Genomic DNA, 56136 nt, shown 5'->3' with positions numbered 1-56136 from the left:
CGGCCTGGTCGACCTGGCCTTCTTCGAGGACTCCCACCCGGCCTGCGCGCACACCGTCTTCCACAGCGGGCTGCTGCTGGTGCGCGGCACGGTCCAGGTGCGCGGCACCCGCCGTACCGTCGTCGGCACCATGGCCTGGGACCTGGACGAGATCGCCGCCGCCCGCCGGGACAACGGTCCCGAGGCCGCCCTCGCGCTCCTCGGCCAGAGCCGCCCGCACCCGACCCCCGCCCAGCCGCACCGCACCCTGGACAACGGCACGACCGGCGCCCGCCTCCACCCGTACGCCGACCTCCAGCCGGCCGGCACCCGCTCGGCCGACCTGAAGAAGTTCGGCCACCGCAGCCCGGGGAGCGCGGGATGAACGAGATGGGCGCGCGTCAGCGGCACATCGCCCACCTGCACCTGCACGCCTCGCTGACGGAGGAGCAGTACGGCGACATCATCGAACTGATGTCCGGTGTGACGCCCCATGTCCAGGCCGTACCGCCCGACGCCGTCCAACTCGACCTGACCTCCGCGCTCAGGTACTTCGACCTGTCTCCCTACGACATCGTCCAGTTGGCGAAGCTCAGGCTGAAAGCCCTCTACGGCGTCGACAGCAGCGCCGGTCTCGCGGGCAACCGGATGCTGGCGACGATGGCCGCCGACGCGTCCGCGCCGGGTGACACCACCTGGGTCCCCGCCGGGCGGGTGGTCGACTGGTTGTCTCCGCGGCCGGTCACGGCGCTGCCCGGGATCGGCCGCGCAACGGCGGAGACGCTCGGCCGATACGGCCTGCACACCATCGGGCAGGTCCTCGACCTGCCCGCGGGGACCCTGCAACGGCTTCTCGGCGCAGGTCCTGCCCGTCTGCTGGCCGAGCGTGCCCGCGGGCACGATCCTCGCCCGGTCCTCCCCTCGGAACCTGCGGCGCGTCTGGTCGCCGACCTCGTGCTGGAACGGGACTGCCTCGATCCGGTGCAGCATCACCGAGCCGTCCTGGGGCTCGCCGACCGGATCGGCCAACGCCTCCGCGGCGAAAGCCGGATCGCCGGCGGGCTCACCCTCACCGTGCGATACGCCGACCGCAGTTCCACCACACGTACACGCGCCCTGCCGGAACCCACCGACCACTCACCCACCCTCGTGGCGGTCGCCCTGGGCCTGCTGGCCGGCCTCGGGCTGCAGCGGGCGAGGGTCCGCGCCTTCGCGATCCGCGCCGACGGCCTGCTGCCGGCCGGCGACGCCTACCGTCAGCTCTCTCTGGATCCCGGTGACGCCCGTGCCCGCGCCGCAGAAGCCGCCGCCGACCGTGCCCGTCGACGCTTCGGGGCAGAGGCCGTGCGTCCAGCCGCTCTGGCCGACCGCTGACACCGCGAGCCGCCGGCTGCCGGTGAAGGCGGCTGCCCGCCGCTGTCCCACGGCCATGTCGGCTCAGTTGGCCCACGGGGGAGTGATCCGGGTTCCGTCGGCCAGCTCCGCCTCCAGGCCGATGGAGGTGGTGACCCAGGAGAGCGCGGTGTGATCCGTCGGGTTCTCGACGGCCAGGGTCGCGCCCGGATTGACGATCATCGTGTCGCCGGCGGTGATCCGCTCGGTGCGGCCGTCGAGGGTGACGAGCAGTTCACCGACGAGCAGATGGAAGATCTCCTCCCTGTTGACGGTGTGCGCGGGCGCCTTCGTGCCCGCCGGGATCTCGCCCCGCCAGGCGCAGAGCTCCTTGCTTCCGGTGAGCGGGGTGGCGTACGAGACGAAGCGGGCGCCGTGGATCTCGTGGGTGACGGCCTCGGACGAACGGACGACGGGCATGGTGACTCCCCAAGGAGAATGGTCAAGCTGCTTGATTAAGTCAATAGTCAAGCTGCTTGACCATCCTGTCAAGGGTGTTTCAATGCAGACGTGCAGAACTCCGAAGCTCTCGCCCTGTCCGCCGCCCTGCTCGCCGCCGCCGGCGAGCTCACCCGGCGCATCAACGACGGCGTCATCGCCCGCGGCTTCGAGGGGCGGCCCTCCTACGGATTCGCCTTCACCCGGCTGGCCCCGGACGGTGCGACGGTCTCCGAACTCGGCGCCCATCTCGGGGTCACCAAGCAGGCCGCGAGCCAGCTCGTCGACGAGCTGGTGCGCAAGGGGTACGTCGAGCGCCGGCCGCACCCCGTGGACGCCCGTGCCCGGCTGATCGTCCTCACCGAGCACGGCTGGGAGTGCACCCGCGCGGCGGAGGAGGCGGCGGCCGAGGCGGTGCGGGCGTGGGTCGATGTGCTCGGCGAGGGTGAAGTGCGCGCGCTGTACGACCGTTTGGCGCGTATCGCCCCCTACGGTCCGATCAGGCCGGTGTGGTGACGGAGCGTCGGCGGCCGGGCAGTCGCCGACTATCACTGGAAGTTTTTACTGACGCGTAACTTCACACTTCACCTACTCGTCCGTAACTTGACAAGTGAACAGCATCCCGTGATCCGGATCACAGGGCGTACGGCCCTCGCACTCCCCTTGAGCCGCAAGGAGATCACCCGATGCTGCCCTGGAATCGCGTGCTCAGACCACTCGCCGCCCTGCTGCTGGCCGCCGCGGCCGCCACCCTCCCGACAGCCGCCGCTCACGCCTCGACCGCCGCGGACGCCACCGCCGCCGCCCCCTCGAGCGGTTGGAACGACTACCGCTGCAAGCCCTCCGCAGCCCACCCCCGCCCCGTCGTCCTCGTGCACGGCACCCTCGGCAACTCCGTCGACAACTGGCTGGCCCTCGCCCCTTACCTGACGGTCCGCGGTTACTGCGTCTTCTCCGTCGACTACGGCCAACTGCCGGGCGTCCCGCTCTTCAACGGCCTCGGCCCCATCGACGCGTCGGCCGGCCAGCTCTCCGTCTTCGTCGACAAGGTGCTCGCCGCGACCGGCGCCGCCGAGGCCGACCTCGTCGGCCACTCCCAGGGCGGCATGATGCCGCGCTACTACCTGAAGTTCCTCGGCGGAGCCGCCAAGGTCAACGCGCTGGTCGGGATCGCCCCCGACAACCACGGCACCACACTCGGCGGACTCACCCGTCTGCTGCCCTACTTCCCGGGCGCAGAGGACCTGCTCTCGGCCGCCACCCCGGGCCTCGCCGACCAGATCGTCGGGTCGGACTTCCTCACCGAGCTCAACAAGGGCGGGGACACCGTCCCCGGCGTCCGCTACACCGTCATCGCCACCCGGTACGACGAAGTCGTCACACCGTGGCGCACCCAGTTCCTCAGCGGGTCGAACGTGCACAACGTCCTGCTCCAGGACCTGTGCCCGCTGGACCTCTCCGAGCACCTGGCGATCGGGCTGCTCGACCGGATCGCCTTCCACGAAGTGGCCAACGCGCTCGACCCGGCCCACGCCACCGCCACCACCTGCGCGTCCGTCCTGAGCTGACGCGCCGCTCGGGTTCGCCGGGGCCTGTCCGGCCTGAGCCGCCGGTCAGGCCCCGGAGTCCGTGTCGTCCGCCGGCTCAGCGAGGGTCGACCGCCGTCGCCACCGGGTGCGCCAGGTCCAGGTCGGACCAGGCCAGGGGCCGGGCCGGGTCGTAACCGGCCTTGGTGGGGTAGACCGTGAAGGTCCCCTTGTGCGGGGCGGTCGCGCGGTATGCGAACGTGGTCGGGCCGCTGTCGACGGCGGTCGCCGGCCAGTCGGCGCGGGCCAGGTCCAGCCCCTCGAACTCCTCGTTGCCCGCGCTGCACAGCCTGCCGTCCGGGATCAGCTCCTGATGGCGCCCGTTCGCGTCGCCGATGCGGATGCCGTTCCCGTCGTACAGCGCCTGGGTGCCGCCCGCCGCGACCGTCGCCCGGCAGGCGCCCGACCTCGGGCTCTCCGGCCCCTCCGCGTAGCACTGCGCCACCCCGCTGACGGGATCGCCCATCGACCCGTGCGCGGCGGCGGGCGCGGCGGACAGCGCGGGCAGGGCCGACGCGGCCAGGCCGAGAGCGACGGCGGCGACGGCCTTGCGGCGTGCGGGCATGGGGGATCTCCTCGGAACCGGAAACGGTCGGCGGCGTGTGGTGCGCCCGGAACCAAAGAAACCCCGAAACGGCCGGCCGAGGGCGGCCGGCGGCGATCTTTAGGGCCGCGTTAAGGAAGCGCTGAGCCTGGGATCAGGTAGGCGCCGATTTCGGTGCGGAGAGCGAGGGGATCCGCCCGCGACGCCGGCCGACGTGCCGGCGGCAGGGGTCCGTCACCGGCGCGAGAGCGTGACCGTCCGCCCGGACGCCCAAGGCCGGGGTGCCGGACGGCTGCTGCTGCACGTCGTGGACGCCACACGCGTGTGCGCGAGGCCTGCTCCGGGCCGGAGGGCGAGGAGGCTGCCGGGGGTGAACAGGCTGTCAGGCGTGAACGGGCTCTGAAAGAAGCGGCCTCAGCCGTCGGGCCACCAGGTGCGGGCGATGTCCTTGCGCACCTCGGGCCGGCCGGCGGGCCGTTCGTCCGCCTCGTCGCGGATCCTGCGGGATTCCGTCTTCTTCAGGGGCTTCTGCACGGTGGTGCGGCGCATGGCTGCCTCCTTCAAGGGCTACCGAGTTCCGCGTTCTCACGGAGGTAGACCCTTTCCGGGAGAGTTCCTCATCAACCCCCGGTCTGTCAGTGGCGGGTGTCACGATTCGACTGTCAGTGGCGGGTGTCACTCTGGGGCACATGAGGGAAAACAGTGACGAAGCGACTTCGCCCGGTGTCGACTGGAACGCGGCGGCGGCCGCGTTCGACGACGAGCCGGACCACGGACTGCGCGACCCCGAGGTGCGCGCCGCCTGGGCCGACCGGCTGCGCGCCTGGCTGCCGGAGCGCGCGAGTGACGTGCTCGATCTCGGCTGCGGCACCGGCAGCCTCTCCCTGCTCGCGGCCGAGCAGGGACACCGTGTGACGGGCGTGGATCTGTCGCCGGCCATGATCGACCTGGCCCGGGCCAAACTCGCCGGGCGTGACGCGGTGTTCCTCCACGGTGACGCGACGGCGCCCCCGGTCGGCGAGGAGCGCTTCGACGCGCTGCTCGTCCGGCACCTGCTGTGGGCGCTGCCCGACCCGGCCCGCGTGCTGCGGACCTGGCGCGCTCTGCTGCGCCCCGGTGGGCGGCTCGTGCTGGTCGAGGGCGTCTGGGGCGCCGTCGCCCCGGTCGGCATACCGGCGGACCGGCTCACCGCGCTGCTGGCCCCGCTGGCCGGGCACACGCGTGTGGAGCGGCTGTCGCAGGACCCACGCCTGTGGGGCGGCCCGGTGGAGGACGAGCGGTACGCGGTGGTGGCGACGGTGTGAGCCCCCGGTCGCCGGCCGTGGCTCTCGCGCCGCGGCCGGCCCCGGTCGCCGGGTCACGTCAGCAGCGACTCCAGGCCGCCCTCGGTGCGGGCGAGCGCCTCCAACTCGTCGAGGGCGGCGAGCGCGGCGGCCGCGGCACGCGGGTCCCGCCGGGCGAGTCCGCTCTCCTCGAACTCGTCCTCGTCCAGGCGTCGGACGTCCGTGCCGTCGGCGGAGCGCCACAGGTCCAGGTCGAGGTCCTCCACGACGAGCTCCGCGCCGGACCGCACGGCCGGCCGGGCGACGTCGCAGTACCAGCCCTTCAGAGCGCCGGACGCGGCGCGGACCTCCTTCACCGAATACCACCGGTCGCGCCAGTAGAACTCGGTGAAGACGTCGCCCGCCTCGAACCGCACGAAGCCGAAGTCGCGTACGCCGTCACCGGCCCACGGGGCGCGCACGGCGATCCGGACGCCGTCGTCGGACAGCAGCCCGGCCGGGTAGCGGATCTTCGTCCGCCCGCCCTTGACCAGGACGACGTCCACCATGCCCACCGGCTCAGCCGAGTTCGCGGACATACCGCACCTCCGTCGCGCGGATCTCGTACCCGAACCACCGGTTGACCGCGAGCATCGGCCCGTTGTCCGAGTCGTTGCTGGTGTGGGCCTGGGTGTACCCGGCTGCGCGTGCGCGGTGCAGCGAGTCGTTCTTGACGAGCTTGGCCAGGCCCCGGCCGCGGTGGTCGCGGACGGTGCCGGTCATGCCGGTGCCGTAGCGAGCGGCGCCGTCGGTGTGGGCCACGCTGAACGCGACGGGACGGCCGTCGGCCACGGCGACCGATGTCAGCTCCCGATCGAGGTGGGGATGCTTCCAGTACTCGGCGATCCACGCCTCGTAGTCCGTGAACTCGATGGCGATGTCGCCCGGTTCGTCGGAGTTCGTTTCGGCGTCGAGGGTGAACAACGGTCGGGGGTCGTCCGCGAAGTCGGCCGCCGTGCGCAGTTCGACGCCCGCCGGCGGCTTCTGCGGCGGCGGCAGCTCGGTGTGCTTCAGGTCCAGCACCAGGAAGTGCGCGGAGCGGCTCGCCCGGTAGCCGTGCCGCTCGGCGAAGGCGCGGTGGCCGGGCTCGTCCAGCACCCAGGCGAACAGCTTGGTCGCTCCGTGCGCCGCCAGGTGCTCCTCGGCGGCGCGCACCAGCAGCGTGCCCGCGCCGCGGCGGGCGCGGGCCGGGTCCACGTACACGTTGAGCCAGCCCTGGCCCGGCTCCGGGCTGTCGTGCGCGAGGCCGACCTGGGCCGTGCCGACGACCTCACCGTCCTCCTCGGCGACCAGCGCGCGGTAGTGGGCGGCGGCCGGGGTCAGGGCGAGGTGGTGGAGCACGGACGCCCGGCTGAAGTACACGTACGGCAGCGCGGCGTGCCGGACGCGGACGAAGCCCTCGATGTCGGCGTCTGCGCCGGGGTGGAGATCGCGCACGATGACGGTCATGTGGGTTCACGCTAGGAGAGGCGGCCCGCGGGTGCCTCCCATTTTCCGGCGGGTACGGGACAATCGGGCCCGTGACCTTGAAGATCCACATCGATGAGAGTGCCGCGCCCTACGAGCAGGTGCGGGCGCAGATCGCCGAGCAGGCGCATGCGGGAGAGCTGCCCGTCGGGTACCGTCTGCCGACCGTGCGGGGCCTGGCCGAGTCCCTGGGCCTCGCCGCGAACACCGTCGCCAAGGCGTACCGGGCGCTGGAGACGGACGGGGTGATCGAGACCCGGGGGCGCAACGGCACCTTCGTCGCCGCCGCGGGACCGGCGGCGGAGCGTGAGGCCGCGGCCGCCGCCCAGGCCTACGCCGAACGGGTGGTGCGGCTGGGGCTCAGCGAGGAGCAGGGGGCGGCCGTCGTCCGGGAAGCCCTGCGGGCGGCCTACCGGGCGTGATCACCGGCGCGCGGCGAGCCCGCGCGGGGTGCGCGTCACCGCCAGCCCCGCCCGTGCCGCCGTCCGCCCGAACAGGGCCGCGTCCGCCACCGCCGCGCCGCCGGGATCGTTGTTGAAGTACGTGTACACGTCGGCGTCGTCCGGCCAGGTCGTCGCGATGCGGTCCAGCCAGGTCTCCAGGGCCCGGCGGCCGTAGTGCGGCCAGGGGTGGGCACGCCCCTGGTGGAAGCGGACGTAACCCCAGTCGGCGGTCCGCCACAACGGCGTCACCGGACGGGAGCGGCTGTCGGCCCAGCACAGGGCCGCGCCCCGGGACCGCAGGACCTCCCGCACCCGCGGCGTCCACCACGACGCGTGGCGGGGTTCGACCGCCACCCGGGCGCCCGGCGGGAAGCAGGCCAGGCAGGCGTCCAGCAGAGCGGGATCGGCCCGCAGGGTCGGCGGCAGCTGGAGGAGTACGGGGCCGAGGCGGCCGCCGAGGCCCGCCGCGTGGGTCATCAGGCGGTACACCGGCTCCTCCGGGTCCTTCAGCCGCTTGATGTGGGTGAGATAGCGGCTCGCCTTCACCGCGACCGTGAAGTCCGGCGGGACGCGCTCCGCCCAGGACGCGAAGGTCTCCCGGGACGGGAGCCGGTAGAAGGCGTTGTTGATCTCCACGGTGGCGAAGTGTCCGGCGTACTCCTCCAGCCACCGCCGTACGGGCACGTCGGCCGGGTACAGGACGTCCTTCCAGTCCTTGTACTGCCAGCCCGACGTGCCGACGTGCAGCGTCATACCTCCATCAAACACCCGGGGCTCCTACGGGCGGGGCCGCCCGGGCCGGCCGGGTGCTCGGAGGCGCCTGGGTGTTCAGACGTGCCGGGTGCTCAGAGGTAGAGTCCCGCGTCCGCCACCCCGCGCGGTTCCGGCAGCGCGGTGGGGGAGATGCCGCGGCGCAGCGCGTACAGCTCCGCGAGCGTCGCGCCGTCGCGTCCCACCCCCTCCTCCGTGCCCAGCCACTCCACGGCCTCCGGGCGGGTCAGCGGACCCACCTCGATACGCGCCAGACAGCGGCCGGGGCGGACCACGGCGGGGTGCAGGCGCTCCAGGTCCTCGTTGGTGGTGACGCCGACCAGGACGTTGCGGCCCTGACCGAGCAGGCCGTCGGTCAGGTTCAGCAGCCGGGACAGCGCCTGGCCCGCCGTGTGCTTGGCCTCGCCGCGGATCAGTTCGTCGCAGTCCTCCAGGAGCAGCAGCCGCCAGCGGCTCTTGCCGGCGCCGTCCTCCTCGCCGATCGCGATGTCCATGAGATAGCCGACGTCCGAGAACAGCCGCTCGGGGTCCAGCACGCAGTCCACCTGGCACCAGTCCCGCCAGGAGCGGGCCAGGGTGCGCAGCGCGGACGTCTTTCCGGTGCCGGGCGGGCCGTGCAGCAGGAGCAGCCGGCCCGCGATGCTCTCCGGGGTCGTGGCCATCAGGCGGTCCATCGCCTCGGCGACGGGGGCCGTGTAGTTGGGGCGCACCTCGTCCCATGTGCCCGCGGAGATCTGGCGGGTGGTGCGGTGCGGGCCGCGCCGCGGGGAGACGTACCAGAAGCCCATGGTCACGTTCTCGGGCTGGGGCTCGGGTTCGTCCGCCGCTCCGTCCGTGGCCTCGTCCAGCACCTGCGCGGCCAGTTCGGCGGTGGTCGCGGTGACCGTGACGTCGGCGCCGCGGTTCCAGCGGGAGACCAGCAGCGTCCAGCCGTCGCCCTCGGCCAGGGTGGCGCTGCGGTCCTCGTCGCGGGCCATGCGCAGCACCCGGGCCTGCGGCGGCAGCAGGGTCGCGCCGGCGCGCACGCGGTCGATGTTCGCCGCGTGCGAGTACGGCTGCTCGCCCGTCGCGAAGCGGCCGAGGAACAGCGCGTCGACGACGTCGGACGGGGAGTCGGAGTCGTCGACGGTGAGCCGGATCGGCAGTGCGTCGTGTGGGAGTGCGGACATGCCCGCCATGATCCGGCACGAGGCCCCCGGGTGCACCCGGTTTCCGAGGTGCGCGGGGTGTGTCGGCTCTGTCGTGTTCGCCTGTTCGATCCGTTCCGTCCCGGGCGGCCCGGGGCGGCCTGCGGCCGAGCGTGAACGGCCGTGCTCGGGCGGTTCCTGACGTTTCGTCCGCTCGATCCTGACTCTCCGTCCGTTCGGCGTCACAGAACGAGGCACTCCGTCGACGGCAAAGTTGGCATGGACACTTCCCGTCAACACGCGTAGTTGCTACGACAGTCATGGCAGAGATCCTGCTAAAGGGAGGTTCCATGAGACGTTCCCGACTTGTCGTATTCGTCAGCTCAGTCCTCCTCGCCGCCGGCGCCGCCCTCACCGGGGCGGCCCCCGCGCAGGCATCCCAACTCGCCGCCACGGGCGGCTACGTGGCGCTCGGCGACTCCTACTCCTCCGGCGTCGGAGCGGGCGGCTACATCGGCTCCAGCGGCAGCTGCAAGCGCAGCACCAAGGCGTACCCCTACCTCTGGAACGCCGCCCACGCCCCGTCCTCGTTCACCTTCGCGGCCTGTTCAGGCGCTCGTACGGGTGATGTTCTGGCCAACCAGCTCGGCGGCCTGAACGCCTCCACCGGCCTGGTGACCGTCACCGTCGGCGGCAACGACGCGGGCTTCGCCGACGTCATGACGACCTGCGTCACCAGCTCCGACAGCACCTGCCTGTCCCGCATCAACACCGCCAGGGCGTACGTCGACTCCACGCTCCCCGGCAAACTCGACACCGTCTACGCGTCGATCCGCGACAGGGCCCCGAACGCGCGCGTCGTCGTCATCGGCTACCCGCGCTTCTACCGGCTCGGCACGGTCTGCCTGGGACTGTCCGAGGCGAAGCGCTCCGCCATCAACGGCGCCGCCGACTACCTGGACGCCGCCACCGCGCGGCGCGCCGCCGCGCACGGCTTCGTCTTCGGCGACGTCCGCGGCTCGTTCGGCGGCCACGAGATCTGCTCCGGCAGCTCCTGGCTGCACAGCCTCAACCTGCTCAACATCGGCGAGTCCTACCACCCGACCGCGTCCGGTCAGGCGGGCGGCTATCTGCCGGTTCTGAACAGCGTGGCCTGATCCGCGCCGGGCCTGACGCCACGCACCGCCGGTCAGGCCCGGTTCACTCCGAAGGCGAGGGCGAGGGGGAGGCCTCGCCCGACGGGGACTCCGCCGTCTCGCAGGTGACCGAGAACGGCACCGAGCCGGACGTCGTCTTCACCGGATCACGCACCTCGACGGCGATCGCGTTCTCGTACGTCCCGCTCTCCGCGTACGTCGACAGGATCACCTTGTCCTGCTTGGACTTCCCGCCGTCCGACGGGAACTCGAGCGTCTTCCAGGTCTGCCCGGACAGTTCGCCGTCCTTCGACACCCAGCGGTACGACACCGTCTCGGGCAGCTGCCCCACCGTGATCGTCGCGGTGAAGGCGGGTGCGTCGGCGTCCTTCGGCGGGCACGCGCCGGAGTACTCCGTGTGCGCGCCGGTCACGGTGACCGACACGGTCTGCTTCGGCGCCTCGGAGCTGGCGCTCGGGCTGGGCTCGGACTCGGCGACTCGGTCCGCGCACTGGTCTCCGGCTGCGTCTGCGGCGAAGTCGCCGCCTCCGGGGCGCTGTTGGTGACCCCGCCGGACCCGTTCTTGTCGCCGTCGTCATGGTGCAGCAGCCCGTAGGTCAGCCCCGCGACCGCCAACGCCAGTGCCAGTACGCCCACGACGAGGACCGTGCCGGCCCGCCGGCCCCGGTCCGGCTCCCCGGCGGCCGTCGACGAGGTGGCGGGCGGCGTCGTCGACCAGGGCTGGGGCGGGGTCGCGGCGGTCGACGCATGACCCATCGGTTCGTCGCGGGGCGCGGGCGCCGGCGGGAACGCCGTGTACGGCGCCGTACGGGCTGAGTCGGTGCCGAAATAGCCTCCCCCGGAGGGGACGCCCCCGGCGGCGACGAGCCGCAGGTCCTGCTCGGCCCGGTCGGCGGGCAGCCGCTCGGCCGGATCCTTGCGCAGCAGGCCCTCGATCACGGGTGCGAGCGGCCCGGCCCGGCGCGGTGGCGGCAGCTCCTCGTCCACGATCGCGCGCAGGGTGCTCAGCGGAGTGTCGTGCCGGAAGGGGGAGTTGCCCTCGACCGCCGCGTACAGCAGCACGCCCAGCGACCACAGGTCCGACTCGGGTCCCGGCGTGCGCCCCAGCGCCCGCTCCGGCGCGAGGAACTCGGGGGAGCCGATGACCTCGCCGGTCATCGTCAGCGCGGAGGTGCCCTCGACGGTGGCGATGCCGAAGTCGGTGAGCACCACCCGGCCGTCGTTCGACATCAGCACGTTCGCCGGCTTCACGTCCCGGTGCAGCACACCGGCCTCGTGCGCGGCCCGCAGCGCGGCCAGCACCTCGGCCCCGATGTGCGCGGCCCGGGCCGGCTCGACCGGTCCCTGCGCGTCCAGCAGGTCGGCGAGGGAGATGCCGTGCACGATCTCCATGACGATCCACGGCCGCCCGTCCTGGGTGGCCACGTCGTACACCGTCACGACGTTCCGGTTCGCGACCCGGGCCGCGGCCCAGGCCTCGCGCTCCAGCCGGGCGTACAACCGCTCGACGTCCGAGGCCGCCAGCCCGTGCGGGGCCCGCACCTCCTTGACGGCGACCTCGCGGTGCAGCACCTCGTCACGGGCCCGCCACACCGTGCCCATGCCGCCCTCGCCGAGCGGCGTCAGCAGCCGGTACCGGCCCGCGATCAGACGTTCACTGCCCGGTTCTTCGGTCACCGCGCCCCCATTTCGCTCTTCCCATCCGGGCGAAAACCTCCGCAACCCCACAAACGTAGCTCAGCCGAGTACGGATGCGGCCCCCTTGAGCACCAGTCCGGCGCCCAGGGCCACCACGAGGAACGCGGACCACAGGGGCATGTTGCGGCGGACGAGGGTCACGGCAGGGTGGCTCGTCCAGCGCGGCTGCCGCTCCAGCAGGCGGGTCGCCCCGGCGCCCAGCCGGACGACGGCGAACCCGGCGGCGGTCAGGGTCAGCGCGAGCCCGACGCCGTACGCGACGACGAGCAGCAGCCCGAACCAGGCGTGGCCGAGCGCGGCGGCACCGACCAGCACGACCACGGCGGACGGACTGGGCACCATGCCTCCGGCGAACCCGAGGAGGAGCGTCCCGCGGAGGGTGGGGGCGACGGCGTGGGTGTGGGTGCGGCCACCGTGCGAGTGCGTGTGGCCCCCGTGAGTGTGCGGACGGCCGTGGTCGTGGCCGTGCGGCAGGGCGTGGTCGTGGCCGTGCTCGTGTTCCTGCCCGTGGTCGTGACCGTTCCCGTGGTCGTGACCGTTCCCGTGGCCGGCGTCGTGATGGGCATGGGTGTGCGGGGTGGTGGCCCCGACGAGGGCGAGTTGACGCGCGGGGGTCTTCGCGGGCTCGTGGGGATGCGGGTGGTCGTGACCGTGACCGTCGCCGTGCGGGTGCGGGTGGTCGTGGTCGTGGCCGTGCGGGGCGTCCGGGCCGCGGCCGCGCCAGGCGCGGCGGGCGAGGGTCGCGCCGGCGAAGAGCACCAGCGTCCCGCTCGCCAGCCCCAGCCAGGCGATCACCGAGGGCGCCGCGGCCGAACCGGCGGTGACGAGCAGGCCGAGCGCGACGACGCCCAGGGTGTGCGTGACGGTGACGGAGGCGGCGAGCGGCAGGACGTCCTTCATCCGTGCCTTGCCGCCCCGGGCGGCCGCCGTCGCCGCCATGATGGTCTTGCCGTGGCCGGGCGCGACGGCGTGCATCGCGCCGAGGACGACGGCGATCACCAGGGCCAGCGCGGCGAAGCCGACGGTGAGGTCCTGCCGGGCGACCAGGTCGTCCAGCGCCCGGGTCCAGCGGTCGGCGCCGCGGGGCAGCACCGACGCGGCCGGCGCGTCCCGGCCCTCCTCGACGAGAGCCGCGCCGCCGGGCCGCACCGTCACGGCCGCGGTCGCGGTGTCCGCCGGCGAGGACAACAACTCCTTCGGATAGGTGGTCAGTTCATGTGAGACCGACTTCTCCGGAACGTCGGAGTCGGCGAGCGTCATCCGGTCGCCGCGCGCGGTGATCTCACGCCAGCCGGGTCCGGTGGAGGCGCCCTCGCTGTGGAAGGCGACGGCGACGGTGCTCCCGTCGGGCAGCGGGGCCGTCAGCCGGCACTCGACGCGCAGCGTGTCGAGGCCCGCCTGACCGGGCCGTACGACCGCCTTGCTCGCGCCCGCCGTGAGCGGGACGCCCCGGCCGTCGACGGTGAGTCTGCTGCCGGCCGCGGCGGTGGCGCAGCGCTCCCGCGCCCAGGCGTCCATCCCCAGCCGCTCGATGTCGGGCTTGGCCTGGGTCGCCGGGATCTCGGCGAGGTCCTCGACGTGGTCGACGCGCAACTGCCCGGGGGCGGCGACGAGACCGTCGTAGCGGTTGACGGTGAAGTTGCCGAGGGGGTGCGCGCTCGCGGCGGCGGAAGGAACCAGCACGAGCGCGCACCCGGCCGTGAACACGGCCGCGCAGGAGGCGAACAGACGACGTGAGATCACTTGGTCGCCTCCAGCGACTTGAGCGCCGTACGGGCCTCGCGGGCGCCCAGAGCGGAGAAGCCGGGGTTCAGCTTCAGGGCGGCGGAGAGGTGGGTACGGGCGTCCTGCGGATGGCCGGTCGCCTTCTCGATCACACCGAGGTGGTAGAGGAAGGACGCGTTGCGGTAGCCGGTGGCCGTGGCCTGACGGGCGTAGGGGAGGGCCTCGGCGTCCTTGCCGTTGACGTGCAGCGCCCAGGCGAGCGCGTCCGCGGTGTGCACGGTGTGCCGGCGGGACCAGTCGTCGCGGGCCGCCCGCAGGGCCGTGGCCCGGTCGCCGTGATCGGCGGCGGCGAGCGCGGTGTCGAGGTCGGCGTTGACGCCGTTGGCGCGGGCGATGGCGGTCCAGGCGTCGACCAGGGCGTACTGGTCGGCGGCCTTCGCCGCGTCCCCGGCCCGGCCCCGGGCCTCGTACAGTTCCCCGAGCTCGACCAGCGGGCCGGGCAGCGGATAGCGGGCGACGATGAGCTCCAGTCCCTTGACGGCCTCCGCCTGCCGTCCGCTCGCCGCCTGGGCGCGGGCGCGGCCCTCCAGCGCGGGGAGGTAGTTCTCGTCGGCGGCGAGGGCGCGGGCGTAGTGGGTGAGCGCGGTGGCGTAGTCGCCCTGGTTCCAGGCGAGTTGGCCGAGCTGGGCGGCGACGTAGGCGATGTCGCCGGGCGAACTGGACGCGGCCAGCGCCCGGTCCAGGACACGGCGGGCGGTGGTGACGTCGCCGCGCAGCTCGTGGACGTAGGCGTAACGGGTGAACACCGGTACTCCGGGCCGCCGTTGGTCGGCCGTGCGGACCGCGGCGTCGGCGTCGTCGTAGCGGCCGAGCTCGACCAGGGCGTCGATCCGGGAGCTCAGGGCGCGTTCGTTGTAGGGGTTCTGCTTCAGCGTCCGGTCGGCGAAGGACAGGGCGCCGGCGAAGTCGTGGCGCGCGGCGGCGAGGGCGGCCCGGCCGGCCAGGGCCTGGTCGTTGTCGGCGCGCAGGGCCAGGGACCGCCCGAGGGCCTGCTCGGCCTGCGGATAGCGGGAGGGGTCGCCCTTGGTGCGGGCCTGCTCGACGTAGGCGAGCCCGAGGGTGGCCCAGCCGCCGAAGTCGCGCGGCTGGGCGCGCAGATGCGTCTGAAGGGCGGTGATGCTCGCGTCGAGGTCGCCGCCGGCGAGCAGCCCGGGGGAGACCGCCGCGGCCGCCGCCACGGGCACCCCGCGCTGTTCGTGCACCGCCCCGAGCGCGACCGCCCCGGCGGTGAGCGCGACGGCCAGCATGGCGGCGCACGCCCCGAGGTGCACGGCCCGCCAGCGACGGCCCGCCTCGCCCACCCGCCGCACGGCGGCGACCCGCTCGTCCCCGGCGACCGGCGCCGGCTCCGGCTGCGCCGGGAGGGCGAGCTCGCGGCCTCCGGCGGCTTCGCGGGCTTCGGTGCGATCGTCGGAGTCGCGGCCTACGGCGGGGTCGCGGGGCTCCCGGCCTTCAGCGGCCTCGCCGGACGCGCGGGCCTCGGTGGGCTCGTCGGAGTCGCGCGTTTCGGCTTCGGCGTCGGATACGGCTTCGGCGTCGGAGACGGAGCCGGTGATCCGGGTCCCGGTCTCCGGCGCGTCGTCCCCGCTCGTGGCGCGCCGGGCCTCCGGCTCCGGCGTCGGCCCGCCCGTGGCGGGCTCCGGTCGCCGTGCTTGAGGTGCCGGCCGGCCGGCATCCGGTTGCCCGGGCTGCTCGCGCTCGCCGTCGTTCGTCCGCGGGGACATGCCCTCTCCTAGGTCGCCTGGGTGGTTCGGTCTGCCGGCGTGGGGGTGTGGGGGTGGCGCGGCCCGCGCCGTGGGGGATGAGTTACGCGGGCCGCGCCAGTCGGTGGGGCAGGGCCGGGGAGCGCAGGATTCTCCCCGGCCCGCTCAGGGAGGGCCTAGTAGGCCCTGCGCCGCCCGCGCCACCACATCAGGCCGCCGCCGATGAGGAGGATGCCCGCCGCACCCGCGCCCGCGGAGGAGGCGATCAGCGCGGTGTTGCTCTCCGAGCCGGTCAGTGCGTCGCCGAGCTGGCTGCGGACGTCGGCGCCGCTCTTGGCGGACGCGCCGCGCGAGCCCTCGGTCGGCAGGGCCACGTACGGGAACGCCTTCTCGAAGCTCTTGTCGTTCTTGTCGACGGCGTCGCCCAGGTCGTTCTTGGAGCCGACCAGTTCACCCTCGACGACCTGCAGGGAGGCGTCGATGACGTCGTCGGTGAGGCGACGGCCGTTCGGGAAGCCCGCGTTGTCGCCGTCCAGGACGCCGAGCCGCTTGGGGCTGGCGGTCGGCTTGATGGAGGTGTTGAGGCGCAGTTCCTCCGAAGGCGTCACGTAGGGCGGCTGGTTGAGGCCCTTGACGCCCTTCAGGAACACGTCGACGAGGTCGTTGCGCGGCTCGGCCGGCGCCTTGATCTTGTAGATCGCCTCGATGAGCTTGGGCAGCTCGGGGTTGGTGACGTTCTTCAGGAACTGGCCGTCGTCCTTCGGCTGGGACGCGTTGAACCGGTCCTTGTCCTTGATCGGGTTGACGACCTCGTTGACCAGCGGGCTGCCCAGGCGGGAGACCTGCGTGTAGTAGCCCTCGGCGTTCTCGCGCTGGGTGGTCGACCAGACGCCGACGATCGGCTGGTGCTTGCCCTCGGTGATCATGTCGCTCGGGACCTGCAGCGCGATCGAGTTGACGTTGTAGCCCTTGAGCGTGTCGTTGCCGACCTCGGAGAGGTCACCGCCGTACAGCAGGTCGAAGACGCGCAGGTCCAGGAAGAACGGGTCGTCGGCCTGGCCGGCGAAGGTCTTCGCGCCGTTGGGAAGCTTGTAGATCGCCTGGTCGCGCAGCTTCTTGTAGTTCGGCATCGACGCCTTGCCCACGTTCGACGGCGCCACCGGCACATCGTCCGCGATCTTCGTCTTGTGCTGGACCTTCCCCTTCTTCAGCTTGAGCAGCTCGAGGTCGTAGGTCTGCGTGACGTTCAGGTCGGGGTCGTACAGACTGTCGACGGCGCCCGTGTTGTAGAGGAACGTCTTCTTGTTCTTCACGTGCGTCTTGAACGTGTAACGGAAGGTCAGGTCCTCCTTCGCGTCACCGTTGTTGTCGATGTGCAGGTCGTACTGGGCGTCCTCGGCGAACGGGAAGAAGTTCGGCCCGCCGGCCGGCTCCTCGAACGGGATCCAGTTGGCGACGATCGTCGTGGTGTCCGCGTGGTCGGGACTGACGAACGCGTACACGTCCGTGTTGTCGTACTGCGGAGTCCCCGAGATGAGAGGAGCCTCACGGTGGCTGGACGCGTAGGCGGCCCCCGGTGCCAGCGTGGCGGCGCCGGCGGCTGCGAGCCCCCCGGCGGCCAACGCACCGCATATGAGGGTCGCGACGCTCCTGCGTCCGTTGCCGCTCCTGGAGATAGCTGTCATGCCGTCCGTCCTCTGTGCCAAGTTGCCTGACGGACAGAGATACGGAGCGGAGGGGCGGTTCGGATTGGTCGAAACCAAAAAACTTTTAATTTCCTGCTCGCCCGCGTTTTCGGCCCTCGGATCCGTACCCCCTCCCCGGAGGTGTGTGCGTTGCGGATGCCGGGTGTGACGGGGCGGCCAGGGTGCGGCGGCCGCAGGAAGGGGGACGGCATGGAGGCGGACGAGCTTCTGGTGCTCGTGGCGGGAGGCGACCAGAAGGCCTTCGAACAGCTCTACGGGCTGGTGTCCGGGCCGGTGTTCGGGCTCGTCCGGCGGGTCGTGCGGGACCCCGCGCAGTCGGAGGAGGTCGCCCAGGAGGTCCTTCTCGAGGCCTGGCGCTCCGCCGGCCGCTTCGACCCGAGCCGCGGCAGCGCCCTCTCCTGGATCCTCACCCTCGCGCACCGCCGCGCCGTCGACCGGGTGCGCAGCGCCCGCGCCGCCGTGGACCGCGAGCAACGTGAGGGACGCCGCTACCACGACCCCGCCTTCGACCAGGTGACGGAGGAGGTCGAGGCCGGACTGGAACGCGAGTGGGTGCGCCGCTGCCTCGACCGCCTGACGGCGCTTCAGCGGCAGTCCGTCACCCTCGCCTACTACGACGGCTACACGTACCGTGAGGTGGCCGACCGGTTGTCGTTGCCGCTCGGCACGGTCAAGACACGGATGCGCGACGGGCTCACGCGGCTGCGCGACTGCCTGGGAGGCGCCGTATGAGCATCCTCGGGATGTTCCGCCGGGAGGATCTTCACTCGCTGGCCGCCCCCTACGCGCTCGACGCCCTCGAAGGGGACGAGCGGCGCCGCTTCGACAAGCACCTGAAGACCTGCGACCGCTGCTCGGCCGAGGTGCGGGCGCTGACCGAGGACGCCGTACGGCTCGCCTGGTCGACCGCCGCCCCACCGCCGGCCGCGCTGCGCGACCGGGTGCTGGCCGCGGTGCAGAGAACCCCGCAGGAGTCCTCGCGCGCCCCTGCCCGGGAGCATGCGCCCCAACTGCCCCCGCACGTCTGGGGCACGCAGCCGCCGCCCAAACGCTCCCGAGCGCCCCGCGCGCGCCGCCCGCTGTTCGTGCCGTTCGCGACGGCCACCGCCGCCGCGGCCCTCGTCGTCGCCTCGCTGTTCGCCGTCCAGGCCGACCGGACCCGGGACGAGCTGAACGCCGAGCGCGCCCAGGCACGTGAGATCGCCCACGTTCTCGCAGCTCCCGACGCCCGGGCGAGCACCGGGCGGGACGCTCGGGGCCGCAGTATCGGAGTGATCGCTTCCGCTGCCGACGGAGAGGCGATCGTGACCTTGAGCGGATACGGCGATCTCCCGACCGGGCAGGTGCACCAGCTGTGGCTCATGCGCCCCGACGCGCAACCGCGCTCCCTGGGGCTCTTCGCCGGCGACACGCCCTTGGTCGCCACCGGTCTCGACAAGGCCGCGACGTCACTGGCTGTGACCGTCGAGCCCGACGGGGGGTCGCCGCAGCCCACTACACAGCCGGTTGTCCAACTCACCCTGAAATCGGTCGGATTCGGAGAGTGATCGCGGAGGCGTCGTCAACCCCCTTACGGGGAAGGTGAATCCTGTGAGCTCGATACATGTGTGCCTCGACGGGGCGATAGGGTTACCCTGCCCGGGCCGGGTGGACTCGTACGGGTGGGGAGTGACATGGAACAGATAACGATGCACAGCAGGGCGAGGGTCCCCGCGATCACCTGCGGGAGCAGCGCGACCAGTTCGCGGCTGGACCGACATCTCTCGGTACTGGGGGGTCCCGCCATTCCGCAGCGCGAGACGCTCGAGGCGACCTCGCTCATGCGGGAACTGACGGCCCGTGAGCCCGTTCGCGACGCCGGCTCGAAGACGGTGCGAGCACGGGTGAGCCGCGTCTCGCTCTTCGCCCCCCTGCGCCGTCTGCGCCGCTCGCTGTTCGGCGGGCACAAGCACTGACCGTCCGGCCCGCCCGTATGTGCTGAGTCCCGCGCTCAGGCGGTCACACCGTCCCGGCGCAGCGCTGCGATCTCCTCGTCCGTCATCCCCACGGCACGCAGCACTGCTTCGGTGTGCTCCCCGAGCGCGGGCACGTCCCCCATTCGCGCCTCAGTCCCACCCGGCAGTGTGACCGGGGGCAGCAGTGCCCGCAGCGGCCCGACCGGCGTCCCCACCTCCCGCCACCGCCCACGGGCCGCCAGCTGCGGATGCTCCGCGACCCCGGGCAGATCCCTCAGGCGTGCGCAGGCGATGCCCGCGCCCTCCAGACGCGCCACCGCCTCGTCGGCGGCCAGCGCGCCGAGCGCCTGAGCCACCAGTGCGTCCGTGCCCTCCCGGTTCGTCACCCGTGCCGCGTTCGTCGCATACGCCGGATCCATCCCCAACTCGGGTCGGCCGAGGACCTGTTCGGCCAGCCGCCGCCACTCCCGGTCGTTCTGCACCGACAGCAGCACCCGTTCGCCGTCCGCCGTCGGGTAGGCGTCGTAGGGCGCGATCACCGCGTGCGCGAGGCCGGTGCGCCGCGGGGGGACGCCCCCGTGCATCGTGTGATGGAGCGGATGGCCCATCCACTCCGCCAGCGACTCCAGCATCGACACCTCCACCGGGCCGCCCCGCCCGGTCGTGCCCCGTCGCACCAGCGCGGCCAGCACCCCCGAGAAGGCGTACATGCCCGCCGCGATGTCCGCCGCCGGGATGCCCGCCTTGACCGGCTGCCCGGGCGTCCCGGTCACCGACACCAGCCCCGCCTCGCACTGCACGAGCATGTCGTACGCCCGTTTGTCCGCGTAGGGGCCGCCGGCGCCGTACCCGGAGACGTCGACCGCCACCAGCCGCGGGTGCGCCGCGCACAGGGTGGCCGCGTCCAGGCCCAGCCGGGCCGCGGCCCCCTGCGCCAGGTTCTGCACGAACACGTCCGCGCCCGCGATCAGCCGGCGCACCACGGCCAGGCCGCGCGGATCCTTCAGGTCCAGCGCGATCGATTCCTTGCCGCGGTTGCACCACACGAAGTGCGAGGCGAGTCCGCCGGCGGCGGTGTCGTAGCCGCGCGCGAAGTCCCCGCCGTCGATCCGCTCGACCTTGATCACCCGGGCGCCGAGATCGGCGAGCTGCCGGGTGGCGAAGGGCGCCGCGACGGCCTGCTCGACGGCGACGACGGTGAGCCCCTCCAGGGGCAGCGGCTCCGGAGGGCGCTGGGGCTGGGGCCGGCGCGGTGGTGGGGACGTGGGCTGGGGCGGCTGGTCCATGGGGTGGATCATGGCCTCTGTTCGCCTCCTCTGTCATGCGGGAGCCGGGGCCGGAAGTGGGGTCCGGGAGCCGGGGCCGCGCGGACGGCACTACCGGAGCACGCCCTAGAGGAGGGCGAACTGGCCCTCCGGTCCCTCCTCGTGGTGGTCGAGGACCGTCGCCGGGTGACGTGCCGCGTCCGGGACCGGCAGGACGCCCGCCGCGCGCAGCTCCGCCGCGGTGACCGTGTCCGGGTCCGCCGCGGCCGACTCGGCCCGCCGCGCGCCGACTTCCGCGAGCAGCGCCAGCACCGTGATCAGTTCCAGGAGTTCGGAGGTCCACGTCTGCTGCCAGGCCGCCGGGCGGATCGCGGCCAGCGTGCCCGGCTCGGCCTCCTGGGCCGTCCGGGCCGCGAACCAGCGCTCCAGGACCCGGACCCCGGGCTCCGACTCGGCGTCCCACGCCTCGGGCGGGACGGGCGAGACCCGGCCCTCGTCCAGCAGCAGGGCCTCCTCGTCGCGGTCGTACCGCAGGGTGAGCGGACGGGCCGGGATCGGGGCGCGGACGTAGGGCCGGCGGCCGCCGGGCAGTTTGGGCCGCTCGCCGTGACGCCTCAGCAGCCACAGCACGCGACGGCCCGACTCGACGCCGTGCGCCCACAGCTCCCGGTCCCGGGTGAGCGGGACGGTGAGATCCGGGCGGACGGCGGTGAGGGTCCACGCCAGGAAGTCCACCGGATCGGGGGAGTGGCCCAGCCGGCGCAGCAGGTCGGGCAGCCCCGGCGCCAGGTTCGGCTCCACACCGCCCGGCCGCCGGTACAGCGGCCGGATCCGGCCCGGCCGCAGCAGGGGCAGCACGGAGGTCGCCAGCAAAGGCCGCGCCGTCGTCTGCGGCGTCTCCACCACGAACACCTGCGCGTCGTCCGCGACCCGCCACAGCTCCGGGCGGGCGGCGTCGAGAAGACGGTGGTCGGGGATGAGCCACTGCTCGTCGAAGGGCGCCGCCAGCACCCGTACGGGCTCGGGGCAGGGGCCGAAGGCGCGGGCCAGCCGCTCGGTGCCGCCGGACCGGCCGGGCAACTGCCCGACCGCCGTGTGCAGGGTGCGCGAGCGCGTCGGCTCGAACAGGGCCTCGCGGTCGGGTCCTTCGGCCTTCAGCAGGGCGTCCCAGCGGGCCTTGAGACACGCCGGGTCGGGGGCCGTCGGCCACCCCCGGCCGAGCCGCGGCGGTGCGACGGACCACGGCATGAGATCCGCGAGCTGCGGAGCGTCGTCGGGCGTCACGCCGGGCATCGTACGACGGCTCGCGGACCGCGTGGCACGGTGCGTCACGTCGCGTCGAGAGTGACCGTGAAGGAGAAACGGTCGCCGCGGTAGTGGATGACGGCCGCGTCCAGGGCCCGGCCGTCGGTGTCGTAGGTGACGCCCGTGTAGTGCAGGATCGGGCTCAGCAGCGGGACCCCGAGCAGCCGTGCCGTCTCCGGGTCCGCGAGCCGCGCCTCGACCGTGTCGGTGATGCGGCCGATGGCCACGCCGACGACGTCCCGCAGCACCTTCGTCATCGGCCAGCGGACCAGGTCGTCCGGATCGATGCGGGCGGCGAGCTCGGGGCGGACGTAGTTGCGGGCGTGGTTGGTGGGCTCGCCCGTCTTCTCGTCGCTGCGCAGGCGGTGGTACGTGCCCACCTCCGCCAGGTCCGGGAAGTGCTCGGCGACCTCGGCGGGGACGGCCGCCCGGCCGTGGTCCAGCAGTTCGGTCGCCATCCCGGACTGCTGGGCCACGATCGCGTCGACCGAGCCCAGCAGCCGGACCGGGGCCCCGCGTCGTGCCGTGGGCTCGATGAACGTGCCCCGGCGGCGGTGCCGGGTGATCAGCCCCTCGTCCTCGAGCTCCTTCAGGGCCTGCCGCATGGTCAGCACGCTCACCCCGTAGTGCCCGGCCAGCTGCTCCTCCGTCGGCAGCCGGAGGGGATCGCGGGGTGAGCGGCCGAGTATCGAGGCGCGCAACGACTGCGACACCTGGTACCAGAGCGGCAGCTTCCGGGTGAGGACGATCGAGTCCGGGGCGAAGGAGGTCACGGGCCTATCCGTACCGGTCGGCAACGTTCAGTGCAATGTGCCGTCGGACGTTCCGGCGGACGGACGGAAGTGACGCTCGAGGCCCTGCCACACGTCGTCGTAGCGCTGCTGCAGATGATCCGCCCGGGCCGCCTGCGGGGTGAGGACGAGCGGCCAGCGCGTCTCGAACATGAACGCCAGCCCGTCGTCGACCTTGTGCGGCTTCAGTTCGGCGGCGCTCGCGCGGTCGAACGTCTCACGGTCCGGGCCGTGCGCCGACATCATGTTGTGCAGCGAGCCGCCGCCCGGCACGAAGCCGCCCTTCCCGGCCGACTTGGCGTCGTAGGCGCCCTCGATCAGGCCCATGTACTCGCTCATCACGTTCCGGTGGAAGTAGGGCGGCCGGAAGGTGTCCTCGCCGACCAGCCAGCGCGGGGCGAAGACCACGAAGTCCACGCCGGCCAGGCCGGGGGTGTCGGACGGGGACGTCAGCACGGTGAAGATCGACGGGTCCGGGTGGTCGTAGGAGACCGTCCCGATGACGTTGAAGCGGCGCAGGTCGTACACGTACGGCACGAGGTTGCCGTGCCAGGCGACGACGTCGAGCGGGGAGTGGTCGTAGGTCGCGCTCCACAGGTGGCCGCAGAACTTGTTGACCACCTCCACCGGCCCCTCGACGTCCTCGTACGCGGCGACCGGCGCCCGGAAGTCGCGCGGGTTGGCGAGGCCGTTGGCGCCGATCGGCCCGAGGTCGGGGAGGCGGAAGGGGGCGCCGTAGTTCTCGCAGACGTAACCGCGGGCGGAGTCGTCCAGCAGGTCGACGCGGAAGCGGACCCCGCGCGGGATCAGCGCGACATGGCCGGGCTCGGCGTGCAGCAGCCCGAACTCCGTGCGCAGCAGCAGCCCGCCGTGCTCGGGGACGATCAGCAGCTCGCCGTCCGCGTTCCCGAAGACGCGGTCCATGCCGGCGTTCGCGTGGTAGAGGTGCACGGCCATGCCGCTGCGCTGGGCGGCGTCCCCGTTGCCGCCGACGGTCCACAGACCGGCCAGGAAGTCGGTGCCCTCGGGCGGCTCGGGCAGGGGGTCCCAGCGCAGCCGGTTCGGATCGGCGACGGTCTGCGTGAAGGGGCCGGTGCGCAGCGCCCCGTCCGGGGCCCGGGTGAAGGCCGGATGCGCGGCCGACGGGCGGATCCGGTACAGCCAGGAGCGGCGGTTGTGGGCGCGCGGCTCGGTGAACGCCGTACCGCTGAGCTGCTCCGCGTACAGGCCGAGCGGCGCGCGCTGGGGCGAGTTGCGGCCGTCGGGCAGGGCCCCCGGGACGGCCTCCGAGGCGTGTTCGTTGCCGAACCCGCAGAGGTGGGCCAGCCCCTCGGCCGTCTTGCGTGCGTCCCCGCTGCTCATCATGGCTCCCTTGCCCGCTGATTCCTCTGCATCACCGTAGGATTGCGTTTTCCCGGACGCAAGAGGTCCGCCGGTGTCCTCCTCTCGGAGGACGATCACGGCACGGCCGGAACCAGACTTCAGGGGGATCCGTGTGCGGCGGCCGGTGCTCTAGTGTCCGGACCATGTCGTGGACGCGCCCCCTGCCCGCCGCCCTCGCGCTCTGTGTCCTGTTGCTGACCGGATCCGCGGGCTGCGCCCCCGGCGACGGGAGCGGACCGGGGACCGTGGCGTCGCCCTCGCCCGTCGGCAAGGTCCTGGACCACACGGACGACGGCGGGCGCCACTACCGCCAGGTGGCGAAGAAGGGGGCTCCCGAGGTCGGCGTGGAGGTCCAGCCGGACGGCTCCGGCGGCTGGAACGTGCGGCTGAAGCTGGCCAATTTCCGGTTCTCGCCCGCGGGGGCGCCGCGCCAGGCGGTCACCGGTCGCGGCCTCGCCCGGCTGTACGTCGACGACCTGCCCGTCGCCGATCTGCGCACCCTGGCGTACCGCATCCCGGCCGGCTACCTCCCGCACGGCACCCATCACGTGACCGCCCGCCTGTACGCGGACGACGCGACGGTCTGGGCGGTGGACGGCAAGCCGGTGGAGGCCACGGCGGACGTCACGGCGTCGGAGTCGTCGGCCGCGTCCGCCGTGCCGACCGGCGGGCCCGCGGCGGGGACGCCGAGCGGGTCGCCGACGGGGTCCCCGACGGGGTCGCCGCCCCCCTGAGCGCGTTGAGTGCATCAGGCATGTTTCTCCGTACCCAGGGGTGAGGTTCACCCGGCCGCGACGGAAGGGCATCATGAAGTCCGTGCCCCCAGCGACATCGCTCCGTCGTGCGCCCGTGCAGCGGCGCAGTGCCGAACGGCTGACCAGGATCCTCGACGCCTGCGCCGACCTGCTGGACGAGGTCGGCTACGACGCCCTGAGCACCAGGGCGGTCGCCGAGCGCGCCGGCGTCCCCATCGGCTCGGTCTACCGCTTCTTCGGCAACAAGCGGCAGATGGCCGACGCACTCGCGCAGCGCAACCTCGAGCACTACTCCGAGCGCGTCACCGAGCGTCTGCGCGGAGCCCGGCCGGGCGACTGGCGGACCGCGATGGACGCCGTGCTCGACGAGTACCTCGCCATGAAGCGCACCGCCCCCGGCTTCTCCCTCGTCGACTTCGGCAACCAGATCCCGGTCGGCGCCCGGCACGCCGAGCCCAACCACCGGGTCGCCGACCGCCTCACCGAACTGCTCGCCGGCCACCTCGACCGCGAACCCGACGACGATCTGCGCCGGGTCTTCCTGATCGCCGTGGAGACCGCGGACACGCTCGTCCACCTGGCCTTCCGGGTGGACCCGGAGGGGGACGCGAAAGTGATCGACGAGACCCGCGAGCTGCTGCGGGCGTACCTGGCGCGCGTGCTGGACTGACCGCCGCGCCGACGGCGGCCCGGGGAGCGCAGGGCGGCCGCCTCCGGCGGAGGCCTCCCCAGAAGTCATACCGGTCGGTATGCTCGGTCGGGACGAGGCAATGCCGCCCCCAGGAGGACCCGTGTCCCGCACCGCCCTGCGAATCTGTCCCCTGTGCGAGGCCACCTGCGGGCTCACGCTCACCATCGAGGGAACGCGGGTCACCGGCGCCCGCGGCGACCGGGACGACGTGTTCAGCCAGGGCTTCATCTGCCCCAAGGGCGCCGCGTTCCCGGCCGTGGACGGCGACCCCGACCGGCTGCGCTCGCCCCTCGTCCGCCGTGACGGCGAGCTGCGCGAGGCCACCTGGGAGGAGGCCTTCGACGCGGTGGCCGCCGGGATCCGGCCGGTCGTCGAGCGGCACGGCCCGAACGCCGTCGGCGTCGTCCTCGGCAACCCCAACGTGCACACGATGGCCGGCGGCCTCTACCCGCCGCTGCTGGTCGGCGGGCTGGGCACCCGCAGTCTGTTCACCGCCTCCACGGTCGACCAGATGCCCAAGCACGTCTCCAGCGGGCTGCTCTTCGGCGACGCGGGCGCGATCCCCGTCCCGGACCTCGACCGCACCGACCACCTCCTCCTCATCGGCGCCAACCCCCTGGAGTCCAACGGGAGTCTGTGCACCGCGCCGGACTTCCCCGGCAAGCTCAAGGCGCTCAAGGCCCGCGGCGGCACCCTCACGGTCATCGACCCGCGCCGCACCCGCACCGCGAAGCTCGCCGACCGGCACATCGCGATCCGGCCGGGCGCCGACGCGCTGCTCCTCGCGGCCATGACGCACGTGCTGTTCGAGGAAGACCTGGTGCAGCTGGGAGCGTTGACCCCGCACGTCGAGGGACTGGCCGAACTCCGGGACGCAGTACGGGACTTCACCCCCGAGGCGGTGGCCCCGGCATGCGACGTCGACGCCGGCGTCGTGCGCGCCCTCGCGCGGGAGCTCGCCGCCGCCCCGACCGCCGCCGTCTACGGCCGCATCGGCAGCTGCACGGTCCCCTTCGGCACCCTCGGCAGCTGGCTCGTCGACGTCCTCAACGTCCTGACCGGCAACCTCGACCGGCCCGGCGGCGCCCTCTTCCCGCAGGCCGCCACCGACCGCACGCCCCGCCCCGCGGGCCCCGGCCGCGGCTTCCGGCTCGGCCGGTGGCACTCCCGGGTCGGCGGGCACCCGGAGGCCAAGGGCGAACTGCCGCTCTCGGCGCTGGCCGAGGAGATCGACACCGCCACCGAGGAGGGCGAGCCGATCCGCGCGCTTGTGGTGGTCGCCGCCAACCCCGTGCTGTCCGCGCCCGACGGCAACCGGCTCGACAAGGCCTTGGAGTCGCTCGACTTCATGGTCAGCGTCGACCCCTACCTGAACGAGACCTCGCGCCACGCCGACGTCGTCCTGCCGCCGCCCCCGCCCTCCCAGAGCCCGCACCACGACTTCGCCTTCAACACCCTGGCCGTGCGCAACCAGGTCCGCTACTCCCGCCCCGCCGTCCCGCTGGAGCCCGGCCGGATGGCCGAGACGGAGATCCTCGCCCGGCTGACGCTGGCGGTGACCGGCATGCACGGCGCCGACCCGTCGGCCGTGGACGAGCTGGTCGTCGGGCAGACCCTCGGCAAGGCCGTCAAGGAGCCGCACTCGCCCGTGCACGGCCGCGAGCCGAAGGAACTCGCCGCGCAGCTCACGGGGGAGAGCGGCCCCGAACGCCGGCTCGACATGATGCTGCGCCTCGGCCCCTACGGCGACGGCTTCGGCACCCGCCCGGACGGGCTGAACCTCGCCCGGCTGCTCGAGAGCCCGCACGGCATCGACCTCGGGCCGCTCGGCCCCCGCCTGCCGCAGCCGCTGAAGACGGCCTCCGGCCGGATCGAACTGCTGCCGCAGCCGATCGCCGGCGATCTCCCGCGGCTGCGCGCGTCCCTGGAACGGCGGCCGGACGGACTCGTCCTGGTCGGCCGGCGCCATCTGCGGTCCAACAACAGCTGGATGCACAACGTCCCCGCCCTCACCGGGGGCACCAACCGCTGCACGCTGCAGATCCACCCCGAGGACGCGGAACGGCTCGGCGTGCGCGACGGCGCGCCGGTACGGGTGACGGGCGCCGGGGGCGAGGTGACCGCGCCGGCCGAGGTCACCGACGGCGTGCGCCGGGGCGTCGTCAGCCTGCCGCACGGCTGGGGCCACGACCGCCCCGGAACGCGCCTGAGCCATGCCGCCGCCGACCCCGGAGTCAACGTCAACCAGCTCCTCGACGGCAGCCTGCTCGACCCCCTGTCGGGCAACGCGGTCCTCAACGGAGTGCCGGTCCGACTGGCCGCGATCCCGGCGCTGTGACCTGAGCAAAGCTGTGACCTGGAGTTTTGCGCTTATTGCTCGCATGTCAACGTCTTGTTAACCCTGTTTGAACGGACCTAACGTCAACGCACCGCCGACCCCCAGGTGGGATGTTCAAGGGCGAACGTTAGGTATCCATTCATGTTGACCATCCTCGGCTTCGCGATGATCGCGACCTTCCTGGTCCTGATCATGCTGAAGAAGATGTCGCCGATCGCGGCGCTCGTCTTGATCCCGGCACTGTTCTGCGTCTTCGTCGGGAAGGGCGCCAAGCTCGGTGACTACGTCATCGACGGCGTCACCAGCCTCGCCCCCACGGCGGCGATGCTCATGTTCGCGATCGTCTACTTCGGTGTGATGATCGACGTCGGCCTGTTCGACCCGATCGTCCGGGGCATCCTGAAGTTCTGCAAGGCCGACCCGCTGCGCATCGTCGTCGGCACGGCACTGCTCGCCGCGATCGTCTCCCTCGACGGCGACGGCTCCACCACCTTCATGATCACCGTCTCGGCGATGTACCCGCTGTACAAGCGCCTGAAGATGAGCCTGGTCGTGATGACCGGGGTGGCCGCCATGGCCAACGGCGTGATGAACACGCTGCCCTGGGGCGGCCCCACCGCCCGCGCCGCCACCGCGCTCAAGGTCGACGCCAGCGACATCTTCGTGCCGATGATCCCGGCCCTCGCCGTGGGCCTCGTCTTCGTCGTCGCGCTCTCCTACGTCCTCGGCCGCCGTGAGCGGGCCCGGCTCGGCGTGCTGACCCTCGACGAGGTGCTGGTGGACGAGAAGGCCGAGCAGACCGAGACGGTGCTCGTGGGGGCCGGCGGCTCCGCAACCGGCGCCGGCAAGGCGGCCGCCCCGGCCGGCGGCTCCGGCTCCGGCGCCGCGGCTCTCGGCGACGCCGGCGAGGACGCCGACGCCGCGGACGACGACGGCTTCCAGGGCCTCGACCCGCACCGCGCCACCCTGCGCCCCAAGCTGTACTGGTTCAACGCGCTGCTCACGGTCACGCTGCTGACCGCCATGATCATGGAGCTGCTGCCGATTCCGGTGCTCTTCCTGCTCGGCGCCGCGCTCGCCCTCACCGTCAACTTCCCGCACATCCCGGACCAGAAGGCCCGGCTCGCCGCGCACGCCGACAACGTCCTCAACGTCTCCGGCATGGTCTTCGCCGCAGCCGTCTTCACCGGCGTCCTCCAGGGCACCGGCATGGTCGACCACATGGCGAAGTGGATGGTGGACGTCATCCCCGAGGGCATGGGGCCGCACATGGCCCTCGTCACCGGCGTGCTGAGCCTCCCGCTCACCTACTTCATGTCGAACGACGGCTTCTACTTCGGCGTCCTGCCGGTCCTCGCCGAGGCGGGCGCGGCGCACGGCGTCACCCCGCTGGAGATGGCCCGCGCCTCGCTCGTCGGCCAGCCCCTGCACATGTCGAGCCCGCTGGTCCCGGCCGTCTACGTCCTCGTCGGCATGGCCAGGGTCGAGTTCGGCGACCACACCCGCTTCGTGGTCAAGTGGGCCGTCCTGACCTGCCTGGCGATCCTCGGCGCGGGCATCCTGTTCGGGATCGTCTGACCGTCCGGTGGGAGAACTCGTGAGGCCCGGCAGGAACCGCGGCTGGCTGCTCCGTCTCGTCATCGCCTTCGGCTTCGCGCAGGGGGCGGTGTCGATGGCGCGGCCCGCCGTCTCCTACCGGGCCCTGGCGCTGGGGGCCGGCGAGGGGGCCGTCGGCGTCGTCGCGGGCGTCTACGCGCTGCTGCCGCTCCTGGCCGCCGTCCCGCTCGGCCGGCGCACCGACCACGGCCGGTGCGCCCCCCTGCTGCCGGCCGGTGTGGTCCTCATATCCGGCGGCTGCGTGCTCAGCGGGCTCGCCGGCTCCCTGACGATGGCCCTGTGGAGCGGCGTGATGGGCCTCGGGCACCTCTGCTTCGTGATCGGCGCCCAGTCGCTCGTCGCCCGGCAGTCCGCGCCGCACGAACAGGACCGCGACTTCGGCCACTTCACCATCGGCGCCTCGCTCGGCCAACTGGTCGGGCCGGTGGCGGCCGGAGCGCTGATCGGCCGTGCCGACATGGCGGGCGGCAGCGCGCTCGCCCTGCTCGTGGCGGGTGCGGGGTGTGCCGTCGCGTTCACGTCGCTGTGGCGCATCGAGCACCGCGACCTCGGGCCGGACTCCCGCGCGGAGCACGGGGACCGCGTCCCCGTCCGGCGCATCCTGCGGGCCCGGGGCGTCCCGGCCGGCATCCTCGTCAGCCTCTCCGTGCTGTCCGCGACCGACATCCTCACCGCCTACCTGCCGGTGGTCGGTGAGCACCGGGGCATCGCGCCGCCCGTCGTCGGCGTCCTGCTCAGCGTCCGCGCGGCGGCCTCCATCGCCTGCCGGCTCGTCCTCACCCCGCTGCTGCGACTGCTCGGCCGGACCGTGCTGCTCACGGTGACCTGTCTGCTGGCGGCCCTGCTCTGCGCCGGCATCGTCCTGCCCGTGCCGGTCTGGGCGCTGAGCGTGATCCTCGCGCTGCTCGGCTTCTGTCTGGGCGTCGGACAGCCGCTGTCCATGACGACGGTCGTGCGGGCCGCGCCGGACGGCGCCCGTTCCACCGCCCTCGCGCTGCGCCTCACCGGCAACCGGCTCGGCCAGGTCGCCGCGCCGGCCGCCGCGGGCCTGGTCGCCGGCCTCGCCGGGGTGGCCGCGCCGTTCGCGATGCTGGGAGCGCTGCTGCTGCTGTCCTCGGGGGTCGCCCTCCGGTCGCCGGGGGAGGCCCGGGGAGGCGAGGAGGCGGAGGCGGACCGTTCGGCCCCTCGCCGGTCCGGGTCGGGACTGCGCCGGTCGAGCGACGTCTGACGGCGCGTCGGGCGGCGGTCCCACCGTCGGAGCCGCCGATGTGAAAGAGAGTCAGGTGCAAGAGCGATTTGTATGAAAATCGTCCTGACTCGGAGGAATGCGCATGTCCAGCTCGACGCTCCCGCCCGCCTTCGGCACCCGCCTCGGCGCCACGGCTCTCACGGTGCTCGCCGCGGCGGGGTTCACCTGCCTCGCGGCACCGTCGGCCATGGCCGTCGGGGAGGCCGGCGACATCAGGATCCACCGTGAGCACGTGCCCCCGGGCGTCTCCAAGGACGACCCGGTGGCCTGCCGGTTCTACCTCGACGCCGCCAACTTCGGCGAACTGACGGCCGTCACCTACACCATCAAGGCACGGCCTCCGCTCAAGGACACGGCCACCGTGACCGGCGCCATCGACCTCACCAACGGCGCCGGCCACACCGACACCCTGGGACTGGCCGAGGGCTCGTACACGCTCGAGTGGACCCTCTCCGCCGGGGCGCCGTCGCCCACCACGAAGGTCTTCAAGATCAACTGCGATGAGGGTCGGCGCGGCGGGAACGAGGGCCCGAACCGCCCGATCACCGACGACGGCCGGGAGCTCGGGGCCGCGAACGGCCAGGGCGGCGGGGGCCAGAACGGCAGGGGCCAGAACGGCGGGGGGCAGAACGCCACCGCGCCGGGCGCCGGCAGCCGGGAGAGCGGCAGCCGGGAGAGCGGCGGCCGGGAGAGCGGCGGCCGGGAGAGCGGCGGCCGGGAAGGCGCCGCCCAGAGCGGCGGCGCCTGGAACGGCGAGAAGGGCGGCCCTGAGGGCGGCGTCCACGCGGGCGGCGGCGGACTCGCCGACACCTCGCAGGCCTTCACCCCGCTGGCCGCCACCGCGGCCGTCGGTCTGGTGGCCGTCGGCGGAGTCGCCTACTTCCGTCTGACCCGCCGGCGCAACCATGGTGCCGCGTAGGCGCGGACGCAGGCCCTGGCACCGGACCCGTCTCTTCCGTCTCACCAGGACGGCCGTACTCGCGGTCGTCCTGGTGACGGCGGCAGTCCGGTGCGGGGGGCACGACGCCCCGGGCGCGCCGCCCGGGGCCGGGCGGACGGCGGCCCACGGATCCGCCGCGGGCCCGGCCTCCGCGGGGGACGCCGAAGAGGGCGGGAAGGGGCCGGAGCGCGCCGGGCCGCCGCCCCGCCCGCTGCCCCGGTCCCCGGCGACCGTCCTGCGGGTGCCGTCCCTGGGCATCGACGCGCCGATCGTCCCGCTGCGGCTCGGCCCCGACCGGCACCTCGGGACGCCGCCCCTCGACGAGCCGGGGCTCGTCGGCTGGTACGCGGGCGGCCCCACCCCCGGCGAGCGGGGCGCCGCCATCGCGGTCGGACACCGTGACACCAGGACCGGCCCCGCCGTCTTCGCCGGGCTCGCGCGCGTGGCCCGGGGCGCCACAATCGAGGCCCGGCGTGCCGACGGCCGTACCGCCGTCTACACCGTGGACCGGGTCCGGGTCTTCGACAAGGACACCTTCCCCGACAAGGAGGTGTACGGCCCGACCCGCCGCCCCGAGCTGCGCGTGCTCACCTGCGGCGGCCTCTTCCGGCGCACGACCGGGTACACGAGCAACGTCGTCGTCTTCGCCCATCTGACGGCGACCCGCTGATCCGGGGCGGGACGCCCCCCACCGTCCCCGCCCGGCCACGGCTCCGAGTCCCGGGGCGCTTCTCCCGACACCCGCCCTCTCCCCGCGCCGTCCCCCTGCGCGAGTCGGCGAGGTCCGCGCCCGAGGCGGCCGGGTCGTGGACCGATTGTCGCCGGACACCGCGCCCGGCGCCCCGCGCCCTCACCGGCGCCTGCCTGCCGCGCGTACCGGCCCCGGTTCGACCTCCGGCACGGCAGGCAGGCGCCGCCCCTCGCCGACATCGGCCCTCTTCGGCGTCGACCCTCCTCGAATCGCCCCTCCTCGTCCTGAACGGCACGGCGACCGGATCGGCCCGGCCCCGACCGGTTGCGGCTGCCGGACCCGGACGACCGGGCGGACGTTCTCCCGTGACCCCTGGTGCCGAAAAACTAACGACGCTAGTTTAGGTCGCGGACGACGAGGACCGCCCGGAGGGAACGCGATGAAGGCACACGACGGCATCTACCTGGACGGCGCGTGGCGCCCGGCCGCGGGCCAGGACGTGATCGAGGTCCTGGACCCGGTGGACGAGCAGGTGATCGGTCGCGTCCCGGCGGGCGGGGCCGACGACGTCGACGCCGCGGTGCGCGCCGCCCGCGCCGCCCTCCCGGGATGGGCCGCGACCCCGCCCGCCGAGCGCGCCGCCCGACTGAGCGCTCTCCGGGACGTCCTGGCGGCCCGCAAGGACGAGATCGCCGAGACGGTCACCGCCGAACTCGGCTCACCCCTCGCCTTCTCCCAGGCGGTCCACGCGGCGGTACCGATCGCGGTCGCGGGCTCCTACGCGGAGCTGGCCGCGACGCACTCCTTCGAGGAACGGGTCGGCAACTCCACGGTCCTGCACGAGCCGGTCGGCGTGGTCGGCGCGATCACCCCCTGGAACTACCCGCTGCACCAGATCGTCGCCAAGGTCGCCCCGGCCCTCGCCGCGGGCTGCACCGTGGTCCTCAAGCCGGCCGAGGACACTCCGCTCACCGCCCAGCTGTTCGCCGAGGCGGTCCACGAGGCGGGCGTCCCGGCCGGCGTCTTCAACCTGGTCACCGGCCTCGGCCCGGTGGCCGGCCAGGCCCTCGCCGAACACCCCGGGGTCGACCTGGTGTCCTTCACCGGCTCCACGGCCGTCGGGAAGCGGATCGCGGCGACGGCGGGCGCGGCCGTCAAGAAGGTCGCCCTCGAACTCGGCGGGAAGTCCGCCAACGTCATCCTGCCGAGCGCCGACCTCGCCCGGGCGGTCAACGTCGGTGTCGCCAACGTGATGTCCAACTCCGGTCAGACGTGCAGCGCCTGGACCCGGATGCTCGTCCACCGCGACCGGTACGAGGAGGCGGTCGGACTCGCCGCAGCGGCCGCGGCCAAGTACGGCGACCGCATCGGCCCCGTCGTCAACGCCAGGCAGCGCGACCGCGTGCGCGGATACATCGAGCAGGGCGTGGCCGAGGGGGCGACGCTGGTCGCGGGAGGCCCCGAAGCCCCCCGCGAACAGGGCTACTTCGTCAGCCCCACGGTCTTCTCCGACGTCACCCCCGACATGACGATCGCCCAGGAGGAGATCTTCGGCCCGGTGCTGTCCGTCCTGCGCTACGAGGACGAGGACGACGCCCTGCGGATCGCCAACGGCACGGTCTACGGACTCGCCGGCGCGGTCTGGGCCGGCGACGAGGCGGAGGCGGTGGCCTTCGCCCGCCGCATGGACACCGGCCAGGTCGACATCAACGGCGGCCGGTTCAACCCCCTCGCCCCGTTCGGCGGCTACAAGCAGTCGGGCGTCGGGCGCGAGCTCGGCGCGCACGGGCTGACCGAGTACCTCCAGACCAAGTCCCTGCAGTTCTGAGGAGCCCGAAGTGGTCCGTGCCGCCGTACTTCCCGCCGTCGGAGCTCCCCTGGAGATCATCGGCATCGACCTCCCGGAACCCGGCCCGGGCCAGGTCCGCGTCCGGCTCGCCGCCGCCGGGGTCTGCCACTCCGACCTCTCCCTGTCCAACGGCACCATGCGGGTGCCCGTCCCCGCGGTCCTCGGTCATGAGGGCGCGGGCACGGTCGTGTCCGTCGGCGAGGGCGTGGCCCGGGTCGCGCCGGGCGATCGGGTGGTCCTCAACTGGGCTCCCTCCTGCGGGAGTTGTCACGCCTGCGGACTGGGCGAGGTCTGGCTGTGCGCCAACGCCCTGAACGGCTCCGCGGACGTGTACGCCCGCACCGCCGACGGCCGGGACCTGCACCCCGGGCTGAACGTCGCCGCGTTCGCCGAGGAGACGGTCGTCCGCGAGTCCTGCCTGCTGCCCCTGCCGGACGGCATCCCGCTCACCGACGCCGCCCTGCTGGGCTGCGCCGTCCTCACCGGTTACGGCGCCGTCCACCACAGCGCGCGCGTCCGGGCCGGCGAGACGGTCGCCGTGTTCGGTGTCGGCGGAGTCGGCCTCGCCGCCCTCCAGGCGGCCCGGATCGCGGGCGCCGCGACGATCGTCGCCGTGGACGTCTCCCCGGAGAAGGAGGAGCTGGCCCGGTCGGCGGGCGCCACGGAGTACGTGATCGCCTCGGCGGACACCGCCCGCGAGATCCGCGCCCTCACCGGCCGGCAGGGCGTCGACGTGGCCGTGGAGTGCGTGGGACGCGCCGTCGCCATCCGCACGGCCTGGGAGTCCACCCGGCGCGGCGGCCGTACCACGGTCGTCGGCATCGGCGGCAAGGACCAGCAGGTCACCTTCAACGCCCTGGAGCTCTTCCACTGGGGCAGAACCCTCTCGGGCTGCGTCTACGGCAACTCCGACCCGGCGAAGGACCTCCCGGTCCTCGCCGGCCACGTCCGGGCGGGCCGTCTGGACCTCGGCGCCCTGGTGACGGAGCGCATCGCGCTGGAGGACATCCCGGGGGCCTTCGACAACATGCTGGCCGGCAAGGGCGGCCGGGCGCTCGTCGTCTTCTGACCGCACCGCACACCGGCCGCTGTGCGCGGCGCCGGTGCCGAACGCCGGACCCGCCGGCCTCCGCGACCCTGCCGGCGGGCGCGGCCGCGCACCCACGCCTCCCGGCCCGGGGCGGCCGGGTGCAGCCGGGTGGTGTCAGCCCGACCGGGGACCGACCTCCCGGTCGGACCCCGGCTCGGGAACCCCCGCTTCCCCCGCCGCCTGTGCGGACCCCGCCGCCCGCGTCCGCTGCGTGCGGGGCTTCGACCGCGACACGGCCACGCCCGCCAGGCACAGCACACCGCCGGCCAGGGTGAGCGCCCCCGGCACCTCGCCGAGCGCCAGCCAGGACATCAGGACGACCAGTGCGGGCACCGCGTACGTGGTCGCCCCCATGCGGCTCGCGGTCGTCCGGGCCAGGGCGTAGGCCCATGTGGTGAAGGCCAGCGCGGTCGGGAAGACGCCCAGGTAGACCATGTTGAGCGTGGCGGAGACCGGAGCGTCGGCCGCCTCGTGGACCAGTTGCCCCGCGAACGGCAGGCACACCACCGCCCCGACGACGCACCCGAACGTCGTCACCTGCAGGGCGCTCGCGCTTCCCAGGGCCGGCTTCTGCGCGACGACGCCGCCCGCGTAACCGAAGGCGGCGAGCAGGCACAGCACCACGCCGAGCACCGACGACCCGCCCGCACCCGACATCGACAGCCCCACCGCCACCGCGCCGGCGAACGAGACCGCCATCCCGGCCAGCAGCCGCGGCGGCATCGCGTCCCCGAGCAGACGCGCGCCGAGCAGCGCGATGAGGATCGGCCCGATGTTCACCACCAGTGCCGCCGTCCCCGCGTCCACCTGCTGCTCGCCCCAGTTGAGGACGACCATGTAGAAGCCGAACCACAGCAACCCCGACACGGCGATCCCGCGCCAGGCGGACCTCGGCGGCCGGCCCGCACGCCGTACGGCGCAGATGACCCCCAGCACCGCCGCGCCGGAGAGCAGCCGGCCGAGCGCCAGCGCTCCCGGCGAGTAGGCGTCGCCCGCGCTGCGGATCGACACGAAGGCGGAGGCCCACAGCACGACGGTCACGGCGGCCGCACCGGCGGCGAGCATCTCGGTACGGCGTTCGGCAGGCCGGGGGCTGGTCATCATGGTCCTCAGGCTAGGGGGACGGGCAGAACGCGGGCTCGCGGATTTCGGACGGGGAGCATCGCGTGGACGGTCACGCGGGTCGACGCGGGGGCGGGCGCGGCCGCTGGTCCAGGCCGGGCGGGGACACGGGCGGGGCGTCGGCGGGCGCCGGCCTCGGCTCAGCACAGGGCGGCGGGCTCGACGCCCAGCAGCTCGGCCAGCGCGCGTTCGCCCCGCGCCGTCACCTTCACGGCCCGCTCGGATCCGATGCGCACACACCAGCCCGCGTCGAGGGCGTGCCGGCACAGGGCGGCGCCGGCCGCGCCCGCCAGATGCGGCCGCCGCTCGGTCCAGTCGAGGCAGGCACGGGCCAGGGGCCTTCGGCCGGCGGGGTCGAGGACGATGCCGCAGTCCTCGAACCACCGCATCCCGGCCTCGGTCAGCGCGAACCCGGTGCCCCGCTCGTCGGGTGCGGGTGCGGGTGCGGGTACGGGGCTGTCGGTGGGCGCGGAAGCGGGGGCGGCGTCGGTCTCGGCTGACGACCGGGGGTGCGCGGCGGCCGAGGGAGGCGCGGGCGCCGGGGCGATCAGGCGGCGGGCGGTGAGGGCGTCCGTCAGGGCGATGCCGAGCCGGCCGGCTAGATGGTCGTAGCAGGTGCGGCCCCGGGCCATCGCCGAACCGGCCGTCGTGGCGCGCAGGCCGCGCGGCCGGTGGGCCGGATCCGGGGTCACCTGGGCGGCCAGGTCCTCCAGGAGCTGGGCGACCCGGGTGCCGGCGAGCCGCACGTACCGGTGCCGCCCCTGCCTCTCCTCGGCCAGCAGGCCCCCCGCGACCAGCCTGCCCAGGTGCTCGCTCAGGGTGGACGCGGCCACGCCCGCGTGCCGGGCGAGTTCGCCGGCGGTCCACGCCCGCCCGTCGAGCAGGGCCAGCAGGCACGCGGCCCGTGTCTCGTCGGCGACGAGACCCGCGAGTGCGGCCAGCCCCGCCACCCGGGGATCCCTGCGGCTCCCGGTGTTCGTGCGGCTGCCGGTGTCCATGACGCTCATGCCGTCCAGCATGCGCGACGCACACTTCGGCCGTCGCCGAACCGTGTCGGGGCGGCTGCCCCGACGGATCAGGGCAGCTGCTCGAACTGCCGCGCGAGGCCGTCGAGCAGTGCCGTGAGCCCGGTCTCGAACGCCCGCTCGTCGATCTTCTCCTGCTGCTCGGCGAGCAGGTGGGCCTGCCCCAGGTGCGGGTAGTCGGCCGGGTCGTAGGCGCTCACGTCGTCGACGAAGCCGCCGGCGAACGAGCCGAGCGCGGAGCCCATGATGAAGTAGCGCATCAGCGCGCCGATGCTGGTGGCCTGGGCGGCCGGCCACCCGGCCCGGACCATCGCGCCGTACACCGCGTCGGCGAGCCGCAGCCCGGCAGGGCGGCGGCCGGGTCCCCGGGCGAGCACCGGGACGATGTTCGGGTGGTCGCGCAGGGCGGCCCGGTAGGAGACGGCCCAGTCGTGCAGCGCCGTGCGCCACTCCCGGCCGGCGTCCTCGAACATCGACAGGTCGACCTGGGCGCTCACCGAGTCGGCGACGGCTTCGAGGATCTCGTCCTTGGTGCGGAAGTGGTTGTACAGCGAGGGCCCGCTCACCCCCAGTTCGGCGGCGAGCCGACGCGTGGAGACGGCCGCGAGGCCCTCCGTGTCCACGAGCGCCCGTGCGGTCTCGACGATCCGGTCGGTGCTGAGGAGGGGCTTGCGCGGTCGGGCCATGGCGCACATAGTAGGGCTGCACGCTGGAAACTAGCAGTGCTAATTTAAAGTCCGACTTCCCTGGTCGGTTTCCCGGGCCGACCTTCCGGGGCGCCGTCCGGTCCGGCATCCGGGTCGACCGTCCGGGTCCGGCTTCTCTTCAGTGAGGTGATCTCGTGGTGAACCTGGGGCTCAGCGAGGAGCAGACGGCCGTCCGGCAGCTCGCCAAGGAGTTCGTGGACCGCGAGATCGCCCCGCACGTCGTCGCCTGGGACCGGGCCGAGGAGGTCGACCGGTCCGTGGTGAAGAAGCTCGGCGAGGTCGGCTTCCTCGGGCTGACCGTCGACGAGGAGTACGGCGGCTCCGGCGGCGACCACCTCGCCTACTGCCTGGTCACGGAGGAACTGGGCCGCGGGGACTCGTCCGTGCGCGGCATCGTGTCCGTCTCCCTCGGCCTGGTCGCCAAGTCGGTCGCGGCCTGGGGGAGCGAGGAGCAGAAGCGCCGCTGGCTGCCCGGACTGACGTCCGGCGCGTACGTGGGCTGCTTCGGCCTCACCGAACCCGGCACCGGCTCGGACGCCGGCAACCTCACCACCCGCGCGGTCCGCGACGGCGACTCGTACGTGATCAACGGCGCCAAGACGTTCATCACCAACGGCACCTGGGCCGACGTCGTCCTGCTCTTCGCCCGCTCGACCGACGCGCCGGGACACAAGGGCGTCTCCGCGTTCCTCGTCCCCACGGACACTCCCGGTCTGGGCCGCCGCACCATCCACGGCAAGCTCGGCCTGCGCGGGCAGGCCACCGCCGAGCTGGTCCTCGACGACGTCCGGGTGCCCGCCTCCGCGATGCTGGCGCCCGAGGGCAAGGGGTTCTCCGTCGCGATGTCGGCGCTGGCCAAGGGCCGGATGTCGGTGGCGGCGGGCTGTGTCGGCATCGCGCAGGCCGCCCTGGACGCGGCGGTGCGGTACGCCGGCGAGCGCGAACAGTTCGGCAGGAGCATCGCCCACCACCAGCTCGTCCAGGAACTGATCAGCGACATCGCGGTCGACGTGGACGCGGCCCGGCTGCTGACCTGGCGGGTCGCCGACCTGATCGACCGGGGCCTGCCCTTCGCCACCGAGTCCTCCAAGGCCAAGCTCTTCGCCTCGGAGGCCGCCGTGCGCGCCGCCAACAACGCCCTGCAGGTCTTCGGCGGCTACGGGTACATCGACGAGTACCCGGCCGGCAAACTGCTGCGCGACGCCCGCGTGATGACCCTCTACGAGGGCACGAGCCAGATACAGAAACTGCTCATCGGACGGGCCCTGACAGGGGTCTCGGCGTTCTGAGTACGTACTGAGTACGCGGACGGATGTGGCGCGCGCCCCCTCCGCCGAAGCTTGTCCCCATGAGTGACACACCGGTCAAGCAGCAGAGCACCGCGGCGTTCTACGGACAGGCCGTCGCCTCCTTCGGTATCGCCATCGCGGCCACCGGAATCGGCATCTACAACCTCCACACCGACGGCTGGGTGCGCGGCTTCCTGGCGATCGCCGTCCTGTACCTGGTGACCTCCGCCTTCACGCTGGCGAAGGTGATCCGCGACCGGCAGGAGGCCGGGCAGATCGTGAGCCGGGTGGACCAGGCCCGCCTGGAGAAGCTGCTCGCCGACCACGACCCCTTCGAGAAGCTCTGAGCGGGCAATCTAAGCGAGCGCTCACCTTCGGCGGTATGGTGGAGCCCCTGTACCGAGAGAGGCGACGAGCGATGACTACGGCGGAGGAGACGGCCGGCGGCGAGATCGAGCCGTGGGACGAGGTCACCCCTGACGCGGCCAGGCGACTCCTCGTCGCCGCCGTGGAGGCCTTCGCGGAGCGCGGCTACCACGCGACGACCACCCGGGACATCGCGGGCCGCGCGGGCATGAGCCCGGCCGCCCTCTACATCCACTACAAGACCAAGGAAGAGCTGCTGCACCGCATCAGCCGGATCGGTCACGACCGTGCGCTGGACATCCTGCGCACGGCGGCCGCCGGCGAGGGCAGCGCCACCGAGCGTCTCGCCGACGCCGTCAGCTCCTTCGTCCGCTGGCACGCGGGGCGGCGCACCACGGCCCGGGTCGTGCAGTACGAGCTGGACGCCCTCGGCCCGGACGCCCGCGCGGAGATCCTCGGCCTGCGCCGCAAGGTCGACGCCGAGGTCCGCGGGATCATCGAGGACGGCGTGGCGAGCGGCGAGTTCGCCGTGCCGGACGTGCACGGCACCACCCTCGCCGTGCTGTCCCTGTGCATCGACGTGGCCCGCTGGTTCAACGTGGGCGGGCCGCGCACCCCCGACGAGGTCGGCGAGCTGTACGCCGACCTCGTGCTGCGGATGGTGGGCGCGGCGAAGTAGCCGCGCCGGCGTCCGCGGAAGCCGGGCCTCACAGGTGGGCCCGAGAGGCGGGGACGGCAACGGCAGGCCCCGGAGGCGGGACAGCGGGTCTCAGAGGTAGTAGCGGGACACCGACTCCGCCACGCACACCGGCTTGTCCCCGCCCTCGCGCTCCACCGTGAACGCGACGCTGACCTGCACTCCGCCGGTGACGTCCTCGACGCCGGTGATGGTCGCGGTGGCGCGCACGCGCGAGCCGACGGGCACCGGGGCGGGGAAACGCACCTTGTTCGTCCCGTAGTTGACGCCCATCTTCACGTTCTCGACCGTGATCAGCTGCGGACCGAAGAGCGGCAGCAGGGACAGGGTGAGGTAGCCGTGCGCGATGGTCGTGCCGAACGGTCCGGCGGCCGCCTTCTCCGGGTCCACGTGGATCCACTGGTGGTCGCCGGTGGCCTCCGCGAAGAGGTCGATGCGCTTCTGGTCCACCTCCAGCCAGTCGGTGTACCCCAGCTGCTCGCCCACCGCCGCCCTCAGCTCGTCGGCGGACGTGAAGATCCTCGGCTCTGCCATGTCTGCGGCCCTCTCGCGTCACTGGATGCCCATGCCACCGTGCCATGGGTCTAAGCAACTGCTTAGCATGGTCGGGCGGCGGGCCGATGTCAACGGACCCGGGGCCGGCGCGGGTGGGTAGGCTTCGAGGGGTGCCCCAGATTCCCGAGAAGATCCACGAGCTCACGGTGGGCCAACTCGCCGCTCGCAGCGGCGCCGCCGTGTCCGCCCTGCACTTCTACGAGTCCAAGGGCCTGATCAGCAGTCGCCGCACCTCGGGCAACCAGCGCCGCTACCACCGCGACACGCTGCGCCGCGTCGCCTTCGTCCGCGCCGCGCAGCGAGTGGGCATCCCGCTGGCCACGATCCGTGAGGCCCTTGCCGGACTCCCGGAGGAGCGCACCCCGACCCGTGAGGACTGGGCCGGACTGTCGCAAGCGTGGCGCGCGGAGCTGGACGAGCGGATCAGGCAGCTCAACCGGCTCCGCGACCACCTCACCGACTGCATCGGCTGCGGCTGCCTGTCCCTCGCCACCTGCGTCCTGTCCAACCCGGACGACGTCCTGGGCGACCGGCTGGCCGGCTCACGCCTGCTGGCCGAACGACGAGAGGACGACGGCGGGGGCGCCGGCCGGGGCGGGGGCGCGGGGCAGGGCTGACACGACGGCCACCCGCCCCCGCCCCGGGAGCCGGCGCGGCACGCGAGGCCGGCCGGACCGCAAGGCCGCCGCCCCCGGCCTTGCGCGGCTCCCGGCCTTGCGCGGCTCCCGGCCTTGCGCGGCTCCCGGCCTTGCGCGGCTCCCGGCCTTGCGCGGCTCCCGGCCTTGCGCCGCCGCCGGCCTCGTGCCGCCCAGGTCACGCGCCCCCGGTCCGGCGCCGGTCGCCCCCGGCTACTCGTACTCGGTTCCGCCCTTGCGGGTCAGGTAGGCGCCGCTCACCGCCTTGGCGATGGCCCTGCCTCCGGTCACCGGGCTGTACCGCTCGACGGCCGGGCGGATCACCACGCCCTCGCGCAGATGCAGCCCGCGTCCGGAGACCGTCTCGCGGCCGGAGGCGATCTCCAGCACCCGCGCGCTGTCGTACGGCCCCTCGAACAGGCGTGGCACCAGTGGCAGTTCGCCGCTCAGCAGCTGTTCCGCGTCCAGCCAGCGGATCGTGCCGTCGATCTCCGCGCTGACGTCGAACACGGCGTATCCGAGGGTCTCGCGCCGGCCGTCCGCGCCGTACGTCAGGTCCTGCACGCCCGCCCCGTACACCTCGCCGAAGATGCCGACCCGGCGCGCGCCCAACCGCTCGGCGAGCCGGGCGGCCGCCTCCGGGACGCCATGCCCGCGTACGGCACGCCAGTACAGGTTGCGCGGGTCCTCCGCGAGTGCGAGGGACTTCGCGCCGAAGCCCTTCGAGGAGACGAACACGCGCTCCTCGTCGGCGACGTAGGTGAGCAGGCACGCCGATCCGTGCAGCTTCTCGGTCAGCACCACCTGCTCGCCCGGTTCGAAGATGCCGGGATAGCGCTGGATGTTCTCGATGTCGACCCACGGCAGCAGCTCCGGGGCGGCTTCGACGTCCCCGTTCATGGTCGGCGGGATCGGCGGCACCCACTTGACGATGCCCAGCCGCTCCGCGAAGTCGACGCCGTCCGCCGCGGCCCGCGCCAGATCGACGTCGGCCAGCGCCTTCGGCCGGCACACGATGCCCTGTGACAGCTCGCCCCGCAGCCGAACCGCCTTGACCCGGTCCGACCTGCTGCCCGCGAGCCGCCCGGTCAGCCCCAGCTCCTCGACCAGTTCGAGAGGGAGGACGGACTGCTCGGGGATGTAGAGCGCGGCCTCCCCGGTGCGGTACGCCCCCTTGGCGACGACGGCCCGGTACAGGCCGACCTGGGCCAGTTCGAGGGCGTCGGCGTCGGGGTGTTCGTGGACGGTCAGCACTTCGGCGGTGACGCGCAGCGTCGACATGCGGGGCTCCTTCAAGTCCTCGGGCGAGTCGCTCAGTTGGGTTTCATCGGCCCAACTCTCCCCGCCGGAAAACGGTGGAGCGACCGTATTTGCGGCTGGTACCTTCCGGCCCCTTCCGCCCGTTCGGGACGTGCCCGCCCGTTGGGTGCCCGCCCGCTCGGGCGCCGGTGCGCGGGATGCACGGCCTGTGGGAACGGCGCGTCCGCGACCGGCCGGGCGTCGCCCGGGCCGGGCCGGTGTGAAACAGGGGTGCGTCATCGCCGGCGCACCCCCGCCGTCCTCGCAGGCCGGCCCGGGACCGGCCGCCGGCCTCGGGCGGAGCTCAGGCCGACGTCAGACCGGCGACAGGCCGGTGTCATCCCCACGTCAGGCCGACGTCAACCGGGCAGGCCGGCGTCAGGCCGACACCAGCAGCCGTCCTCGCCGGGCGTGCGCCAGCGCCTCGGGGGTGAGCACGGGGCGCGGGACGAGGATCCCGCAGTCCGCGCAGACCGGCCCCGCCGACGGTTCGTGGTCCAGTTCGTACTTCCAGGGCAGCCGTTCGCCGCCGCACACCGGGCAACCGGAGCCCGGCGCGCGCTCCAGCGCGGCGATCAGTTTGCGCAGCACGTCGGCCAGCGGCTCACGGGGGTGGAGCCGCGGGTCGTCGCACCAGGCGACGCCGAACCCGCCCCAGGTCAGGCGGTGCCAGTCGTCCACACTCCCGGGCCGGCGCAGTCCGTCGTGCTTCTCCTTCTTGCGGCGTTCGGCGAACTCCCCCTCATAGGTCAGCCACACCGCCCGCGCCGCCTCCAGCTCGTCCAGTGCGGCCACGAGCCGCGCCGGGTCGGGGGAGCGGTCCTCCGGACCGAACCCGGCCCGGGAGCACAGATGGTCCCAGGTCGCCCGGTGCCCGTAGGGGGCGAACCGTTCGAGGCACTTACGCAGCGAATACCGCCGCAGTGCCAGATCGCACCGCGGGTCTCGCACCTGTCTCGCCAGACTCCGGAAACCGGCCATCGCCTTGCACCTCCGTCACATCTGCACCTGAGCTTCGGTCACTTCGGCGTCGTCGCACGGACGTCGTCGAATAGACGTATCGACAAGCGATTCGGCTCCATCCGATCTCCGACGACCTCCACAACCCGAAAACTTGACGCATGTTCATCTTCAATCCCGGGGATACCGGCGGTAACCTTTCGGCCACCCCCGTCGCTAGGAGCAGCCGATGCCTCGGCGAACCCCCCGCAACTCTCTCGACAGACTGAGAACTCCCGGCAGATTCCCCGGGTTCCTGAAGACCGCTTCCATATGCGCTCTGATCGCCGGACTTTTGTCACCTCTTTCCCAAGTGGCGGCAGCGGCCGAGGTCACGGCCGCGAACGACTACTGCGGCGGACAGTGTTCCGACATCCTGCCGCCCGGTGAGAACGGCAACGCCACCCTGGCGCAGGTCCTCCTCAACCAGGCGTTCGGCACCCAGCCCGAACACGCGGACGACCAGCTCGGCCCCTACGCCAACCTCGCCAAGGGCTACCCCACCCTCACCAACGCCACGATCAACACCTTCTTCAACGACGCGTCGTTCGGCGTCGCCGCCGACCAGGTCGCCTCGACCGTCAAGCCCGCGAACCGCACGGACGTGACGATCGTCCGCGACAAGAAGACGGGTGTGCCGCACATCACCGGCACGACCCGGTACGGAACCGAGTTCGGCGCCGGCTACGCGGCCGCCCAGGACCGGCTGTGGCTCATGGACGTGTTCCGTCACGTCGGGCGCGGCCAGCTGACCGCGTTCGCGGGCGGCGACCCCTCCAACCAGGGTCTCGAGCAGCAGTTCTGGCGCAACGCTCCGTACACCGAGGCAGACCTCCAGGCCCAGATCGACAACGCCGTCGCCACCAACGGCGCCCGCGGCCAGCAGGCCCTCGCCGACGCGAACGCCTACCTCGCGGGTGTCAACGCCTATATCGACGCCTCCGACAGCGGCCGCTACTTCCCCGGTGAATACGTCCTGACCGGACACAAGGACTCAATCACCAACGCCGGCACCATCGACCACTTCAAGATCACCGACCTGGTGGCGCTGGCCTCGGTCATCGGTGCGCTGTTCGGCTCGGGCGGCGGCGGCGAGGTCAACAACGCCGTCTCGCTGCTCGCCGCACAGGAGAAGTACGGCGTGGCGCAGGGCACCCAGGTCTGGGAGGCGTTCCGCGAACGCAACGATCCCGAGGCCGTCCTCACCGTCCACAACGGCGAGAGCTTCCCCTACGGCGGCAAGCCCGCGACCCCGCAGGGCGAGGCGCTGCCCGACGCCGGTTCGGTGGCCTCGCAGCCGCTGGTCTACGACGCGACGGGCACCGGCGCCGACGCGAGTGCGACCGCCGCCACCGCCACGGCGACCGGGAGCGCCCTCAGCTCGGCCAGGCGCGGAATGTCCAACGCCCTCGTGGTGAGCGGCAAGTCCACCGCGAGCGGCCACCCGATCGCCGTCTTCGGGCCGCAGACCGGCTACTTCGCCCCGCAGCTGCTCATGCTCCAGGAGATCCAGGGCCCGGGCATCAGCGCCCGCGGCGCCTCCTTCGCGGGCCTGAGCATGTACGTCGAACTCGGCCGCGGCCAGGACTACGCGTGGAGCGCCACCACCTCCGGCCAGGACATCATCGACTCCTACGCGGTCGAGCTGTGCCAGGACGACTACCACTACCTGTACCACGGCGTGTGCACGGCGATGGACGTCGTCGAGCAGAAGAACGCCTGGAAGCCGACCACCGCCGACGGGACGGCCGCCGGTTCGTACACCATGCGCGTCTACCGCACGAAGTACGGGCCCGTGGAGTACCGGGCGACCGTGGGCGGCAAGAAGGTCGCCTACACCACCCTGCGGTCGTCCTACATGCACGAGGCCGACTCGATCATCGGCTTCCAGATGCTGAACGACCCGGACTACGTCAAGAGCCCGCAGACCTTCCAGACCGCGGTGCAGCACATCAACTACACGTTCAACTGGTTCTACGCCGACGCCACGCACACCGCGTACTACAACAGCGGCGACAACCCCGTCCGCCCGAGCGGTGTCGACGCCGAGTTCCCGGTGTGGGCGCAGGCGGCGTACGAGTGGAAGAACTGGGTCCCGGCCACCAACACGGCCGAGTACACCCCGGCTTCGGCCCACCCCAACTCCATCGACCAGGACTATTACATCTCCTGGAACAACAAGCAGGCCAAGGACTACACCACGGCCTCCTGGGGCGACGGGTCCGTGCACCGCGGCAACCTGCTCGAGGACCGGGTGAAGAAGCTGGTCGCGGCAGGCGGCGTCACGCGCGCGTCCCTGGTGAAGGCGATGGCGGAGGCGGCGCTCACGGACCTGCGCGCCGAGGACGTCCTGCCGGACCTGCTGAAGGTGATCAACAGCTCGACGGTCACCGACTCCACCGCGGCCGCGGCCGTGACCAAGCTGCAGAGCTGGCTGACGGCCGGCGGCAGGCGCACGGAGACCACGGCGGGCTCCAAGACGTACGCCGACGCCGACGCGATCCGCATCCTGGACGCGTGGTGGCCGCTGCTGGTCAAGGCCGAGTTCGAACCCGGTCTGGGCACCGGCCTCTACAACGCCTTTGGCGCCAACCTGCCCATCGACGAGGCACCGTCGGCGGCCCACGGGCCGACCGGGTCGCACGCCGGCAGCTCCTTCCAGTACGGCTGGTGGAGCTACGTCGACAAGGACGTCCGCGCCGTGCTCGGCGAGACCGTGCAGGGCGGGCTGACGCAGAAGTACTGCGGCGGCGGCACCCTGAGCGGCTGCCGGGACGTCCTGATCAGCACCCTGAAGGCGGCGGCCGGCAAGACCGCGGCCCAGGTCTACCCGGCCGACAAGCTCTGCACGGCCGGCAACCAGTGGTGCGCCGACTCGATCGTTCAGCGCACCCTGGGCGGCATCAAGCACGGCAACATCAGCTGGCAGAACCGGCCCACCTTCCAGCAGGTGGTGGAGTTCACCTCGCACCGGTGAGGCCCTGAGGAACGGCGGCGGGTCAGCGCACGCGGCCCGCCGCCAACACCAGTCGCGCCAGCTCGGGGTGCACGATGTCGCTGTGCGCCCCGGCCGGCGCCCCGCCGCGCCGGACGACCGCGGCAGCGTCGACGTTCACGCACCCCGACGCCGGGAGCGGGCCGGCCAGCGCCTCGGCGAGCGTGCACGCGCGCGTACCGGGGACCGCCTGCACCCCGTCGTGCCCCATGGCCCCCCACTTGGCGCCCAGCACGCTGCCGACGCCGAACTCCTCGACGGCCCCGCGGGCGTCGCCCGCCATCCGGGAGGCCAGCGGATACATCGTGCCGAGCGCCGCGTCGAAGGAGGAGTGGCAGCACACCAGCGGTCCGTCGATCCGGTGCTGCTGTCCCTCCAGCACACCGCCCGCGCGCGTGTCGTGCGGCAGCCGCGCCGCGAACGCGTAGTGCGAGAAGGCCCCTTGGAGCAGCGTCACGGACTTCACCGTGCGCACGCCGTCGGGCAGTCCGCGCAGCGCGAACGACACCAGCCGTCCGCCGAAGCTGTGCCCCACCAGGTGCACCCGTACCGCGGGCGCGACGGCCGCCAGCCGGCCCACGAACGGACCGAGCCCGCGCTCGCCGACCGTCCCCGCCCGCCGCTTCATCGCGTAGTACGTCGCCTGGCGCAGCAGCTCGTGCGCCCCGTCCCAGGGGTCGGGCAGCGAGAACCCGACGACTCCGGGGCCGGTTCCCGGACCGGCTTCGGGTTCGGCTGCCGGGCCGTCGGAGACCGGCCTTCCGGCTTCGAGGACGGCCAGGGCCCGGGCGAACTCCTCGCAGACCTCCGCCGTGGGCGCGGCGAACATCTGCGGCCCGTCCTGCGGGACGCCCTCCGCCAGGATGTCCGCCGCGAACAGCGCCTGCGGCCCGGGCGGCGCCACGTCCACCAGCGACCGCACCAGCCGCCCGAACTCCTCCAGCGGGGCCTCCCCGGGCGGCCGTTCCTCCAGCAGCCGCCCGATGCGGTCCACCACCGCGGCCCGGCCCGGGAAGGCGGCCAGCAGTGCGCGCCGGGTCTCCCCGTCCAGCGTCCGACGCCGGACCGCGCCCACGCCCGTGGCAGCGGCAGCGGACCGCGGGAAGTCCGGGATCGGCTCGTCGGAGAACCGCATCGACGGCCACACCACGCCCACGTAACCGATCCTCGCGGCCGGGGCGAGCGCGGGCATCGGGGCGAAGAAGCGGCTGTAGAGCGCGCTCGCCCCGGAGCGGTCGGTGTTCCAGCCGTGCGCGAAGACGATCAGATCGCGGACGCCGCGCCGCCCCACCTCGGCCGCCAGCCGGTCGCGCCGTCCGCCGTCGACGTCGCCGTCGGCGTCGAAGATCAGCTCCCAGTAGGGCGTCACGCTCATCGCAGGTTCCGCCACGACAGGCCCCCTCGTTCCCGAAGCGGTGCGCCAGGTGCGCGCATCGTCCTGCGAACGGGGGCGATTGGCCATACGTCACGCGCCTCTTCCGTGCACCTCCGCACGGAAGGCGCGCTCCCGGGCTCGCGGAACCCGGTGCGCGCCGAACGGGCCGTGAATCCGGAGCGGCCCTTCCGCCGCAACATACCGACTGGTTAGTCTGAGACGCGGAGCCGGGTGTGCGCCCCAGGGCCGCAGTCCGTGCCGTAGCCGCGTCGAAGGAGACCGAGTGGAAGCCGTGCAGGATGCCGGAGTGGTCGTCACCGGAGCGGGAGGCGGCATCGGCGCCGCCCTGGCCCGCCGCTTCGCCGCCGAGGGCGCCCGGGTCGTGGTCAACGACCTCGACGCGGACCGGGCGCGGGCCGTCGCCGACGAGATCGGCGGCATCGCGGTCCCCGGCGACGCCTCGGCGGTCGTGGACCGGGCCCGCGAGGCCCTCGACGGCGTCGTCGACGTGTACTGCGCCAACGCCGGCGTCGCCTCGGGCGGCTCCGAGGCCGCCGAGGAGGCCGTCTGGGCGCAGGCCTGGGACGTCAACGTGATGGCGCACGTCCGCGCCGCCCACGCGCTGCTCCCGGGCTGGCTGGAGCGCGGCCGGGGCCGCTTCGTCTCCACCGTCTCCGCCGCCGGCCTGCTCACCATGATCGGCGCGGCCCCCTACAGCGTCACCAAGCACGGCGCGTACGCATTCGCCGAGTGGCTGTCGCTGACCTACCGGCACCAGGGGATCAAGGTGCACGCGATCTGTCCCCAGGGCGTGCGCACCGACATGCTGGACGCCACCGGCAGCGCGGGCGACCTGGTGCTCAAGCCGACCGCGATCGAGCCGCGGGACGTGGCGGACGCTCTGTTCAAGGGCATCGCCGAGGACCGCTTCCTGATCCTGCCGCACCCCGAGGTCGCCGGGTACTACCAGGTGCGCGCCGGCGATCCCGACCGCTGGCTGACCAACATGAACCATCTCCAGCAGAAGTGGGAGGCGGCCGGATGACGGCGCCCGCCTCCCACTACGAGGCCAAGCCCTGGCTGGCCCTCCTCGACGACGCCCAGCGCGCCCCGATCGAGCCCGCCGACTCCCTGGTGCACGCCTTCCGCAGGTCCGCCGCCGAGGTTCCGGACCGTCCCTGCCTCGCCTACTTCGACGGCCGGCTCGGCTACCGCGAGGTGGACGAGCTCAGCGACTCCGTGGCCGGGCACCTCGCCGCCCGCGGCCTGCGGCCCGGCGACCGGGTCGCCGTCCTGCTGCAGAACTCCCCGCTGTTCGTGCTCGCCCTGCTCGGCGCCTGGAAGGCGGGTGCGACGGTCGTCCCCGTCAACCCGATGTACAAGGCGGGGGAGGTCGCCCACGTCCTGCGGGACGGCGAGGTCACCGCACTGATCTGCTCCGACCGCGCGTGGGAGGCGTACCTGCGCGAGACGGCGGCCGACTCGCCGGTGCGGATCGTGCTCATCGGCTGCGAGCTGGATTTCCAGACGCGCGGCGACGCGCGCGTGCTCGCCTTCGAACGGCTCCCGCAGGCCCCCGACGCCGACGACCTCACCGCCGTCGCCCGCGCCGGCCACCGGGCCCCGGCGGGCCGCGAGGCCGCCCCCGACGACATCGCCCTGATCAGCTACACCTCGGGGACCAGTGGCGCTCCCAAGGGCGCCACCAACACGCACGGCAACATCATGTACAACGCCGAGCGGCAGCGCACCGGCCTGCGGCTGCCCGAGGCGCCCGTCTACTACGCGCTCGCGCCCCTGTTCCACATCACGGGCATGGTCTGCCAGCTCGGCGCGTGTCTGAACAGCGCGGGCACGCTCGTCCTGACGTACCGCTTCGAGGCGGGCCTGGTGCTGGAGGCGTTCGCCGAGCACCGGCCGCACTACACGGTCGGCCCGTCCACCGCGTTCATGGCGCTGGCCGCCCACCCCTCCTGCACCCGGGACCACTTCGCGTCGTTCGCGCACATCTCCTCCGGCGGCGCGCCGGTGCCGCCGGCCCTGGTGGAGACCTTCCGGGCCGGCTTCGGGCCGTACATCCGCAACGGTTACGGCCTCACCGAGTGCACGGCTCCCTGCGCCTCGGTACCGCCCCAGCACGAGGCGCCGGTCGACCCGGCCTCCGGGACCCTCGCCGTCGGCGTGCCCGGTCCCGACACGGTCGTGCGCATCGTCGACGACCGGGGCGCGGAGGCGCCCTTCGGCGAACAGGGCGAGATCGTGGTGCGGGGTCCGCAGGTCGTTCCCGGGTACTGGCGGCGGCCCGAGGCCACCGCCGAGGCCTTCCCCGGCGGCGAGCTGCGCACCGGGGACATCGGCTTCATGGACGAACAGGGCTGGCTGTACGTCGTCGACCGCAAGAAGGACATGATCAACGCGTCCGGCTTCAAGGTGTGGCCGCGCGAGGTCGAGGACGTGCTGTACACCCACCCGTCGGTGCGCGAGGCGGCCGTCGTCGGGGTGCCGGACGGCTATCGCGGGGAGACCGTCAAGGCGTACATCAGCCTGCGTCCGGGCGCGGACGCGGATGCCGATACGCTCGCGGCCTACTGCAAGGACAGACTGGCGGCCTACAAGTACCCGCGTCAGGTGGAGATCCTGCCCGACCTGCCGAAGACGGCGAGTGGCAAGATCCTCCGTCGGGAACTGCGTTCCCGCCCGCACGACGGTCAGTAGCACGACAGCCGGTGAGACACGCCGACAAGGCATCGAGGAAGGCAGGTGGCGGCAGTGCCCAGGACCACGGACGGCGACGGGACCCCCGTGCCGCAGCGACTGCTCGCCGCCGCCACCCGGCTCTTCGCCGAGCAGGGCTACGACCGCACCTCGGTGCAGGAGATCGTCGAGGCGGCCGGCGTCACCAAGGGGGCCCTTTACCACTACTTCGGCTCCAAGGACGACCTGCTGCACGAGGTGTACGCGCGCGTGCTGCGCGTCCAGCAGGAGCGGCTCGACGCCTTCGCGAACGCCGACGAGCCGATCGAGAAGCGACTGCGGGGCGCGGCGGCGGACGTCGTCGTCACGACCATCGAGAACCTCGACGACGCGATGATCTTCTTCCGCTCGATGCACCACCTGAGCCCGGAGAAGAACAAGCAGGTGCGAGCCGAGCGCCGGCGCTACCACGAACGCTTCCGGGCGCTCGTCGAGGAGGGCCAGGCCTCCGGCGTCTTCTCCACGGCGACCCCGGCCGACCTGGTCGTGGACTACCACTTCGGGTCGGTGCACCACCTGTCGACCTGGTACCGGCCGGACGGCCCGATGGGCGCACAGGAGGTCGCCGACCACTTGGCCGACCTGCTGCTGCGGGCGCTGCGGCCCTGAGACCAGCCGACGGGCAGGCCGACGGGTAAGGGGTGGTCGTCCATGGCGACCGCCCCTTACCCGCGCCACTGGTTCTAGAGGTACTTCTTCAGCTCGCGCCGGGCCAGCGACCGTTGGTGCACCTCGTCCGGCCCGTCCGCGATCATCAGCGTGCGCGCCCCGGCGTACAGCTCGGCCAGCGGGAAGTCCTGGCTGACGCCGCCCGCGCCGTGCAGCTGGATCGCCCGGTCGATGATGTCGACGACCGCGCGCGGGGTGGCGATCTTGATGGCCTGGATCTCCGCGTGGGCGCCCCGGTTGCCGACGGTGTCCATCATCCAGGCGGTCTTGAGCACCAGCAGTCGCAGCTGCTCGACCGTTACGCGCGCGTCCGCGATCCAGTTGTGCACGACGCCCTGCTGTCCCAGCGCCTTGCCGAAGGCCGTACGGGAGACGGCCCGGCGGCACATCAGCTCGATCGCCCGCTCCGCCATGCCGATCAGCCGCATGCAGTGGTGGATGCGGCCGGGGCCGAGGCGGGCCTGGGCGATGGCGAAGCCGCCGCCCTCCTCGCCGATCAGGTTCGTCACGGGCACGCGCGCGTGGTCGAACACCACCTCGGCGTGGCCGCCGTGGTAGTGGTCCTCGTACCCGAACACCTTCATGGCCCGCCGGACGGTGACGCCGGGCGTGTCGCGCGGCACCAGCACCATGGACTGCTGGCGCCGGATGTCCGGTCCTTCCGGGTCCGTCTTGCCCATGACGATGAAGATCTTGCAGTCCGGGTTCATCGCCCCGGAGATGTACCACTTGCGACCGGTGAGGACGTAATCGTCGCCGTCCCGCTCGATGAGCGTGGTGATGTTGGTGGCGTCCGAGGAGGCCACCTCCGGCTCGGTCATCGCGAACGCCGAACGGATCTCGCCCGCCAGCAGCGGCTCGAGCCACTGCTTCTTCTGCCGCTCGTCGCCGAACTGCGCGAGCACCTCCATGTTCCCGGTGTCCGGCGCGGCGCAGTTCAGCGCCGTCGGCGCCAGCTGGGGGGAGCGGCCGGTGATCTCGGCGAGGGGCGCGTACTGCAGGTTGGTGAGCCCGGCGCCGTGCTCGGCGTCGGGCAGGAAGAGGTTCCACAGGCCCTGGCTGCGCGCCTCGGCCTTCAGCTCCTCCACCACGGCCGGGGTGTCCCACGGCGAGGCCAGCAGCGCCCGCTGCTCCTCGGCCACCGCCTCCGCCGGGTAGACGTACTCGTCCATGAAGGCGAGCAGCCTGGCGCGGAGGTCCTCGGTGCGTGCGTCGAACGCGAAGTCCATGCCGGTCAGCCTTCCTGGAGTGTGGTCAGTCCGTGCTCGATGAAGACGGGGACGAGCTCCCCGATGCGGTCGAAGCCGCGCCCGACCGTCTGGCCGAGTGTGTAGCGGTAGTGGATGCCCTCCAGGATCACGGCGAGCTTGAACCAGGCGAAGGCCGTGTACCAGGAGACCGCCGAGACGTCGCGCCCGGAGCCCGCCGCGTACCGCTCGACCAGCTCGGCCGGCGACGGATGACCGGGCGCCGCGGCGGTCGTGGAGATCGGGGAGTTCGGCAGCGTCAGCGGAACGCTGTACATCACCAGCAGCCCCAGGTCGGTCAGCGGGTCGCCGAGGGTCGACATCTCCCAGTCGAGGATCGCGCGGATCGTGTCGTCGGGGCCGATCAGGACGTTGTCGAGCCGGTAGTCGCCGTGCACGACGGCGGCGGCCGGGGAGGCCGGCAGCTCGCGGCCGAGCGCCGCGTGCAGCTCGTCGATCCCGGTCAGCTCGCGGCTGCGGGAGGCGTCCAGCTGCTTGCCCCAGCGGCGCAGCTGCCGGTCCAGGAAGCCCTCGGGCCGGCCGAAGTCGGTCAGGCCGACCTCGCCGGGGTCCACCGCGTGCAGCTCCACCAGGGTGTCCACCAGCGACAGCACCGCGTCCCGGGTGCGCCGCTCGCCGAGCCGGGCGAGCTCGTCGGCCGTCCGGTAGGGCGTGCCCTCGACGAACTCCATGACGTAGAACGGGGCCCCGAGCACGTCGTCGTCCTCGCACAGCAGGACCGGGCGGGGCACCGGCACGCTCGTCGGGTGCAGGGCGCTGATCACCCGGTGCTCACGCTTCATGTCGTGCGCGGTGGCCAGGACGTGCCCCAGCGGAGGCCGGCGCACGACCCACTTAGCCTCGCCGTCGGAGACCGCGTAGGTGAGGTTGGACCGTCCGCCTTCGATCAGCCGTCCGGTGAGGGGGCCGTGGACCAGACCGGGACGCTCGCGCTCCAGCAGGGCGCGCAGCCGGTCGAGGTCGAGTCCGGGCGGGTGGTCGGGGCTCATGCGTCGCTCCTACGGACGGGACGGGTGAACAGGGGCTCGCCCCATGATGCCGACCGGTCGGTATGGAGTCCAGGGGTGATGCCCAACGTGATCGGGGCCACGATAGGCCGACGGCTCCCCGGACAGAACCCGGGGAGCCGTCGGCAGACCCTTTTTCGGCCCGCGCGGGCTGTTCCCCTCCCGGCCGTTCGGGCCGTTGCCCTCCCGGCCGTTCCGCCGTTCCGGCGTTCCCCGAGCTACGGGCCGCCGCGGTCGCATATCGGGTGATCCGGCTTGCGTGGCGTCCGGGGACCCCGGAGGGTCGGACCCATGAAGGCGATCAGTTACGCAGGCTACGGCGGCCCCGAGACGCTCGTGTACGGGGAGGTGCGCGACCCCAGGATCGGCCCCGACGCGGTGCTGGTGAAGGTCCGCGCGGCGGCTGTGAACCCCGTCGACTGGAAGGCCCGGGAGGGATACCTGGACGGGATGCTGGACGCCGTCTTCCCGGTGATCCCCGGCTGGGACGTCTCGGGGGTCGTCGTCCAGCTCGGTGCGTCCGTCCCGGAGTACGCGGTCGGCGACGAGGTCATCGGCTACGTCCGCGAGGACTTCCTCTCCCGCGGCACCTTCGCCGAGTACGTCGCCGCTCCCGTGCGCACCCTCGCCCGCAAGCCGCGCAACCTCACCTGGGAGGAGGCCGCGGGCCTGCCGCTCACCGGGCTCACCGCCTACCAGGTGCTGACCGGGGCGCTCCGGGTCAGGCGCGGCGAGACCGTCCTCGTCCACGCGGCGGCGGGCGGCGTCGGTTCGATCGCCGTGCAGCTCGCGCGTCACCTGGGCGCCCGGGTGATCGGCACGGCGAGCGAGGCCAACCACGACTTCGTGCGCTCGCTGGGCGGCGAGCCGGTGACCAACGGCGACGGGCTGGCGGAACGGGTGCGCGGGCTGGCCCCGGAAGGCGTGGACGCGGCCTTCGACACGGTCGGCGGCGAGACGCTGAAGGTCTCCGCCAACCTGCTGGTCCCGGACGGACGCCTGGCGTCGATCGCCGACGGGGACGTCGTCGGCTACGGCGGCCGCTACTGCTGGGTCCGCCCCGACGCCGGGGACCTCACCCGCCTGGCGGAACTGGCCGAACAGGGCGTCGTCTCCGTGCACGTCTCCAAGACGTTCCCGCTCGAGCAGGCCGCGCAGGCCCACCGTCTGAGCGAGGAGGGCCGTACCCGCGGCAAGATCGTCGTCACGGTGGACTGGGCGGAGGAAGCGGACGACGTGAAGGACGCGGACGACGCGAAGGGAGCGGAAGGCGCGGAGGGAGCGGAAGGCGCGGAGGCGGCGGAGGAAGCGGCTGGGGACGGCGCGTAGGGGCCGGGCCGGGAGGGCGTGGGCGGGAGGCGCGTGGGCGGGGAGCGGCGCGTGGGCGGGGGAGCCCCCGTCGGCGGGCGGGTCAGACCACGAGGACGACGGCGCACACCGCCGTCGCCACGGCGCAGGCGACGGCCGCCGTGGCGTGACGGGCGGTGAGGGCCGCCGGGCTCGGCGTGGCGGCGAGGGCGTGGATGCGCCGGTGGGCGAGCAGCAGGAAGGCGAGCCACAGGGCGCAGCACAGCGTGCCCGCCACGACCCCGAACGCCGACGGACCGTCGTGCAGCGAGGCCTTCAGGGCCAGCACGGCCGAGACGGTGCTCGCCAGCGTCGTACGCCGCCAGGCGAGCCGGGTCCGCTCGGGCTGGAGACCGGGGTCCCGCTCCGGCACCGGGCCTGCGCTCATCCCTCCCACCCCACCAGCACCACCAGCACCATCGCCAGGGCCACCACCGCGACCACGACGCCCAGCAGCGCCGGGAAACGGGAGGACGGCAGGTCCTCGCCCCGGCGCATCGCCCGCTCGCAGCGCACCCAGTGGTTCACCGCCCGCAGGGAGCACAGCACGCCCGCCGCGAGCAGCGCGAGCGCCAGCCCCACCCGCCAGCCCCAGCGCAGGTCCGGCAGGAACTGGTCCACCGCGAACCCCCCGCCGATCAGCGCGAGCGCGGTGCGCAGCCAGGCCAGGAACGTGCGCTCGTTCGCCAGCGAGAACCGGTAGTCGGGCGTGCTGCCCTCCTCCTTGACCTGTTCGGGGGCGAACCACAACCGGACGTTCCGTACGAACTCGATCACCCGCAGGACCCTACCCGTCGCCGCGCGGGGCCCCGTCGGCGCGGCTCATGCCGTGGCCCGGTGCGCCCGGAGCCGCTCGTACGCCGCCAGCCCGTCCGGCACCCACTCCCAGACGGACAGGCGCCGTTCGACCTCCTCCTCGGGCAGGAAGTCGTGCCAGGCCACCTCCTCCGTCTGCGGGGTCACCGGCAGCTCGCAGCGGACCTCGTACAC

General features: G+C 73.2%; 53 protein-coding genes and 2 pseudogenes (2 of these 55 cut by a window edge). 28 read left to right on the top strand and 27 right to left on the bottom strand.

All coding sequences use genetic code 11. The features are described 5' to 3' along the window. Together QF032_RS09325 and QF032_RS09320 are read left to right on the top strand one after the other, a co-directional pair. Positions 1–364: the end of a DNA polymerase III subunit alpha gene (locus tag QF032_RS09325; protein WP_307055698.1), read on the top strand. It extends 3092 nt beyond the left edge of the window; 364 of the gene's 3456 nt are visible here — the last part of the coding sequence; its start codon lies off the left edge, out of view; it ends in the stop codon at positions 362–364. Between the two features lie 5 nt (positions 365–369). Then, on the top strand, positions 370–1353 hold the full coding sequence (locus tag QF032_RS09320) for a DNA polymerase Y family protein (RefSeq protein WP_307060193.1): 984 nt from the start codon (positions 370–372) through the stop codon (positions 1351–1353). Positions 1354–1416: 63 nt separating this feature from the next. On the opposite strand, the gene QF032_RS09315 is transcribed toward QF032_RS09320, so the two are convergent. Then, entirely contained in the window at positions 1417–1791 is a 375-nt protein-coding gene (locus QF032_RS09315) for a cupin domain-containing protein (protein WP_307041466.1), read from the bottom strand. Positions 1792–1881: 90 nt separating this feature from the next. Between QF032_RS09315 and QF032_RS09310 the strand changes: the two genes are divergently transcribed. Both QF032_RS09310 and QF032_RS09305 read left to right on the top strand, forming a co-directional pair. Then, positions 1882–2325, top strand: coding sequence for a MarR family winged helix-turn-helix transcriptional regulator (locus tag QF032_RS09310; protein ID WP_307055696.1), 444 nt, complete (start codon positions 1882–1884; stop codon positions 2323–2325). A 170-nt stretch (positions 2326–2495) separates the two neighbouring features. Then, a complete protein-coding gene (locus tag QF032_RS09305; protein ID WP_306953638.1) occupies positions 2496–3377 on the top strand; it encodes an esterase/lipase family protein in 882 nt (293 codons plus the stop codon). 82 nt (positions 3378–3459) lie between these two features. On the opposite strand, the pseudogene QF032_RS09300 reads toward QF032_RS09305, so the two are convergent. Both QF032_RS09300 and QF032_RS09295 read right to left on the bottom strand, forming a co-directional pair. Beyond that, positions 3460–3960, bottom strand: a pseudogene (locus QF032_RS09300) (lytic polysaccharide monooxygenase); the annotation flags it as partial. 393 nt (positions 3961–4353) lie between these two features. Continuing rightward, positions 4354–4488: a hypothetical protein gene (locus QF032_RS09295; RefSeq protein ID WP_107105240.1), complete on the bottom strand. Its 135-nt coding sequence runs from the start codon at positions 4486–4488 to the stop codon at positions 4354–4356. 140 nt (positions 4489–4628) lie between these two features. Here QF032_RS09295 and QF032_RS09290 point away from each other — a divergent pair, with 140 nt between their 5' ends. Then, positions 4629–5243 (top strand): class I SAM-dependent methyltransferase, encoded by a 615-nt coding sequence (locus QF032_RS09290; protein WP_307041461.1) that lies wholly within the window; start codon positions 4629–4631, stop codon positions 5241–5243. Positions 5244–5296: 53 nt separating this feature from the next. Here the strand turns inward: QF032_RS09290 and QF032_RS09285 are convergent, their stop codons facing one another. Both QF032_RS09285 and QF032_RS09280 read right to left on the bottom strand, forming a co-directional pair. Then, positions 5297–5800, bottom strand: coding sequence for a DUF402 domain-containing protein (locus QF032_RS09285; protein WP_307055694.1), 504 nt, complete (start codon positions 5798–5800; stop codon positions 5297–5299). Then, the gene (locus QF032_RS09280; RefSeq protein WP_307055692.1) at positions 5781–6710 is read right to left on the bottom strand and encodes a GNAT family N-acetyltransferase; all 930 of its coding nucleotides are present in this window, start codon (positions 6708–6710) and stop codon (positions 5781–5783) included. The genes QF032_RS09285 and QF032_RS09280 overlap by 20 nt, the downstream gene beginning before the upstream one ends. Before the next feature lie 71 nt (positions 6711–6781). On the opposite strand from QF032_RS09280, the gene QF032_RS09275 reads away from it, so the two are divergent. Next, positions 6782–7150 (top strand): GntR family transcriptional regulator, encoded by a 369-nt coding sequence (locus QF032_RS09275; protein ID WP_307041455.1) that lies wholly within the window; start codon positions 6782–6784, stop codon positions 7148–7150. Here the strand turns inward: QF032_RS09275 and QF032_RS09270 are convergent, their stop codons facing one another. Together QF032_RS09270 and QF032_RS09265 are read right to left on the bottom strand one after the other, a co-directional pair. Beyond that, entirely contained in the window at positions 7151–7924 is a 774-nt protein-coding gene (locus QF032_RS09270; protein WP_307055690.1) for a DUF72 domain-containing protein, read from the bottom strand. Positions 7925–8016: 92 nt separating this feature from the next. After that, on the bottom strand, positions 8017–9111 hold the full coding sequence (locus tag QF032_RS09265) for a DUF5925 domain-containing protein (protein ID WP_307041452.1): 1095 nt from the start codon (positions 9109–9111) through the stop codon (positions 8017–8019). Positions 9112–9419: 308 nt separating this feature from the next. Between QF032_RS09265 and QF032_RS09260 the strand changes: the two genes are divergently transcribed. Then, positions 9420–10226 (top strand): SGNH/GDSL hydrolase family protein, encoded by an 807-nt coding sequence (locus QF032_RS09260; RefSeq protein WP_307055688.1) that lies wholly within the window; start codon positions 9420–9422, stop codon positions 10224–10226. A 43-nt stretch (positions 10227–10269) separates the two neighbouring features. On the opposite strand, the pseudogene QF032_RS09255 reads toward QF032_RS09260, so the two are convergent. From QF032_RS09255 to QF032_RS09240, 4 genes and pseudogenes are all read right to left on the bottom strand, one after another. Then, positions 10270–11903: pseudogene (locus QF032_RS09255) on the bottom strand (serine/threonine-protein kinase). A 60-nt stretch (positions 11904–11963) separates the two neighbouring features. After that, positions 11964–13667, bottom strand: coding sequence for a nickel transporter (locus QF032_RS09250; RefSeq protein ID WP_307041444.1), 1704 nt, complete (start codon positions 13665–13667; stop codon positions 11964–11966). After that, on the bottom strand, positions 13664–15433 hold the full coding sequence (locus QF032_RS09245) for a tetratricopeptide repeat protein (protein WP_307055686.1): 1770 nt from the start codon (positions 15431–15433) through the stop codon (positions 13664–13666). The genes QF032_RS09250 and QF032_RS09245 overlap by 4 nt, the downstream gene beginning before the upstream one ends. A gap of 155 nt (positions 15434–15588) precedes the next feature. Next, a complete protein-coding gene (locus tag QF032_RS09240; RefSeq protein WP_306953656.1) occupies positions 15589–17097 on the bottom strand; it encodes a DUF4331 domain-containing protein in 1509 nt (502 codons plus the stop codon). A 210-nt stretch (positions 17098–17307) separates the two neighbouring features. Between QF032_RS09240 and QF032_RS09235 the strand changes: the two genes are divergently transcribed. The 3 genes from QF032_RS09235 to QF032_RS09225 all read left to right on the top strand — a co-directional run bounded on the left by QF032_RS09235 (position 17308) and on the right by QF032_RS09225 (position 19073). Then, a complete protein-coding gene (locus tag QF032_RS09235; RefSeq protein ID WP_307055684.1) occupies positions 17308–17850 on the top strand; it encodes a sigma-70 family RNA polymerase sigma factor in 543 nt (180 codons plus the stop codon). Continuing rightward, entirely contained in the window at positions 17847–18665 is an 819-nt protein-coding gene (locus QF032_RS09230) for an anti-sigma factor (RefSeq protein ID WP_307041437.1), read from the top strand. Before QF032_RS09235 ends, QF032_RS09230 begins: the two co-directional genes overlap by 4 nt. 126 nt (positions 18666–18791) lie before the next feature. Further along, positions 18792–19073 (top strand): hypothetical protein, encoded by a 282-nt coding sequence (locus tag QF032_RS09225; RefSeq protein ID WP_307041435.1) that lies wholly within the window; start codon positions 18792–18794, stop codon positions 19071–19073. 35 nt (positions 19074–19108) lie between these two features. Here the strand turns inward: QF032_RS09225 and QF032_RS09220 are convergent, their stop codons facing one another. From QF032_RS09220 to hmgA, 4 genes are all read right to left on the bottom strand, one after another. After that, positions 19109–20359 carry a CaiB/BaiF CoA transferase family protein gene (locus tag QF032_RS09220; protein ID WP_306953662.1) on the bottom strand — a complete coding sequence of 417 codons (1251 nt, stop codon included), beginning with the start codon at positions 20357–20359 and terminating at the stop codon, positions 19109–19111. Positions 20360–20464: 105 nt separating this feature from the next. Then, the gene (locus QF032_RS09215) at positions 20465–21631 is read right to left on the bottom strand and encodes a type ISP restriction/modification enzyme (protein WP_307055682.1); all 1167 of its coding nucleotides are present in this window, start codon (positions 21629–21631) and stop codon (positions 20465–20467) included. Positions 21632–21666: 35 nt separating this feature from the next. Further along, positions 21667–22416, bottom strand: a complete 750-nt coding sequence (locus QF032_RS09210) for a GntR family transcriptional regulator (protein WP_307055680.1) — start codon at positions 22414–22416, stop codon at positions 21667–21669. A 27-nt stretch (positions 22417–22443) separates the two neighbouring features. Then, the gene (gene hmgA / locus QF032_RS09205) at positions 22444–23796 is read right to left on the bottom strand and encodes a homogentisate 1,2-dioxygenase (protein WP_307041428.1); all 1353 of its coding nucleotides are present in this window, start codon (positions 23794–23796) and stop codon (positions 22444–22446) included. Positions 23797–23960: 164 nt separating this feature from the next. On the opposite strand from hmgA, the gene QF032_RS09200 reads away from it, so the two are divergent. From QF032_RS09200 to QF032_RS09160, 9 genes are all read left to right on the top strand, one after another. Continuing rightward, the gene (locus QF032_RS09200) at positions 23961–24551 is read left to right on the top strand and encodes a hypothetical protein (RefSeq protein ID WP_307055678.1); all 591 of its coding nucleotides are present in this window, start codon (positions 23961–23963) and stop codon (positions 24549–24551) included. A 73-nt stretch (positions 24552–24624) separates the two neighbouring features. Continuing rightward, positions 24625–25242, top strand: a complete 618-nt coding sequence (locus QF032_RS09195; protein ID WP_307055676.1) for a TetR/AcrR family transcriptional regulator — start codon at positions 24625–24627, stop codon at positions 25240–25242. Positions 25243–25363: 121 nt separating this feature from the next. Further along, the gene (locus QF032_RS09190; protein WP_307041421.1) at positions 25364–27601 is read left to right on the top strand and encodes a molybdopterin oxidoreductase family protein; all 2238 of its coding nucleotides are present in this window, start codon (positions 25364–25366) and stop codon (positions 27599–27601) included. 141 nt (positions 27602–27742) lie between these two features. Beyond that, positions 27743–29179, top strand: a complete 1437-nt coding sequence (locus tag QF032_RS09185) for a CitMHS family transporter (RefSeq protein ID WP_307041419.1) — start codon at positions 27743–27745, stop codon at positions 29177–29179. A gap of 19 nt (positions 29180–29198) precedes the next feature. Further along, positions 29199–30446, top strand: coding sequence for an MFS transporter (locus QF032_RS09180; RefSeq protein ID WP_307055674.1), 1248 nt, complete (start codon positions 29199–29201; stop codon positions 30444–30446). A 103-nt stretch (positions 30447–30549) separates the two neighbouring features. Then, positions 30550–31386, top strand: coding sequence for a hypothetical protein (locus QF032_RS09175; RefSeq protein WP_307055672.1), 837 nt, complete (start codon positions 30550–30552; stop codon positions 31384–31386). Then, positions 31373–32077, top strand: coding sequence for a class F sortase (locus QF032_RS09170; protein ID WP_307055670.1), 705 nt, complete (start codon positions 31373–31375; stop codon positions 32075–32077). Before QF032_RS09175 ends, QF032_RS09170 begins: the two co-directional genes overlap by 14 nt. A 460-nt stretch (positions 32078–32537) precedes the next feature. Then, positions 32538–33926, top strand: a complete 1389-nt coding sequence (locus QF032_RS09165) for an aldehyde dehydrogenase family protein (RefSeq protein WP_307055669.1) — start codon at positions 32538–32540, stop codon at positions 33924–33926. 10 nt (positions 33927–33936) lie between these two features. Further along, on the top strand, positions 33937–35016 hold the full coding sequence (locus QF032_RS09160; RefSeq protein ID WP_307055667.1) for a Zn-dependent alcohol dehydrogenase: 1080 nt from the start codon (positions 33937–33939) through the stop codon (positions 35014–35016). A 135-nt stretch (positions 35017–35151) separates the two neighbouring features. Here the strand turns inward: QF032_RS09160 and QF032_RS09155 are convergent, their stop codons facing one another. The 3 genes from QF032_RS09155 to QF032_RS09145 form a co-directional block, all read right to left on the bottom strand. Beyond that, positions 35152–36138, bottom strand: a complete 987-nt coding sequence (locus QF032_RS09155; RefSeq protein WP_307049999.1) for a DMT family transporter — start codon at positions 36136–36138, stop codon at positions 35152–35154. Between the two features lie 161 nt (positions 36139–36299). Then, positions 36300–37157 (bottom strand): ArsR/SmtB family transcription factor, encoded by an 858-nt coding sequence (locus tag QF032_RS09150; RefSeq protein WP_307060192.1) that lies wholly within the window; start codon positions 37155–37157, stop codon positions 36300–36302. Between the two features lie 77 nt (positions 37158–37234). Further along, on the bottom strand, positions 37235–37879 hold the full coding sequence (locus QF032_RS09145; protein ID WP_307041407.1) for a TetR/AcrR family transcriptional regulator: 645 nt from the start codon (positions 37877–37879) through the stop codon (positions 37235–37237). Positions 37880–38028: 149 nt separating this feature from the next. On the opposite strand from QF032_RS09145, the gene QF032_RS09140 reads away from it, so the two are divergent. The 3 genes from QF032_RS09140 (at position 38029) to QF032_RS09130 (ending at position 40225) form a co-directional block, all read left to right on the top strand. Further along, complete coding sequence (locus QF032_RS09140) at positions 38029–39180, top strand: acyl-CoA dehydrogenase family protein (RefSeq protein ID WP_306956165.1); 1152 nt, start codon at positions 38029–38031, stop codon at positions 39178–39180. A 59-nt stretch (positions 39181–39239) separates the two neighbouring features. Next, on the top strand, positions 39240–39527 hold the full coding sequence (locus tag QF032_RS09135; RefSeq protein WP_306953687.1) for a YiaA/YiaB family inner membrane protein: 288 nt from the start codon (positions 39240–39242) through the stop codon (positions 39525–39527). A 71-nt stretch (positions 39528–39598) separates the two neighbouring features. Continuing rightward, positions 39599–40225: a TetR/AcrR family transcriptional regulator gene (locus QF032_RS09130; protein ID WP_306953689.1), complete on the top strand. Its 627-nt coding sequence runs from the start codon at positions 39599–39601 to the stop codon at positions 40223–40225. A 90-nt stretch (positions 40226–40315) separates the two neighbouring features. On the opposite strand, the gene QF032_RS09125 is transcribed toward QF032_RS09130, so the two are convergent. Next, entirely contained in the window at positions 40316–40777 is a 462-nt protein-coding gene (locus tag QF032_RS09125) for a MaoC family dehydratase (RefSeq protein ID WP_306953691.1), read from the bottom strand. An 86-nt stretch (positions 40778–40863) separates the two neighbouring features. Between QF032_RS09125 and soxR the strand changes: the two genes are divergently transcribed. Then, a complete protein-coding gene (gene soxR, locus QF032_RS09120; protein ID WP_373430312.1) occupies positions 40864–41415 on the top strand; it encodes a redox-sensitive transcriptional activator SoxR in 552 nt (183 codons plus the stop codon). 231 nt (positions 41416–41646) lie between these two features. Here the strand turns inward: soxR and QF032_RS09115 are convergent, their stop codons facing one another. Next, positions 41647–42714 (bottom strand): RNA ligase (ATP), encoded by a 1068-nt coding sequence (locus tag QF032_RS09115; RefSeq protein ID WP_306953693.1) that lies wholly within the window; start codon positions 42712–42714, stop codon positions 41647–41649. Between the two features lie 396 nt (positions 42715–43110). Continuing rightward, complete coding sequence (locus QF032_RS09110; protein WP_266723437.1) at positions 43111–43713, bottom strand: hypothetical protein; 603 nt, start codon at positions 43711–43713, stop codon at positions 43111–43113. Positions 43714–43921: 208 nt separating this feature from the next. Between QF032_RS09110 and QF032_RS09105 the strand changes: the two genes are divergently transcribed. Next, the gene (locus tag QF032_RS09105) at positions 43922–46708 is read left to right on the top strand and encodes a penicillin acylase family protein (protein WP_307055665.1); all 2787 of its coding nucleotides are present in this window, start codon (positions 43922–43924) and stop codon (positions 46706–46708) included. 22 nt (positions 46709–46730) lie between these two features. On the opposite strand, the gene QF032_RS09100 is transcribed toward QF032_RS09105, so the two are convergent. After that, positions 46731–48116: a serine-threonine protein kinase gene (locus tag QF032_RS09100; protein ID WP_307055663.1), complete on the bottom strand. Its 1386-nt coding sequence runs from the start codon at positions 48114–48116 to the stop codon at positions 46731–46733. A 268-nt stretch (positions 48117–48384) separates the two neighbouring features. Here QF032_RS09100 and QF032_RS09095 point away from each other — a divergent pair, with 268 nt between their 5' ends. Genes QF032_RS09095 through QF032_RS09085 form a run of 3 tightly spaced genes read left to right on the top strand, consistent with a single transcriptional unit; the run spans position 48385 to position 51464 of the window. Continuing rightward, positions 48385–49146: an SDR family oxidoreductase gene (locus QF032_RS09095; RefSeq protein WP_307055661.1), complete on the top strand. Its 762-nt coding sequence runs from the start codon at positions 48385–48387 to the stop codon at positions 49144–49146. Further along, positions 49143–50816, top strand: coding sequence for a class I adenylate-forming enzyme family protein (locus QF032_RS09090; protein ID WP_307055660.1), 1674 nt, complete (start codon positions 49143–49145; stop codon positions 50814–50816). The genes QF032_RS09095 and QF032_RS09090 overlap by 4 nt, the downstream gene beginning before the upstream one ends. A gap of 54 nt (positions 50817–50870) precedes the next feature. Further along, the gene (locus QF032_RS09085; protein ID WP_306953699.1) at positions 50871–51464 is read left to right on the top strand and encodes a TetR/AcrR family transcriptional regulator; all 594 of its coding nucleotides are present in this window, start codon (positions 50871–50873) and stop codon (positions 51462–51464) included. Positions 51465–51538: 74 nt separating this feature from the next. Here the strand turns inward: QF032_RS09085 and QF032_RS09080 are convergent, their stop codons facing one another. Further along, positions 51539–52753: an acyl-CoA dehydrogenase family protein gene (locus tag QF032_RS09080; RefSeq protein ID WP_307041390.1), complete on the bottom strand. Its 1215-nt coding sequence runs from the start codon at positions 52751–52753 to the stop codon at positions 51539–51541. A gap of 5 nt (positions 52754–52758) precedes the next feature. After that, positions 52759–53781 carry a phosphotransferase family protein gene (locus tag QF032_RS09075; RefSeq protein WP_307041388.1) on the bottom strand — a complete coding sequence of 341 codons (1023 nt, stop codon included), beginning with the start codon at positions 53779–53781 and terminating at the stop codon, positions 52759–52761. 309 nt (positions 53782–54090) lie between these two features. Between QF032_RS09075 and QF032_RS09070 the strand changes: the two genes are divergently transcribed. Next, entirely contained in the window at positions 54091–55128 is a 1038-nt protein-coding gene (locus QF032_RS09070) for an NADP-dependent oxidoreductase (protein ID WP_307041386.1), read from the top strand. A gap of 82 nt (positions 55129–55210) precedes the next feature. Here the strand turns inward: QF032_RS09070 and QF032_RS09065 are convergent, their stop codons facing one another. The 3 genes in view from QF032_RS09065 to QF032_RS09055 are tightly spaced (at most 45 nt apart) and all read right to left on the bottom strand, a layout consistent with a single transcriptional unit that may run on beyond the window. Beyond that, a complete protein-coding gene (locus QF032_RS09065) occupies positions 55211–55534 on the bottom strand; it encodes a DUF202 domain-containing protein (protein WP_307041384.1) in 324 nt (107 codons plus the stop codon). Beyond that, the gene (locus tag QF032_RS09060) at positions 55531–55923 is read right to left on the bottom strand and encodes a YidH family protein (protein ID WP_307041382.1); all 393 of its coding nucleotides are present in this window, start codon (positions 55921–55923) and stop codon (positions 55531–55533) included. Before QF032_RS09060 ends, QF032_RS09065 begins: the two co-directional genes overlap by 4 nt. A gap of 45 nt (positions 55924–55968) precedes the next feature. After that, positions 55969–56136, bottom strand: partial view of an NUDIX domain-containing protein gene (locus QF032_RS09055; RefSeq protein ID WP_306953707.1) — the 3' portion only. The gene runs 348 nt beyond the window's last position; only the last 168 of its 516 coding nucleotides appear in the window; its start codon lies beyond the right edge, outside the window — the gene reads right to left on this strand; its stop codon occupies positions 55969–55971.

Source organism: Streptomyces achromogenes (genome assembly GCF_030816715.1).
Taxonomy (GTDB): Bacteria; Actinomycetota; Actinomycetes; order Streptomycetales; family Streptomycetaceae; genus Streptomyces; species Streptomyces achromogenes_A.
The sequence above is the reverse complement of the archived record's forward strand: the minus strand, read 5'-3'. Positions and strand labels throughout refer to the sequence as shown.

Bases quoted from the DNA above. Each gene is read 5' to 3' on its own strand.
- QF032_RS09320 (WP_307060193.1), top strand. From the start codon at position 370: ATGGGCGCGCGTCAGCGGCACATCGCCCACCTGCACCTGCACGCCTCG.
- QF032_RS09315 (WP_307041466.1), bottom strand. From the start codon at position 1,791: ATGCCCGTCGTCCGTTCGTCCGAGGCCGTCACCCACGAGATCCACGGC.
- QF032_RS09305 (WP_306953638.1), top strand. From the start codon at position 2,496: ATGCTGCCCTGGAATCGCGTGCTCAGACCACTCGCCGCCCTGCTGCTG.
- QF032_RS09295 (WP_107105240.1), bottom strand. From the start codon at position 4,488: ATGCGCCGCACCACCGTGCAGAAGCCCCTGAAGAAGACGGAATCCCGC.
- QF032_RS09290 (WP_307041461.1), top strand. From the start codon at position 4,629: ATGAGGGAAAACAGTGACGAAGCGACTTCGCCCGGTGTCGACTGGAAC.
- QF032_RS09285 (WP_307055694.1), bottom strand. From the start codon at position 5,800: ATGTCCGCGAACTCGGCTGAGCCGGTGGGCATGGTGGACGTCGTCCTG.
- QF032_RS09280 (WP_307055692.1), bottom strand. From the start codon at position 6,710: ATGACCGTCATCGTGCGCGATCTCCACCCCGGCGCAGACGCCGACATC.
- QF032_RS09270 (WP_307055690.1), bottom strand. From the start codon at position 7,924: ATGACGCTGCACGTCGGCACGTCGGGCTGGCAGTACAAGGACTGGAAG.
- QF032_RS09265 (WP_307041452.1), bottom strand. From the start codon at position 9,111: ATGTCCGCACTCCCACACGACGCACTGCCGATCCGGCTCACCGTCGAC.
- QF032_RS09260 (WP_307055688.1), top strand. From the start codon at position 9,420: ATGAGACGTTCCCGACTTGTCGTATTCGTCAGCTCAGTCCTCCTCGCC.
- QF032_RS09245 (WP_307055686.1), bottom strand. From the start codon at position 15,433: ATGTCCCCGCGGACGAACGACGGCGAGCGCGAGCAGCCCGGGCAACCG.
- QF032_RS09240 (WP_306953656.1), bottom strand. From the start codon at position 17,097: ATGACAGCTATCTCCAGGAGCGGCAACGGACGCAGGAGCGTCGCGACC.
- QF032_RS09235 (WP_307055684.1), top strand. From the start codon at position 17,308: ATGGAGGCGGACGAGCTTCTGGTGCTCGTGGCGGGAGGCGACCAGAAG.
- QF032_RS09230 (WP_307041437.1), top strand. From the start codon at position 17,847: ATGAGCATCCTCGGGATGTTCCGCCGGGAGGATCTTCACTCGCTGGCC.
- QF032_RS09225 (WP_307041435.1), top strand. From the start codon at position 18,792: ATGGAACAGATAACGATGCACAGCAGGGCGAGGGTCCCCGCGATCACC.
- QF032_RS09220 (WP_306953662.1), bottom strand. From the start codon at position 20,359: ATGGACCAGCCGCCCCAGCCCACGTCCCCACCACCGCGCCGGCCCCAG.
- QF032_RS09215 (WP_307055682.1), bottom strand. From the start codon at position 21,631: ATGCCCGGCGTGACGCCCGACGACGCTCCGCAGCTCGCGGATCTCATG.
- hmgA (WP_307041428.1), bottom strand. From the start codon at position 23,796: ATGAGCAGCGGGGACGCACGCAAGACGGCCGAGGGGCTGGCCCACCTC.
- QF032_RS09200 (WP_307055678.1), top strand. From the start codon at position 23,961: ATGTCGTGGACGCGCCCCCTGCCCGCCGCCCTCGCGCTCTGTGTCCTG.
- QF032_RS09195 (WP_307055676.1), top strand. From the start codon at position 24,625: ATGAAGTCCGTGCCCCCAGCGACATCGCTCCGTCGTGCGCCCGTGCAG.
- QF032_RS09185 (WP_307041419.1), top strand. From the start codon at position 27,743: ATGTTGACCATCCTCGGCTTCGCGATGATCGCGACCTTCCTGGTCCTG.
- QF032_RS09175 (WP_307055672.1), top strand. From the start codon at position 30,550: ATGTCCAGCTCGACGCTCCCGCCCGCCTTCGGCACCCGCCTCGGCGCC.
- QF032_RS09170 (WP_307055670.1), top strand. From the start codon at position 31,373: ATGGTGCCGCGTAGGCGCGGACGCAGGCCCTGGCACCGGACCCGTCTC.
- QF032_RS09165 (WP_307055669.1), top strand. From the start codon at position 32,538: ATGAAGGCACACGACGGCATCTACCTGGACGGCGCGTGGCGCCCGGCC.
- QF032_RS09155 (WP_307049999.1), bottom strand. From the start codon at position 36,138: ATGACCAGCCCCCGGCCTGCCGAACGCCGTACCGAGATGCTCGCCGCC.
- QF032_RS09150 (WP_307060192.1), bottom strand. From the start codon at position 37,157: ATGGACACCGGCAGCCGCACGAACACCGGGAGCCGCAGGGATCCCCGG.
- QF032_RS09145 (WP_307041407.1), bottom strand. From the start codon at position 37,879: ATGTGCGCCATGGCCCGACCGCGCAAGCCCCTCCTCAGCACCGACCGG.
- QF032_RS09135 (WP_306953687.1), top strand. From the start codon at position 39,240: ATGAGTGACACACCGGTCAAGCAGCAGAGCACCGCGGCGTTCTACGGA.
- QF032_RS09130 (WP_306953689.1), top strand. From the start codon at position 39,599: ATGACTACGGCGGAGGAGACGGCCGGCGGCGAGATCGAGCCGTGGGAC.
- QF032_RS09125 (WP_306953691.1), bottom strand. From the start codon at position 40,777: ATGGCAGAGCCGAGGATCTTCACGTCCGCCGACGAGCTGAGGGCGGCG.
- soxR (WP_373430312.1), top strand. From the start codon at position 40,864: ATGTCAACGGACCCGGGGCCGGCGCGGGTGGGTAGGCTTCGAGGGGTG.
- QF032_RS09115 (WP_306953693.1), bottom strand. From the start codon at position 42,714: ATGTCGACGCTGCGCGTCACCGCCGAAGTGCTGACCGTCCACGAACAC.
- QF032_RS09110 (WP_266723437.1), bottom strand. From the start codon at position 43,713: ATGGCCGGTTTCCGGAGTCTGGCGAGACAGGTGCGAGACCCGCGGTGC.
- QF032_RS09105 (WP_307055665.1), top strand. From the start codon at position 43,922: ATGCCTCGGCGAACCCCCCGCAACTCTCTCGACAGACTGAGAACTCCC.
- QF032_RS09090 (WP_307055660.1), top strand. From the start codon at position 49,143: ATGACGGCGCCCGCCTCCCACTACGAGGCCAAGCCCTGGCTGGCCCTC.
- QF032_RS09080 (WP_307041390.1), bottom strand. From the start codon at position 52,753: ATGGACTTCGCGTTCGACGCACGCACCGAGGACCTCCGCGCCAGGCTG.
- QF032_RS09075 (WP_307041388.1), bottom strand. From the start codon at position 53,781: ATGAGCCCCGACCACCCGCCCGGACTCGACCTCGACCGGCTGCGCGCC.
- QF032_RS09070 (WP_307041386.1), top strand. From the start codon at position 54,091: ATGAAGGCGATCAGTTACGCAGGCTACGGCGGCCCCGAGACGCTCGTG.
- QF032_RS09065 (WP_307041384.1), bottom strand. From the start codon at position 55,534: ATGAGCGCAGGCCCGGTGCCGGAGCGGGACCCCGGTCTCCAGCCCGAG.